Source organism: Shewanella canadensis (genome assembly GCF_003966225.1).
Classification (GTDB): Bacteria; Pseudomonadota; Gammaproteobacteria; order Enterobacterales; family Shewanellaceae; genus Shewanella; species Shewanella canadensis.
Map to the genome: position 1 here is coordinate 1 of NZ_RXNU01000021.1, position 47843 is coordinate 47843.

The window sequence follows — 47843 nt, forward strand, 5'->3', positions numbered from 1 at the left end:
TTACTCACCCGTCCGCCGCTCGACGTCTGATAGCAAGCTATCTCCGTTTCCGCTCGACTTGCATGTGTTAGGCCTGCCGCCAGCGTTCAATCTGAGCCATGATCAAACTCTTCAATTAAAGTTTTTTGTTTTACTCACTAACTCAACTAAGAGCGTGAGCAAAACGGCTCAATGAATTATACTGTTTTTCATCAATCCGAAGATTAATGAAGTTTACATATTGCTATGGTCACTCAGTGGTTCATCGAGTTAAATTTTTGATTGCTTCCAAAGAAGCAATTTCGAATAACTCAACACCTGTGAGTGTCCACACAGATTTCTTGTTTCAATTTGTTAAAGAGCGTTAGCATCAATCTTTCAGATGCTGCCGTTAGACGCTAGGTCGTTGGCTTGAGGAGGCGTATTTTACACGCTCCGTGGTTGGCGTCAAGTGCTTATTTTAAGAAGTTTTTCAAGCGATGATTTCTTAATCACTAATGTGAAAACCAATCAACACCCGAAGCCCTTAAAGCGCTTGTCACCTGAGTCTAATTCCGAAGAAGTTAAACTCTCTAACACTGCTGCAAGTCCCGTACTATCTAACCTTTTGACTATTTCTAATCTCAAGTAATTAGCTTAGTTGGCCTGCTGTGCCGTGTCAGTGGATGCGCATTATAGGGAGTTTAAGAAAGGGTGCAAGGGCTTTTTGAATGAATATTTCAATAATCGTATCGAACGTATACTGATTAGACGAAGTGACTATTTATAATTCGTTTACAGCACACTTTACGAATTAATTACGTCTTATGGATTGAATAAAGGGACCAGAGGTCCCTTTATTCAATCTAGATAATACTGATTTATGGCTTATCTATAAAACTTTGTATCAACTCTTCGGCTTTTTTGTCATCCCAATCGACAAAAGTGCGTACAAAGGCCAACAGTTCACCTTCTTTATTCAAAATGAAAGTCGCAGGAATTGTATCGAGTGGAAAAACACGACCTAACTCTTGCTTTTCATCATAGTAAGAATTGAACGCTTCCATTCCTAGCTCTTTCAAAAATGGTTCAACCTTATCTTTACCTTCAAGATCGATTGAGATTGGCAAAATTTCAAAGTCTTTGGAATCGAACTTAGCAGATAAACGTTCAATCGCCGGTAATTCACGAACGCAAGGTGGGCACCAAGTCGCCCACATGTTGACCATGATCACCTTACCTTTATATTGGCTGAAATCTACCGCATCACCTTTGCTATCTTTAAAGGGAACGACGTCTATAGCATATGTTTTTGGTAAAACATTAATAAGGTCAATACTGGATTGGCTCGCAGCTTCTGCTTTTTTTTGCATACCAGGGTAGGCAAATGCTGTACTTGCAGAGAGCGAGCTTAGAGCCAACAGCGAAACTGTTAGCACACTAGCTAACCGTTTCTTCATTTATCCGCTCGCTTAAGCAATTTATCTAACTCTTTTTGATCTTCAGCACTGAGTTCCTGCTCATCTACTTCAGTTATACGTTGCTTACGTATAAAGAAGAAGCCAATCAATAAGCCAAATAAGAGTAAAGCAACCGGACCTAACCATAAAGCATAGGTCTTCGCTTCCATTCTTGGTTTATAGAGTACGAACTCACCATAACGGCTGGTCATAAACTCGATGATTTCATCATCGGCTTTACCCGCATCAACCATCTGATAAACTTCAAGACGGAGATCCTGTGCAACAGGTGAATTAGAATCGATTAAGTTTTGGTTCTGACACTGGGGACAACGAAGCGAGTGCGCTAACTCTAGCGCTCGTTTCTGTTTATCAACAGATTTAAACTCATAAGTATCGACCGGAGTCGCAAAGGCCGATGAGATCAGTGTCATAGACAAAAGAATCATGCCGAGAAACTTAAAAATCAACTTGTTCATGATGCACCATCCAATTTAGCAGCAGCCTGAAGCTCCTCAATCATAGGAAATAAGGTTTCATTCCAGACACGCTGATCGATAGGACCAGCGTAACGATAACGAATAATTCCATTATGATCGACCAAGTAACTTTCTGGAGCACCGTAAACACCAAGGTCTAACCCTAAGCGGCCATCGTGATCGAAAATGTTAACTGTATATGGGTCACCCTGACGGTTTAGCTCACGAATCGCCATTGCTCGTTCATCACGATAGTTAATACCGTAGATTGGTAAGATATCTTGTCTTGCTAATCTCATCAGGTAAGGATGCTCATACTTACACGATGGGCACCATGTGGCCCATACATTTAATAATGAAACCTTTCCCTTTAAGCTCTCGTTTGTAATTAAATCACCGCGGTCTTCAAGACGCTCTAGCTGGAAAGCCGGTATCGGCTTTCCCTCAAGTGCAGAATCTAGATTCTGTGGATTAAGGAAGAGTCCCTTATAAAGGAACACTCCCATAACTAAGAATAATACCAACGGAATAAATAGTACTAGCCTCTTCTTCATACTTGCCCCAATTCAAGTTAAGCCGTAGCTAATTTCGCTTTTTTAGCATCAGCTTTCGATGCTTCTGTTACTTTCTTTGTACGATAACGCTTATCTGACGCGGCAAAGACACCACCGACCATCATAAATATGCTTCCGAACCATAACCAACGAACAAATGGCTTATAGTTAAGACGAACAGCAAACTGAGTTCTACTTAATGGATCACCCATTGTGATATAGAGATCTCTGAATAATCCCCAATCGATTCCAGCCTCTGTCATGTCCATAGTACGAACGTTGTACTGGCGACGATCTGGCCTTAGAAGGGCGACAAACTCACCATCTTTAGTGACCTCAACCTGCCCCTGTTGAGCGGTGTAGTTCGGACCCACAACATTCTTTGTCTCAATGTAGTTAAAGGTGTAACCAGCAAGTTCCTGACTGATCCCAGGTCCCATACGTACACTTTTCTCTATCGAGTAGTTTGAAACCATAGTTCCACCGACGACAGATACGGCAATACCCAGATGGGCAATGATCATACCCAGCTGGCTTCTTCCCATTCTGGCAAGGCTAAACGAACCATCTTTATCTTTGGTGATATCGAGGGCCGCTCTAAATGTGCTAGCAGTAACCCATGTAGCGGTACCAACCCCCATCATAACCCAGATATTAAATTGACCATCAGCAAGGAAAGGAGCGGCTACACCTGCAACCGTCGCGATAATTGCTGGCACTAATAGCTTTGCCTTTAACTCGCCAGGCTTGGATTTTTTCCAACGAATATTTGGACCAATTCCCATAAACACAAATAGTACAAGAACGATAGGTACAAACACTGCGTTAAAGTAAGGAGGTCCAACTGAAATCTTACCCATGTTTAGTGCATCGATAAGTAGCGGATACAAGGTACCCAGAAGAACCGTACCGCAGGCTACCGTCAGTAAAATATTACATACTAATAGCATGGTTTCTTTTGACTTAAGCTCGAACCGAGCAGGACTCTTCATCTCACTGGCTCTAAACGCAAACAACGTGAGCGAACCGCCGACAGCCAGCCCCAGAAGCAAGAGAATGAACATGCCTCGACTTGGATCTGCTGCAAATGAGTGCACAGAAGTCAAAACACCAGAACGTACAATGAAGGTACCAAGTAAGCTCAATGAGAAAGCGAAGATAGATAGCAATACCGTCCAGTTACGGAATGCGGCACGCTTCTCAGTAACAATAACGGAGTGTAATAACGCAGTACCGATTAACCAAGGCATAAATGATGCGTTTTCAACTGGATCCCAGAACCACCAACCGCCCCAGCCAAGCTCATAATAAGCCCACCAAGAACCTAATGAAATACCACCGGTAAGGAATATCCAGGCTGCAAGTGTCCATGGACGACTCCAACGTGCCCAAGCTGAATCCAGACTTCCACCCATTAAGGCTGCAATTGCAAAAGCAAAGCTAACAGCGAAACCAACATAACCCAGATACAACATAGGAGGATGGAAGATTAAGCCCACGTCCTGAAGCATTGGGTTAAGGTCGCGTCCTTCCATAGGTACCGGAAACAAACGTTCAAAAGGACTCGAAGTAAGGACCATAAACAGCGTAAAGCCGATCGTGATCATCGCCAGCACTGCTAAAACCCGAGCGGTGAAGACCTCTTCTAGCCCTTTACTGAAAAATGCTACGGCTGCTGCCCAACACGACAGAGCAAATACCCAGAATAGTAGTGAGCCTTCATGCCCACCCCATACCGCAGCTATCTTGAAGAAAATTGGCAGTTCCGAATTTGAATGATGAGCAACGTATGCTACCGAAAAATCATCAATAGCGAAGCTATAACCAAGAACAACAACGGATAAAAATATAAAGAAGAACATGCCATAACTTAATGGCCAAGCATAACGCACTAAGTATTGGTCTTTACGTGCAACGCCAATTAAAGGAACGCTGGCTAACAGGAAGGCGAATGCCAATCCTATTATCAACGATAAGTGTCCTAATTCAGGGATCATGGGGTTTCCTTAGTCCTATAGATGAATTGATCAAGTTAGTGCTTGATTCAACACACAAGAGTTTGCAGCTTACACTACTCAAGGTACATATTTTGAGTCATTTTAGTATTTGCTGTTGTATCTGTCTGCTTCTTTCGAACAAATATGGGTGACCTGTCTCATTCTATGCTCACAATAGTCACGGATACAGATGTTAAAAGCATCGGATTTTAAGCTCTGACCCTTAGGTGAAACTTAAGTTTCATCCATTTAAAAAAAATAGAAACGAACTGTGAACCAGTACCCAACTATCACCTTTTAAAGTAATGAACTTCTTATATTACTGTTCAATGAATAATCTTTCCGTATAATCCTATCCCTATCCCTGCGGTGTACCCGCATTTTTTGTAACTAATGTGAAAAAGAAATAATGACCACTCTCTGGATTTTTATTGCGCTTTTTGTGTTAGTCAGCCTAGTGCTGATTTGGTTTCCTCACTTTCGTCAGCAAAAGATGTTGCAAGCGGAAGAAGCAGGAGTACGTAAACAAACAAACCTCGAACTATTTAACAATCGTCTTGCTACATTAGAAAAAGAGCTCGAAGATGAACTGTTAGATAAAGTTGAGTTCGATGCCCTCAAAAAAGAGTTAGAGATAAGCTTGCTTCAAGATATGAAGCAAGGCACTGATGAGTCTTTAGTAAATAAAGTCCAGCCTAAAGGGCTATTGTGGCCGATGCTGATGTCTGTGGTCATTATCGGAATATCTGGATACTTTTATACAACTCTGGGTGCATACGCAAAACTCGATCAACCTCAACCAGGCGGCCCACACGCTGGAATGACTCAAGAACAGGTCATGCAACAGCGCTTACAGGCGATGGAAGAGCAGGTTAAAGCCGAACCAGAAAATAGTCAGTTACTGTTTAGCTTAGGGCATAGCTATATTTCAGCGAGTCGCTATGATGATGCTGTTAGGACCTTCGATAAGGCTATAGTACTTGTTGGAACTCATGCCGAGTTACTTGGACCAAAAGCTACGGCCATGTATTACAAAGGCAATCAGCAAATGACGCCGGCAGTACAAGCGATTATCGATCAATCACTGTCTCTGGACCCAGAAGATCCTTCTACACTGTTATTGGTGGGTATGGATTCGTTCTTCACTGCCAACTACGAAAAAGCCATCGAATCTTGGCAGATCATTCTCGATAGCGAGCGAAAAGATGTCGACCGCAGTGCCATCATCAATGCCATCGACAGTGCTAAAATGAGAATGGAAGCTGATACAGGTGAAATGCCAAACGATGCTGCACATGCCAACGTAAAAGATACGGCTAAGACTGTTAATGTCGAAGTTTCAATCGCACCTGAATTAGCAGATAAAGTTAATAGCTCTGATATGCTATTTATCTTTGCGCGTAGCACTGAGGGCCCTAAGGTTCCATTAGCTGCCGTCAAAGTGTCAGCTAAAAGTTTACCGACGACTATCACCTTAGATGACACAACCTCTATGGGTGGAGATGTGAAGCTAAGTGGTGCAAAGAATGTCGAGATTATTGCGGTGCTATCTAAGCATGGAACCGTTAAGCCTCAAGTCGGCGATCTTCAAGGGCATCTTGCATTGGTTAAAGTGGGTGACACGACTCAACTCTTAATCGATACATTAGTAGAATAAATAAGTCTGCTTATAAATAGTTCAAGGTCAGCTATGCTGGCCTTTTTTTGTCTTCAAATTTAAGACATAAAAAAACCGGCATCAGCCGGTTTTTTTATGTCTCTTGATAAGAGAACTACAACGAAGATTACTTAGACATGAACTCAATAGCGTTCTTGTAATCTTCATCTGTACAATCTGTACACATGCCACCTGGTGGCATAGCGCCTTTACCAGTCTTAACTGTAGATACCAGCGTATCCAAACCTTGAGCAATACGTGGCTCCCAAGCTGCAGCATCATGTGCTTTTGGAGCGCCAGCGATACCCATGCTGTGGCATACTTGACATGCCTTGTCGTAGATGGCTTTACCTTCTTGTGCAGATACGTTTGCAGACAAAGTCAATGCAGCGAAAGCAGTCAATGCTAACAATTTTTTCATGTTTGATGTTCCTAATGCAAATACTAACAAAGCTTCAATGCTGCCCTTTTAACTGACTAAGAGTTAAGGCAGACTATTTATTTAGCGCTTATAGGATACATTAAACTTCAATAAATCTCACCTTTTTGTGATTTCAATCAAAGCCTGCGTGCTATTAGCACGACTTGATACACAAAATAGAGACTATATTAGCAAATGTTGAAAAAGTTCAGTTAATCTTGTTAAAAGGTTCAATTTTCGGAAGCATATCAAATTGCTGACAGATAGAATCAACCATTACTAAACCCCTAAAAGGGATTGTGTTAATATCTCTTGTGTTAACATTCGGCTTGATATAGAGGACTCAGTGGCAGAACAACAAATAGCAAAGACCCTGCTTTCAGCCAATCAATTGACCTGTATTCGTGAAGAACGAATTCTGTTTGATGAACTTAGTTTTGAAATAACCGCGGGCGAAATCGTTCAGATAGAAGGGCCGAACGGCTCAGGCAAAACCAGCTTACTTCGCATCTTAGCCGGTTTATCTCGCCCATATGCCGGCGAAGTGTATTATCAGGGCGAAGATATTACCCGTAATAGAGATGAGTACAATGATGATCTTCTCTACCTCGGCCATCTGGCTGGCGTAAAGACTGAGCTAACCGCTGAAGAGAATCTTAACTTCAATTTAAGGATCAGCGGGTATGATGAGTTCGATACACGCGGCATTCTTGCCAAAGTTAATTTAGCTGGTTTTGAAGAAGCACTGGCGGGTCACCTTTCAGCTGGGCAGCATAGACGTACCGCTTTAGCACGACTATGGCATACAAACTGTAAAATTTGGCTATTAGACGAACCTTTTACTGCGATTGATAAGAAAGGTGTTGAAGAGTTGGAACATATCTTTCTAGACCATGCCAAGCGAGGCGGATGTGTCATCTTGACTACCCACCAGGATATGGGAATTATCGGTGACGATATACTTCGCAAAATTAGTCTTGAATATCGCTTTGTATAAGGTTTCATAATGAAGAAAGGCATCAGTTTTAGACAAGCATTTTTCACACTTTTAAAACGTGACTTACAAATTGCAATCCGCCATAAAGGCGATATATTTAATCCCCTGCTCTTTTTTATCTTAGTGGTGACTCTATTCCCATTGGGTATTGGTCCAGAACCACAAGTGTTGTCCAGGGTTGCACCGGGAGTCATCTGGGTCGCCGCCCTGTTAGCCTCTATGCTCTCATTAGAGAGATTATTTAAGGCAGACTTCGTCGACGGCAGCCTTGAACAGATGTTATTAAGCCCACAGCCACTGCCTTTAATGGTATTGGCTAAAGTACTAGCACATTGGATTTTAACTGGGGTACCATTAATACTGGTAGCTCCCCTATTAGCAGTATTGCTACACTTAGACGACAATAGCTATGGTGCATTGATGGCAACACTGGCTTTAGGTACACCGGTATTAAGTCTACTAGGTGCCATTGGTGTAGCCTTAACGGTTGGATTACATAAAGGCGGTGTTTTACTCAGTCTGCTTATCCTGCCTTTGTATATCCCGGTGCTCATCTTTGCCACCTCAGCAATCGATGCATCGAGTTTAAATTTACCCTACAGCGGTCATCTCGCAATCATAGGTGCGATGTTGGTCGGTTCATTAATATTGGCACCTTTTGCAATTGGTGCATCGCTAAGAGTGAGTACTAACTAAATGTGGAAATGGCTACATAGTTACGCGGATCCTGAACGCGCCTATAATTTATCCGGAAAACTCCTCCCTTGGTTCGCCATGCTGGCAACTGCCCTAGTAGGTATAGGTTCAGTCTGGGGATTGGTATTTGCGCCTGTAGATTACCAAATGGGTGATAGTTACAGAATCATCTTTATACATGTACCAGCGGCTTCTATGTCTATGGCAGCATATATGGCTATGGCAACGTCAGCATTTATTGGTCTTGTCTGGCAAATTAAATCCGCCGACTGGGCCGCCGCCGCCATAGCGCCTATCGGAGCCGTCATCACCTTAATTGCACTAATTACTGGTGCAACATGGGGTAAACCTATGTGGGGCACTTGGTGGGTCTGGGATGCACGCTTAACAGCTGAACTGGTACTACTTTTCCTATATCTGGGTATTATCTCTTTATATGCTTCGTTTGAAGACAAGGTTTTAGCCGCTAGAGCGGCCGGTATCTTGGCAATAGTTGGTGTAATTAATATTCCGATTATTAAATACTCTGTCGAGTGGTGGAGCTCATTACATCAGCCATCGACCATCCGAATCACCGAAAAATCGGCTATGCCAACTGAGATGCTCTATCCACTGCTGATAAATATTCTTGGATTTGGAATGATGATAGGTGCAATAACATTAATACGTTTCAGAGCCGAAATTCTAGCAAGAAATGGAATGCGCCCTTGGGTTCGGGAACTAGCTAAAGCCGAAGGAGTCAAATAATGCAGTTCGATTCATTAGCAGATTTTTTTAACATGGGAGGCTATGCCTTCTACGTATGGCTGGCTTATGGCGTTACCTTTCTATCGATAGGTATGCTCGTAACACACAGTCTCAGACAAAAACGTAAGGTGTTGGTGGGGATCTCGCAAAAAATACAACGAGAAGAGCGCCTTAAAGAAAACCGGAGTACAAAATAGTGAACCCTAGACGTAAAAAGAGATTAACACTGGCAGTTGCACTAATTGGCGGCGTAGCTGCAATAGCATCGCTATTATTATATGCACTCAACTCGAACTTGAACCTCTTCTACACACCTACAGAGATTGTACAAGGTAAGAAAGATACTGGGGTTAAGCCGGAAGTTGGTCAACGTATCCGTGTCGGCGGTATGGTTACCATTGGCTCGATGGTTCGCGATCCGGACAGTCTTCATGTTGAATTTGCCGTTCATGACTCGCTCGGTGGTGAAGTCATCGTTACTTATGATGATCTTCTTCCTGATCTGTTTAGAGAAGGTCAAGGTATCGTTGCTCAAGGCGTTTTAGTTGAAGGCGGTAAGCTTCAGGCAACAGAAGTTTTAGCTAAGCATGATGAAAACTACATGCCTCCTGAAGTGGCTGAAGCCATGGGACAGACCCATGAAAAGCTGGATTATAACGAAGAGCAAAAAAGTAGCTATTAAGTAGCCATGTTCGAACTCCTAAGAAGGCCTCGCGAGAGGCCTTTTTTATGCCTGACTTTCGATACCATGACAGCTGGTCTATAACTATAGAAAGCCTTTAGAAGACCGAGATAATGCGATACCTCTTATTCCTACTGATTATGATCCCACTAAAAATGATGGCAGCGTCAGTGTTGATCATTGAAAGTTACCATCAGGAATATGAGTGGGATAGGAACTATAATAAGGGCATAGTTTCAATCCTTGGTGATGAACACGATTACCATCATTCTTATCTGGATACCAAACGACTCCCACAGACAAGCTTTGCTAGCCAAGCTGAGCGCGCCTGGCAGCACTACAATGAGCTTAAACCTGATCTTGTAGTACTGGCGGATGATAATGCGATTAAGATGCTGCATAAACGTTTTGCGAAGACAAAGGTACCGGTCGTCTTCCTTGGACTCAATACTAACCCCCGAACCTATAACATACATAATCAGAAAAACTTTACCGGGGTACTGGAAAGGCCACTATTTAAAAGATCACTGCTCTTAGCCAATCAGTTATTACGCGAAAAACCAAAGAAGAGATTTCTAGTGCTTTTCGATAACAGCAAAACTTCGATTGCGTCGTTGGAACAGATCAGTCCATCTCTGGACAGTATTTCAATGGGAAGAGTGAGCTTGGACTTCGTACTGACGAGTAACATTAGTACGTGGAAAACAAGTATATCTGAAGCAAAAGTAAAAGGATACGATGCCATATTTATCGGCCTTTACCATACGATACGTGATGGTTCAGGAAAGCACCTGTCGCCCGAACAAGTCATAGCCTGGACCAGAGATCATTCTCCATTACCTCACTTTGGATTTTGGGAATTTACCATCGGCCCACAAAAGAACATAGGCGGTTATGTGCTAGATGGATATCTACATGGTCAACATGCCGGGAGATTGATAAAGCAAGTACTGGAAGGCGCATCACCAAGCTCATTATCATTTGTATTCGACAGTAAAGGGCTTTACCTTTTTAGTAAGAGCGGTGTTGAGCGTTGGGAATTGAAAATCCCCGATAAAATAGTACAAAAAGCAAAATGGATAGATTAGAAGATTTAAAATTCAGTATTCAAATTTTATGCATAAAAAAGCCGGGCATTCGCCCGGCTTTTTAAAATGAAATACCTTAATTACTCAGCAGAGTCATCAGCTTCAACAGCTTCAGCATCTTCTGGGCGACCAACTAGTTCAATAAACGCCATAGGCGCTTTATCACCAGTACGTAGACCGCACTTAAGGATACGGGTGTAACCGCCAGGACGTTCCTGGTAGCGTGGACCCAATTCATTAAATAACTTACCAACGACTTCAGCGTCGCGAGTACGAGCAAATGCCAAACGGCGGTTTGCAACGCTATCACTCTTAGCAAGTGTTATCAGAGGTTCAACTACGCGACGCAGTTCTTTCGCTTTAGCTACAGTAGTCTTGATCACTTCGTGACGGACTAATGAGCTTGCCATGTTACGAAACATAGCTTGGCGATGACTGCTGTTACGGTTTAGTTGACGACCACTCTTACGATGGCGCATGACCTAATCCTTATTACCTAAATCTGTACAAGTCTGGACTTAAAGGTCGTCTGCTAAACTAGCCGGAGGCCAGTTTTCGAGACGCATACCTAACGACAGTCCGCGAGAAGCCAAAACATCCTTAATTTCAGTAAGAGATTTCTTACCTAAGTTAGGAGTCTTAAGCAGCTCAACTTCTGTGCGCTGTACCAGATCACCGATATAATGAATCGCTTCAGCCTTCAAACAGTTAGCTGAACGTACAGTTAGCTCTAAATCGTCCACAGGACGCAACAGAATCGGATCGAACTCCGGCTTCTCTTCTTTCTGCTCTGGCTCAGTAACATCACGTAGCTCGACAAACGCATCTAACTGTTCAGCTAGAATAGTTGCAGAACGACGGATAGCTTCCTCAGGATCGATAGTACCGTTTGTGGTCATATCGATAACGAGTTTATCTAAGTCAGTACGCTGTTCAACACGTGCAGCTTCTACATTGTAGGCTATACGAGCGACAGGTGAGAATGAAGAATCCACCAACAAACGACCGATAGGGCGATCATCGTCTTCGGTTTGTGCACGGGCTGATGCCGGTACATAACCACGACCACGCTCTACACGAATTCGCATGCTGACATCATTATTACCTGTCAAATGACAAATAACATGGTCAGGATTCATGATAGTAACATCACCATCATGCGTGATATCTGCTGCAGTAACAGGGCCTGCGCCTGACTTACTTAAAGTAAGCATAGCTTCGTCTTTCCCTTCGATCACTACTGCTAAACCCTTAAGGTTTAGTAGGATCTCAAGGATATCCTCTTGCACGCCTTCCTTGCTACTGTATTCATGCAGTACACCATCAATTTCTACTTCGGTTACCGCGCAGCCTGGCATAGACGACAATAGGATACGACGCAACGCGTTGCCTAAAGTGTGACCAAAACCACGTTCAAGCGGCTCAAGTGTAACTTTGGCACGTGTTGGATTAACCTGCTCGATATCAACGAGACGCGGTCTAAGAAATTCTGTAACAGAACCCTGCATTGTGTCCTCTCTTTTGTGTTAACTTTACTTAGAGTAAAGTTCGACGATCAGCTGTTCGTTAATTTCCGCAGATAAATCACTACGCTCTGGTAGACGCTTGAAAGCACCTTCCATCTTAGTGTTATCAACTTCAACCCATGTTGGCTTTTCGCGTTGAGAAGCAACTTCTAAAGCAGCAATAATACGCGCTTGCTTCTTAGACTTCTCACGAATGCTAATTACATCATTCGCAGACACTTTGAATGATGGAATGTTAACAACGCTGCCATTTACCATAATAGACTTGTGGCTTACAAGCTGACGTGCTTCAGCACGAGTTGCGCCAAAGCCCATACGGTATACAACGTTATCAAGACGGGTTTCTAAAAGAGTAAGTAGGTTTTCACCAGTGTTACCTTTTGTACGTGCAGCGTCTTTGTAGTAGTTACGGAATTGCTTTTCAAGCACACCATAAGTACGACGAACTTTTTGTTTCTCGCGTAGCTGAACGCCATACTCAGACAGACGGGTCTTACGAGCGCCGTGTTGTCCAGGTGCAGTTTCAAGCTTACACTTCGAATCGATTGCTCTCACGCCGCTTTTTAGGAAAAGGTCTGTACCTTCTCTGCGGCTGAGCTTGAGCTTGGGACCCAAGTATCTTGCCATGTTCTTTCTCCAACTATCCTATTAAAAACGACGAGTTATACGCGACGTTTCTTAGGAGGACGACAACCATTATGAGGGATAGGCGTCACATCGGTAATATTGGTTATTTTATAACCAACCGAGTTTAGTGCACGAATCGCTGATTCACGCCCTGGACCTGGACCCTTTACAAAAACTTCAAGGTTTTTAACACCGTAGTCCTGAGCAGCAACACCTGCACGCTCAGCAGCAACCTGTGCAGCAAAAGGGGTAGATTTACGTGAACCACGGAAACCTGAACCACCTGAAGTTGCCCAAGATAGTGCATTACCTTGACGATCAGTAATGGTAATAATTGTGTTGTTGAAAGACGCATGGATATGCGCCATACCATCAGCAACCTGTTTACGTACACGCTTACGCGGAGAACGTGACGGAACTTTAGCCATTTCGGTTTACCCCGTTACTTTCTGATTGGTTTACGTGGACCTTTACGCGTACGCGCATTGGTCTTAGTACGTTGCCCACGAAGAGGCAGGCTACGACGGTGACGTATTCCACGGTAACAGCCAAGGTCCATAAGACGCTTGATGTTCATGGAAACTTCACGACGCAAATCACCTTCTACAGTGTATTCGGCAACTGCTTCGCGTAGTGTATCAATTTGAGCTTCGCTCAATTCCTTGATCTTAGCTTCTTCAGCAATAGAAGTAGCCGCGCAGATTGCTCTAGCGCGAGTACGGCCAATGCCGAAGATTCCAGTCAATGCGATGACTGTATGCTTCTGATCAGGAATGTTAATGCCAGCGATACGGGCCACTATGCACTCCTAAATAGTTAATGGTTATCTGTGAAAAGCCCGGTAGGATACTCGACAGACAACAGTTTTGCAAATAAAATTTTGTTCAGCCCGAACAGGGCTGAACAAATGTTTTTAGCCTTGACGCTGTTTGTGTTTAGGTTCAACACAAATCACGCGTACAACGCCACTACGTTTGACGATCTTGCAATTACGGCAGATCCTCTTCACGGAAGCTCGAACTTTCATTTCATCACTCCGAGAAAACTGTCTTAGCGACCAAAGCGATCTAAATTCGCTTTGTTAACTAGATTAGCCTTCTTCATTACAGACTCATACTGATGAGACATCATATGGGTCTGAACTTGAGCCATGAAGTCCATGATTACGACTACCATAATAAGTAGTGAAGTACCGCCAAAATAGAACTGTACTTTCCACGTAATTAACATGAACTCCGGAATTAAACAGATAAAGGTAATGTACAATGCGCCTGCTAATGTCAAGCGAGTCATAACCTTATCAATGTAACGCGAAGTCTGCTCTCCAGGACGGATCCCAGGAATAAACGCACCACTCTTCTTCAAGTTGTCAGCTGTTTCACGCGGATTAAACACCAACGCAGTATAGAAGAAACAGAAGAAGATGATTGCTGATGCATACAATAATGAATAGAGCGGTTGTCCTGGTGACACAGCAAGTGAAAAATCACTTAACCATGAAAGGGACTCATTTTGACCAAACCACTGAGCCAGTGTGCCTGGAAACAAAATAATGCTCGACGCAAAAATTGGTGGTATCACACCTGCCATATTTATCTTAAGTGGTAAATGTGTACTTTGCGCAGCAAACACCTTACGGCCCTGCTGACGCTTTGCATAGTTAACGACGATACGTCGCTGGCCACGCTCCACAAATACAACGAAATAAGTTACGGCAAATACAATAACTGCAATCAACAATAATACGAGTACGTTCAAGTCACCTTGACGCGCCTGCTCAGCCGTTTGGCCGATAGCAGATGGCAGACCAGCAACAATACCTGCGAAAATTAATATCGAGATACCATTACCAATGCCTCGTTCGGTAATCTGTTCACCCAGCCACATAAGGAACATAGTTCCCGTCACTAGACTCACAACTGCAACGAAATAGAAACCAAATCCAAGGTTTACAACTAAACCTGGAACTAGGTTTGGCAGACCCGTTGCGATACCGATTGCCTGGAATGTACCCAGGACCAATGTGCCGTATCTGGTATATTGACTGATTTTCTTACGTCCTGATTCGCCTTCCTTTTTAAGTTCAGCGAGTGCAGGATGCACGACAGTCAACAACTGCATGATAATCGACGCCGAAATATACGGCATGATTCCCAATGCAAAGATAGAAGCACGTTCAAGGGCACCACCAGAGAACATGTTAAACATGCCTAAGATAGTCCCCTTCTGCTGATTGAACAGCTCTGCTAATACAGCAGCGTCAATTCCAGGAATTGGTATAAACGAACCGGCTCTAAAGACGATAATCGCACCAATCACGAACAGGAGGCGAGTCTTCAGTTCAGAAAATCCACCTTTCGCGCTTTTTAAATCAAGTCCTGGTTTTGCCATCGACGTATTATTCCTCGATCTTTCCGCCGGCAGCTTCAATAGCTGCACGTGCACCTTTGGTTGCCTTCAGACCTTTTACGGTCACAGGGCGCTCAATGGTACCTGAAAGAACGATTTTAGCAAACTGTATGTTGCGAGTAACGAGATTCGCATCTTTCAGTGCATTTAAGTCGACAACATCACCGTTAACTTTTGCAAGTTCACTAATGCGAACTTCTGCTGTTACCAACGCACGACGCGAGGTAAAACCAAACTTAGGCAGACGAATCTTAAGTGGCATTTGACCACCCTCGAAACCGACGCGAACGCCGCCACCAGAACGAGACTTCTGTCCCTTGTGGCCGCGACCACAAGTTTTACCAGTGCCTGAACCAATACCGCGACCTACACGCTTAGCTGCTGATTTAGCACCTGCAGCAGGTGATAGAGTATTTAGACGCATCTTATACTTCCTCCACCGAAACCATGTAGTAAACCTTGTTAACCATACCGCGAGTAGAAGGAGTATCTTCAACTTCAACAGTGTGGTTAATTCGGCGCAGACCTAGACCTAGTAAAGTTGCACGGTGCTTTGGTAAGCGACCGATTGAACTTTTAGTCTGAGTTACTTTAAATGTTTTCTTAGCCATGGTGCATTAACCTCGAATTTCATTAACATTCAGGCCACGCTTAGCTGCAATTTGTGATGGTGACTTCATGTGCACCAACGCATCTACAGTTGCGCGAACGATGTTAATCGGGTTAGTAGAACCGTATGCTTTTGACAGAACGTTATGAACGCCTGCTACTTCCAATACGGCACGCATTGCGCCACCGGCAATAATACCGGTACCATCTGATGCTGGTTGCATGTAAACACGCGACCCAGTATGACGGCCCTTTACAGGGTGGTGCAGAGTACCATTGATTAATTCAACAGAAACAATGTTACGGCGAGCCTTTTCCATTGCTTTTTGAATTGCTGCTGGTACTTCACGCGCTTTACCATAACCAAAGCCAACCTTACCATTACCATCACCGACTACAGTTAGTGCAGTGAAGCTAAAGATACGTCCGCCTTTAACTACTTTTGAAACACGATTTACTGCAACTAATTTCTCTTGCAGATCATCTTTTTGTTGCTGAGCTTCGAATTTAGCCATTTTCATCATTCCTTAGAACTTGAGGCCAGCTTCACGAGCGGCGTCTGCTAATGCAGCTACACGTCCGTGATACTTGAAACCGGAACGATCGAATGCAACTACAGTCACGCCTTTTTCGATAGCACGCTCAGCAACGGTTTTACCCACTACTTTAGCTGCATCGACGTTACCTGTGTACTTTAGCTGCTCTGTTACCGCTTTCTCAGCAGTCGAAGCTGACGCCAAAACCTGTGAATCAGGGCTTATTACCTGAGCATAGGTGTGACGTGGTGTACGATGTACAACCAGACGATTAACGCCCAGCTCTTGGATCTTCTTACGGGCGCGTAGTGCGCGGCGTAAGCGAGATGTTTTCTTATCCATATCGCGTTACCTACTTCTTCTTAGCCTCTTTACGACGAACTTGTTCGTCAGCATAGCGTACACCTTTACCTTTATAAGGCTCTGGTGGACGGTAGCCGCGAATCTCAGCTGCAACTTGTCCAACTTGCTGCTTATCGGTACCAGTAAGTACGATTTCAGTTTGTGAAGGACAAACAGCTGTTACGCCGTTAGGGAGTTCATGTACTAGTGGATGTGAGAAACCTAGAGTTAAATCAATACCGTTACCAGCGATTTTCGCACGGTAACCGACACCAACTAACTGTAGTTTTTTCTCAAAACCAGCTGTTACACCAACAACCATATTGTTGATTAAAGCTCGAGCTGTACCCGCTTGAGCGGCATTTTTCACGCCTTCAATTGGGCTACACTTGATTTCATTGTCTTCAACAACAATAGAAACGTCAGCGTTTATTACTCGAGTCAAACTACCTTTAGTACCTTTTACGGTGATAGTTTGTTCGTTTAAAGTCACTTCTACGCCTGCAGGAATAGCGACTGGTGCTTTTGCGACACGAGACATTGCTTGCTCCTTTATGCTACGTAGCAGATAACTTCCCCGCCCATGCCATTTTGGCGGGCAGTACGATCAGTCATCAAACCTTTAGAAGTGGACACGATTGCGACACCCAAACCGCCCATAACCTTTGGAAGTTCGTCTTTACTTTTGTAAATACGAAGACCAGGACGGCTAACGCGCTGGATAGTCTCAACGACTGGCTGACCTTGGAAATACTTTAACGTAATTTCAAGAACAGGCTTGGCTTCATCTGCTACGGCGTAGTCAGTAATATAACCTTCTTCTTTAAGCGTTTGCGCGATGGCAACTTTTAGCTTAGCAGAAGGCATAGATACTGATACGTGGTTAGCAGCTTGGCCATTACGAATACGGGTTAACATATCCGCTATAGGATCTTGCATGCTCATATAAGCTTACTCCGTGACAAGTGTTTACCAGCTGGCCTTACGTAGGCCAGGAACTTCACCGCGCATAGTAGCTTCACGCAATTTAATACGGCTAAGGCCGAATTTACGTAAATAACCATGTGGGCGACCAGTTTGACTACAGCGATTGCGCTGACGCGCCGCGCTAGAGTCACGTGGTAGACCTTGCAACTTAAGGACTGCATCCCAACGATCTTCATCAGAAGTAGTTGGACTGTTAATGATAGCCTTAAGAGCTAGACGCTTTTCAGCGAACTTAGCCACGAGCTTGGCACGTTTTACTTCACGTGCTTTCATTGAACTTTTTGCCATTACGCTACCCTTATTTCTTGAATGGGAAGTTAAAGGCTTCAAGCAGAGCTCGGCCTTCTTCGTCATTCTTCGCAGAAGTAGTGATCACAATATCCATGCCGCGGATCTTATCGATTTTATCGTATTCGATCTCAGGAAAGATAATTTGCTCACGTACACCCATTGCGTAGTTACCACGGCCGTCGAACGACTTAACGCTCATGCCACGGAAATCACGAATACGCGGGATTGCGATATCAACTAAACGCTCTAAGAATTCCCACATACGCTCACCGCGCAGTGTAACCTTACAGCCTATCGGGTAGCCATCACGGATTTTAAAACCAGCCACTGACTTACGAGCTACAGTCACAACCGGCTTTTGACCAGCGATAGCAGTCATATCACGAAGCGCATGCTCCATAATTTTCTTATCTGCTACTGCTTCGCCAACACCCATGTTAAGGGTGATTTTCTCAATCCGAGGGACTTGCATGACACTGGTAAAACCGAACTTTTTTGCAAGTTCAGGACTAACAGTCTCTTGATATTTATCATGCAGTTTCGCCATCGTTTACTCCAATTACTTAACGAGTTCACTATTCGACTTAAAGAAACGAACCTTTTGGCCGTCTTCAAATCGGAAACCAACGCGATCAGCTTTGCCAGTGGCAGAGTTGAAAAGCGCTACGTTTGATGCTTGTATCGGTGCTTCTTGCTCAACAATACCGCCAGCTACGCCCAATTGCGGGTTTGGCTTCTGGTGTTTCTTGACAAGATTAATGCCTTCAACAATTAATTTACCAGTAGGAAGAACCTGAGAAACCTTACCGCGTTTACCCTGATCTTTACCTGCTAATACTATTACTTCGTCTTCACGACGGATTTTAGCTGCCATTTGAAGCTCCTTACAGTACTTCTGGTGCCAGAGAAACAATTTTCATAAATTGTTCGTTACGCAATTCACGCGTCACTGGGCCAAAGATACGAGTACCAATCGGTGCATTGTTTGCATTAAGCAAAACAGCTGCGTTCCGATCGAAGCGAATGACAGAACCGTCTGGGCGACGTACGCCTTTCTTAGTACGAACTACCACCGCGCTATATACATCACCTTTCTTCGCTTTACCGCGAGGAATAGCTTCTTTAACAGAAACCTTAATGACGTCGCCGATACCGGCATAACGACGATGAGATCCACCTAAGACCTTAATACACTGAACTCTACGAGCGCCACTGTTACAGGCTACATCTAGAGTAGATTGCATTTGGATCATTGTAAATGCTCCGCTAACGTTACTTACATCCCCAATTTTGGGGCGACTTTTTCGCCAATTTTTAACAATACTTTTGTCAAAAATGGCGCGCAAGTATAACACCCGATATTGAGAATAGATAGTGTTAAAATAAAAACGGCTCCCAAAAGGAGCCGTTTAGCTTAAAACCTAAGAAGCTTAGGCTTTAGATACTACTTCAACCAGAGTCCAAGACTTAGTCTTAGAAAGCGGACGGCATTCGCGAATAGTCACGACATCGCCAGCATTACACTGATTTTGTTCGTCATGTGCATGGATCTTAGTAGTGCGCTTAAGGTACTTCCCGTATAAAGGATGCTTAACCTTACGCTCAATAGCTACAGTGATAGACTTGTCCATCTTGTTGCTAAGTACACGACCCTGCAAAGTACGGATATTATCAGACATTATGCACCCGCCTTAGAAGTAATAATGGTCTTAACGCGCGCAATGTTGCGACGCACGATTTTAAGCTGATGAGTCTGAGTCAACTGACCAGTGGCGTGTTGCATACGCAGATTAAACTGCTCACGCAGCAGACCAAGCAGTTCAGCGTTCAGTTCTTCAACGCTCTTTTCTGTTAGTTCGCTCGCTTTCATTACATCACCGTCTTAGTTACAAAGGTGGTCTTAAGAGGTAGCTTAGCGGCAGCAAGAGCGAAAGCTTCACGAGCTAGCTCCTCTGTTACACCATCCATCTCATAAAGAACCTTACCTGGCTGAATTTGGCAAACCCAATATTCAACGTTACCCTTACCTTTACCCATACGCACTTCAAGAGGCTTAGAGGTAATAGGCTTATCAGGGAAAACGCGGATCCAGATTTGACCTTGACGTTTAATGTGACGTGTCATAGCACGACGCGCAGCTTCAATTTGACGAGCAGTTAGACGACCACGTCCAACAGCTTTCAAACCGAAATCACCGAAGCTTACTTCAGTGCCGTTCGCTAGACCACGGTTGCGGCCTTTGAACATTTTGCGAAATTTAGTTCGTTTTGGTTGCAGCATTGCCAGCTCTCCTATTTACCGCGAGGCTTACGCTTCGGCTGCTGTTTCGGCTCTTCATGCGCAGGTACAACGCCGTCTAGAACTTCACCTTTGAAGACCCAAACTTTAACGCCAATCACACCGTATTGGGTGTGACTCTCTGCAGTAGAATAGTCGATATCAGCACGCAGTGTATGTAGAGGTACTCGACCTTCACGATACCACTCAGAACGCGCAATCTCAGCACCGCCTAGACGGCCGCCAACTTGAACCTTGATACCTTTAGCACCAAGACGCATTGCATTTTGTACTGCGCGCTTCATAGCACGACGGAACATAACACGACGCTCTAGCTGCGAAGCGATGCCATCGGCAACAAGCTTAGCATCTAGCTCAGGCTTACGGATCTCAGCGATGTTGATTTGAGCTGGAATACCAGTCAGCTTAGCAACTGCGTTGCGTAGCTTCTCAACGTCTTCGCCTTTCTTACCAATCACAACACCTGGACGGGCAGTGTGGATAGTAACGCGAACACTCTTTGCTGGACGCTCGATAACAATCTTAGAGACTGATGCTTGCTTAAGTTTCTTTTCAAGAAACTTACGCACTTCACTGTCACTAGTTAAGTTATTGGCATAGTCTGACTTGTCAGCGTACCAGGTCGAGATCCAAGGCTTAGTGATACCCAGACGGATACCATTAGGATGTACTTTCTGTCCCATTGCTAACTCCTAGCGATCTGATACAACCACAGTAATGTGGCTGGTACGCTTAATTATACGATCAGCACGGCCTTTGGCACGTGGCATGATACGTTTCATAGTTGGACCTTCATCGATCATAATGGCTCCAACTCTTAGCTCGTCAATGTCAGCACCTTCATTGTGCTCAGCATTAGCGATTGCAGAGTCCAGTACTTTTTTAACAAGTACTGCAGCTTTTTTAGGGCTGAAAGTTAATATTTCGAGAGCCTTAGCAACAGGCAGTCCACGGATTTGATCTGCAACCAAACGACACTTTTGAGGCGACGTACGGGCAAAACGATGTTTAGCTAAAACTTCCATCTTATTCCTCCCGTATTAACGCTTCTTCGCTTTCTTATCTGCAGCATGGCCGCGATAAGTGCGAGTTGGTGAAAACTCACCAAGCTTGTGGCCGATCATTTCGTCAGTTACGAACACAGGTACGTGCTGACGACCATTATGGACAGCGATGGTCAACCCAATCATATTAGGGATGATCATAGAGCGACGAGACCAAGTCTTAATAGGCTTCTTGTCTCCCGCTTCCATCGCTTTCTCTACCTTCTTCAGCAAGTGTAGGTCAATGAATGGACCTTTCTTGAGAGAACGTGGCATGGCGAATCCTCTTACTTTTTATTGCGACGACGTACAATGTACTTGTCGGTGCGTTTGTTACTACGAGTCTTATAACCCTTAGTTGGAACACCCGTTGGAGATACTGGATGACGGCCACCCGAAGTACGGCCTTCACCACCACCATGGGGATGATCTACTGGGTTCATTGCAACACCACGAACTGTTGGGCGTACGCCTCTCCAGCGTTTAGCACCTGCTTTACCTAACTGGCGTAGCATATGCTCGGCATTACCAACTTCACCCAATGTCGCGCGGCAGTCTACTGGTACTTTACGCATTTCGCCAGAGCGAAGACGTAGAGTAGCGTATTCGCCATCACGAGCTACAACTTGTACATAGGTACCTGCTGAACGAGCGATCTGAGCACCTTTACCAGGCTTCATTTCAACTGCGTGTACAACACTACCTATTGGGATGTTGCGTAATGGCAAAGCGTTACCCACTTTGATTTCCGCATCGATACCAGACTGGATTGGATCTCCAGCTTGCATGCCTTTAGCTGCAAGGATATAACGACGCTCACCATCAGCATACAAAACAAGTGCGATGTTTGCTGTGCGGTTTGGATCATATTCCAAACGCTCAACTTTTGCAGGGATACCGTCTTTGATTCGTTTAAAATCCATAATACGGTAATGCTGCTTGTGTCCACCACCTATGTGGCGAACAGTGATACGGCCAGTATTGTTACGGCCACCACTTTTAGATTTTTTCGCCAACAGGCCAGCAAAAGGTTTACCCTTATGCAGGTCAGTATTCACCACTTTAACAACGTGGCGACGACCGGCAGAAGTTGGCTTACACTTAATAATTGCCATGATAATTCTCCTTTGCTTACTCAGCGCCGACGAAATCGATTTCAGCACCGTCAGCTAGAGTCACGTAGGCTTTTTTCCAATCTACACGACGACCCATACGGGCACCGGTACGCTTGGTCTTACCTTTGTTAACTAGAGTGCGAACTGAATCAACTTCAACTTCGAACAATTGAGCGACTGCAGCCTTAACTTCAGCTTTAGTTGCGTCGATAGCTACACGGAAAACTACCGTGTTGTCATTTTCTGCACAAACAGTACTCTTTTCAGAGATATGTGGTGCAAGAATAACTTTTAGCAAACGTTCTTGACTGATCATCCCAGCATCTCCTCGATTTGCTTAACAGCATCGGCAGTTACTAGTACTTTGTTGAATGCGATCAGACTTACTGGATCGATACCAGCTACGTCACGAACGTCAACTTTGTACAAGTTGCGAGCAGCCAAGAACAAGTTCTCGTCAATTTCTGGAGTAACGATCAACACGTCTTCTAGATTCATAGCAGCTAGTTTAGCTTTCAACTCTTTAGTTTTAGGAGCTTCAACGCTAAATGACTCGACTACGATTAGACGGTCTTGACGTACCAATTCAGAGAATATGCTTTTCAGCGCTCCGCGGTACATCTTCTTGTTTACTTTTTGGCTGTGATCTTGAGCTTTAGCAGCGAATGTTACGCCACCGCCACGCCAGATCGGGCCTTTAACAGTACCGGCACGTGCACGGCCAGTACCTTTTTGGCGCCATGGCTTTTTGCCAGAGCCAATAACTTCCGCACGAGTCTTTTGAGCACGAGTGCCCTGACGTGCGTTTGCAGCATAAGCTACAACTACCTGATGAACCAGTGCTTCATTAAAGTCACGGCCGAAGGTAGTTTCGGAAACTTCCAGAGCACTTTGTGCGTCTTTCAATACCAATTCCATTACTATCTCCTCAGACCTAAGCTTTAACGGCAGGTTTGATGATCAGGTTGCCATTTGTGGCTCCCGGAACAGCACCCTTAACCAGTAGCAAGTTACGCTCTGCATCTACACGTATAACGTCTAGATTCTGCGTTGTAACACGCTCTGCACCCATGTGGCCTGACATTTTCTTACCTTTGAAAACGCGACCAGGTGTCTGGTTTTGACCGATAGAACCGTTGGATCTATGTGCCAGTGAGTTACCGTGTGTCATGTCTTGTGCATGGAAATTCCAACGCTTAATACCGCCTTGGAAGCCCTTACCTTTAGATTGACCAGTAACATCAACTTTCGCTACGTCAGCGAAGATATCAACATTTAGCTCAGCACCAACTTCAATGCTTTCGCCTTCACCATCTGCCAAACGCACTTCCCACAAACCACGACCGGCTTCAACGCCTGCCTTAGCAAAGTGACCTGCTTCTGGTTTAGTGATGCGATTAGCTTTTTTGGTACCAGTAGTAACTTGAAGTGCGCGGTAACCGTCAGTTTCCAAGGTTTTCACCTGAGTAACACGGTTAGAAGCGATTTCAATTACTGTAACTGGAATAGACACACCATCTTCACCGAAGATGCGAGTCATACCCACTTTACGACCGATAAGACCGATAGCCATCTCGAAAACCTCTTATTAACCCAAGCTAATTTGAACGTCAACACCAGCCGCAAGATCAAGACGCATAAGTGCATCTACAGTCTTTTCAGTTGGCTCAACGATGTCAACTAGACGTTTGTGAGTACGAAGTTCGTACTGATCACGCGCATCTTTATTAACGTGTGGAGAAGTCAAAATGGTATAACGTTCTTTACGCGTTGGTAGTGGAATTGGACCACGAACCTGTGCGCCTGTACGCTTAGCAGTTTCAACGATTTCCGCAGTAGACTGATCGATCAAACGATGATCAAATCCTTTTAAGCGGATACGGATTCTTTGGTTCTGCATTGACCAGAGCTCCTAAAATGGACACATAAAAAATCACCCTCTTGCACTTCCAATGGGAACGCAGAGCGAGATGATTTAACCGTTCGACTCACAATCGGAGTCGCTGTTTTTTTGTGTTAGACCTATAGCCTAACTACGTAATTTCGCCTAATGGTTAAGGCGAAGGGGTATTATACTGATTTAAAGCTTCAGATCAACCCCATTGATTGAATTAGCATCAAATAGATGGAATTCAATAAAGTGGTGGCTATTATACGAATATAAACTTGAATTACCAGTTTTCTGTCCAGTAATTTCCAGACATAAAAAAAGGAAGCCGAAGCTTCCTTTTCTTTAGTGTCTTCTCAGATTAGTCGCTATTAAGCAACAATCTCAGCTACAACACCAGCACCAACAGTACGACCACCTTCACGGATAGCGAAGCGTAAACCTTCATCCATCGCGATTGGGCAGATTAGCGTAACAGTCATAGCAACGTTGTCACCAGGCATTACCATCTCTACGCCTTCTGGCAATTCGATAGTACCGGTTACGTCAGTTGTACGGAAGTAGAACTGTGGACGGTAGCCTTTGAAGAATGGAGTGTGACGTCCACCTTCTTCTTTTGACAGAACGTAGATTTCTGACTTGAAAGTTGTGTGTGGAGTGATTGAACCAGGAGCAGCAAGAACCTGACCACGCTCAACATCTTCACGCTTAGTACCACGTAGAAGAACACCACAGTTCTCGCCAGCACGACCTTCGTCAAGAAGCTTACGGAACATTTCAACACCAGTACAAGTAGTCTTAGTAGTATCTTTGATACCAATAATTTCTACTTCTTCACCAACTTTGATGATACCGCGCTCTACACGACCAGTTACTACAGTACCACGGCCTGAGATTGAGAAAACATCTTCGATTGGAAGGATGAATGCACCATCGATAGCACGCTCTGGCTCTGGAATGTAAGTATCTAGTGCTTCTGCAAGCTCAAGAATCTTAGCTTCCCACTCTGGCTCGCCTTCAAGGGCTTTAAGCGCAGAACCTTGGATAACTGGTAGGTCATCACCTGGGAAGTCATATTCAGAAAGAAGTTCACGAACTTCCATCTCTACAAGCTCAAGAAGCTCTTCATCGTCAACCATGTCACATTTGTTCATGAATACGATGATGAATGGTACGCCAACCTGACGTGAAAGCAGGATGTGCTCACGTGTTTGTGGCATTGGACCATCTGTAGAAGCAACTACTAGAATCGCGCCGTCCATCTGTGCAGCACCAGTGATCATGTTTTTAACATAATCGGCGTGACCAGGACAATCTACGTGTGCGTAGTGACGTGCAGGAGTGTCATATTCGATGTGAGAGGTATTAATTGTAATACCGCGCTCACGCTCTTCTGGAGCGTTATCGATCTGTGCGAAATCTTTAACTTCACCACCGTAAGTCTTCGTTAAAACTGAAGAGATAGCAGCAGTTAGAGTTGTTTTACCATGATCGACGTGTCCGATAGTACCAACGTTTACATGGGGTTTATTACGTTCAAATTTTTCTTTAGCCACGATATATTCCTTTCTTTTCAGAAATGCTCGGCTATAACCGAGCAATAGCAATTAATTTATACAAATATGACAAGCCGAGCTTTTAGCCACGAGCTTCCATAATCGCTTTAGCAATGTTTTGCGGTGCATCAGAGTACTTCAAAAACTCCATAGAGTATGAAGCGCGCCCCTGAGATGCGCTGCGCAAATCTGTTGCATAACCAAACATTTCAGATAAAGGTACTGTCGCGTGAACGAGCTTGACACCGGCAATGCCGTCATCCATACCCTCGATCAATCCACGACGACGGTTCAAGTCTCCGACCACATCACCCATATAATCTTCAGGTGTTGTAACTTCGACTTTCATGCACGGTTCTAACAGTACAGGGTCAGCTTCTAGAGCACCCTTCTTAAAGCCCATCGAACCAGCAACTTTAAAGGCCATTTCATTCGAATCGACATCATGGTATGAGCCGTCAAACAAAGTGACCTTTACATCCAAGAGAGGGAAGCCAGCTAAAACGCCGCTCTTCATCTGCTCTTGAATACCTTTATCTACTGCAGGTATGTATTCTCTTGGAACAACACCACCAACAATCTCGTTGACAAACTCGTACCCAAAGCCCTCTTCTTGAGGTTCCAGTTTCAACCAAACATGACCGAATTGGCCGCGTCCGCCTGACTGGCGTACAAATTTACCTTCGACTTCTACACTAGAGCGAATAGTCTCACGATAAGCAACTTGAGGTTTACCTACGTTACACTCGACACTAAATTCGCGACGCATGCGGTCGACGATAATATCTAAGTGTAGCTCACCCATGCCAGAGATAAGTGTCTGGCCTGATTCTGGATCAGTTTCGACACGGAAAGAGGGATCTTCTGCTGCAAGTTTTTGCAACGCAATTCCCATTTTCTGCTCATCGGCTTGAGATCTTGGCTCCACAGCAATCGTAATTACTGGCTCAGGGAACTCCATACGTTCCAGAATAACTTTATGATCTGCATCGCAAAGTGTATCACCGGTAGTCACGTCCTTAAGACCAATGGCAGCCGCGATGTCACCAGCACGTACTTCTTTGATCTCTTGGCGATCGTTTGCGTGCATCTGCACCATACGACCGATTCGTTCCCGCTTCTGCTTAACCGAATTATAAACGCCGGAACCAGTTTCCAATACGCCCGAATAAACACGCATAAAGGTCAATGTTCCAACAAACGGGTCTGTCGCAATTTTAAATGCCAAGGCAGAAAAAGGGGCATTATCGTCCGCTGGACGATCTGTCTCTTGATCTTTCTCGTCGATACCCTTAATTGCAGGCACTTCGACAGGAGATGGCAAGTAATCAATAACAGCATCGAGAACCGCTTGCACACCTTTGTTCTTGAATGCAGAACCACAGGTAGCAAGTACGATTTCGTTAGCTAGAGTCCGTTGACGAAGTGCTGATTTAATCTCTTCTTCTGATAGTTCACCTTCTTCAAGGTATTTCTCCATCAGCTCATCAGAGGCTTCAGCGGCTTCTTCAACGAGATATTCACGCATTTCGGCTGCTTTATCGGCTAGCTCAACAGGAATATCTTCATAGGTAAAGGTCGCACCTTGATCAACTTCAGACCAGTTTATGGCCTTCATCTTAATCAGGTCGATAACACCTTTAAACTCCTCTTCTGCACCAATATTCAGATGAATCGGTACACAAGTCGCTCCCAGACGGTTACGGATCTGCTCGACAACACTTTCAAAATCAGCACCCGCTCGATCCATCTTATTGACGAATACAATACGTGGTACATGATATTTATCAGCTTGACGCCAAACAGTCTCAGATTGTGGTTCAACACCCGATGAACCACAGAACACAACAACTGCGCCATCAAGAACACGTAGCGAACGTTCAACTTCAATGGTGAAGTCAACATGGCCTGGTGTATCGATGATGTTGATACGGTGCTCAGCAAACTGTGCTTCCATACCGCGCCAGAACGTAGTTGTTGCCGCAGAAGTAATGGTTATACCACGCTCCTGCTCCTGTTCCATCCAGTCCATAGTGGCTGCGCCATTATGAACTTCACCGATCTTATGAGATACACCGGTGTAGAACAGAACTCGTTCTGTTGTTGTGGTTTTTCCTGCGTCAACATGAGCACATATACCAATATTACGGTAGCGCTCAATCGGAGTTGTACGAGCCACGTTTAAACCCTCTCAACTAAGGCAAATGCCTTAGATATGTAGAATATGGAGCTGGCAAATGCCAGCTCCATCAGATTACCAGCGGTAATGAGCAAACGCTTTGTTTGCTTCTGCCATACGATGCACGTCTTCGCGCTTCTTAACAGCAGTACCTTTGTTATCTGAAGCGTCTAGCAATTCACCGGCTAGACGTAGAGCCATAGATTTTTCACCACGCTTACGTGCAGCTTCAACTAACCAACGCATGCCCAGTGCATTACGACGTACTGGACGTACTTCACATGGTACTTGGTAAGTAGAACCACCAACACGACGAGACTTAACCTCGACTGATGGGCGAACATTTTCAAGTGCTGCTTCAAGGATCACTAAATGATCTTCGCCTTTCTTTTCAGAAGCGGTATCAAGTGCCTTGTAAATAATCTTTTCTGCAGTCGACTTTTTGCCGTCCTGCATAATGACGTTGATGAACTTAGCCAACAACTCACTATTAAACTTTGGATCTGGTAGGATTTTACGTTGTCCTACAACGCGACGTCTTGGCATAACAATTTCTCCGTATGCTTCAGGGACCCCAAAACTGGAATCTCAATATAATCTAGCTTGGCCTTACTTAACGGAAAACGTTAAGACTTAGGACGCTTAGCTCCGTACTTAGAACGACCTTGACGACGTTCACTTACGCCAGCACAGTCTAAAGCGCCACGAACAGTGTGGTAACGCACACCAGGTAAGTCTTTAACACGACCACCACGGATTAGGATTACACTGTGTTCCTGCAGGTTGTGGCCTTCACCGCCGATGTACGAAGTAACTTCGAAACCGTTAGTAAGACGCACACGAGCTACTTTACGTAGTGCAGAGTTAGGTTTTTTTGGTGTGGTTGTATATACGCGAGTACAAACACCACGTTTTTGTGGACACGCATCCAACGCAGGCACATTAGTCTTGTCGACTTTTGGCGCGCGTGGCTTACGTACCAACTGGTTTACAGTTGCCATGTATAGCTCCGAATCAGTTGATAAACTCAACAGTAAGGTGTGAAAAATCTATATCCCACAGGTGTGGGACGCGAAATTTTAGAAAGGTAATGGCATTCTGTCAAGAAATAGACAACTTTTAACCGATAATAAGTAAAAAAAAGGCGCCAAAGGCGCCTTTTTAACATTTTACTTACGTTTTAGCACAAAATTAATCTGAACTTCCGGCAAGATTTAGAAGATCTGCCAGGTTCTGTTCCGCTTCGCTTGCGCTAATTGCAGGTGCCGCTTCGGTAGTTGTACCGGCTGCAGCTGCTGCATTACGTTTCTGGTGATATGAATAACCAGTACCCGCAGGGATAAGACGACCAACAATCACGTTCTCTTTAAGACCGCGTAGCGGATCACTCTTACCGCCCACCGCCGCTTCGGTCAGTACGCGTGTGGTTTCCTGGAACGATGCTGCAGAGATAAATGACTCTGTAGCCAGAGATGCCTTGGTAATACCAAGAAGCTCACGTTCGAAGGTTGCAGGTTGCTTGCCTTGTGCTTCAAGTTCGCGGTTTGCGATCTTAACACGAGCCACTTCAGCCTGTTCACCAGCAAGGAACTGACTATCACCTGCGTTAGTGATTAGACACTTACGCAGCATCTGGCGAATAATCACTTCGATATGCTTATCGTTAATCTTTACGCCCTGTAGACGATATACGTCTTGGACTTCATTAACGATGTAGTTAGCAACCTTATGAATACCACGGAGACGTAAGATGTCATGTGCGGCTTCTGGTCCATCAGCAATAACCTCACCACGTTCGACTTTTTCACCTTCGAACACGTTCAGGTTACGCCACTTAGGAATCATCTCTTCATAAACTTCTCCACCATCAGCTGGCGTGATTAGAAGACGACGCTTACCTTTAGTCTCTTTACCAAACGAGATAGTTCCTGAGTATTCAGCAAGAATAGCAGGCTCTTTTGGCTTACGCGCTTCGAACAAGTCGGCAACGCGTGGCAGACCACCGGTAATATCACGAGTCTTTGACGATTCTTGCGGAATACGTGCTAGCGCATCACCAACGTTAATCTGTGCATTATCGTCTTGGTTCACAATCGCGTTAGCTGGCAGGAAGTATTGCGCAGGAACCTCTGTTCCTGGGATCATCAAGTCGTTGCCATCGGCACCAACCAGACGAATCGCCGGACGCATCTCTTTACCGGCAGTAGGGCGTTGACCCACTTCCATAACCACGATTGAAGAAAGACCTGTCAGCTCATCGGTTTGACGTGTCATAGTGACACCATCGATCATATCGACGAACTTGATACTACCCGCAACCTCAGAGATGATTGGGTGAGTATGCGGATCCCAGTTAGCGATGATTTCACCGGCAGCAACTGGTGCATCTTCAAGTTTTTCCAGAACCGTACCGTAAGGAACTCTATAACGCTCTTTCTCACGGCCTAGCTCATCGATAATCGCAACCTCAGATGAACGAGAAACGATAACTAACTTGCCTACGCTGTTAGTCACGTGCTTAGCATTATGCAGCTTAACAGTACCAGCGTTCTTAACTTGAACGTTGTTCTCAGCTGAAGCTCGAGATGCCGCACCACCAATGTGGAAGGTACGCATCGTTAGCTGTGTTCCTGGCTCACCGATTGACTGAGCAGCAACAACACCGATAGCTTCACCTTGGTTGATGATATGACCACGAGCCAAATCACGACCATAACAGGCTTTACAAACACCGAAATCGGTATTACAGCTAATGACTGAACGTACGATCATTTCATCGACTGAATTTTCTTCCAACAAGTCACACCATGCTTCATCAAGCAGAGTGTTACGAGGTGCAAGTACCTTCTCAGTACCTGGATACATCACATCGATAGCAACAACACGACCAAGTACACGCTCACGCAATGGCTCAACAACATCACCACCCTCGATGAGGGGCTTCATTGTCAGACCTTCGAAGGTGCCACAGTCATCTTCGATAACCACGAGATCCTGTGCAACGTCTACAAGACGACGAGTCAAGTAACCCGAGTTAGCTGTCTTAAGTGCCGTATCGGCAAGACCCTTACGCGCACCGTGAGTAGAGATAAAGTACTGAGATACGTTTAGACCTTCACGGAAGTTCGCCACAATCGGCGTTTCGATGATAGAGCCATCCGGCTTAGCCATCAGACCACGCATACCTGCCAACTGACGAATCTGTGCAGCACTACCACGAGCGCCCGAGTCAGCCATCATATAGATGCTGTTGAATGACTCTTGCTCCTCCTCTTCACCATCACGGTTAATCACTGTCTCGGTAGACAGATTTTCCATCATGGCCTTAGAGATCTTCTCGTTGGCACTTGCCCAGATATCGATGACCTTGTTATAACGTTCACCGGCGGTAACCAGACCCGATTGGAACTGCTCTTGAATCTCAAGAACTTCCGCTTCAGCGTCAGCAACTAACGTGTACTTCTCATCTGGAATAACCATATCGTTGATGCCTACAGAGGCACCCGATACAGTCGCATAATGGAAACCGGCATACATCAATTGATCTGCAAAGATAACGGTATCTTTAAGACCTAGTTGACGGTAACAAGTATTCAATAGCTTAGAAATCTGCTTCTTGCCCATGTTCTGGTTAACCAGATCATATGACAAACCTTTCGGTAGAATACGAGACAACAGTGCACGACCAACCGTTGTATCAACGATACGACGAGATTCTGAACGCTCACCGTTTTCATCGATATTAGTTTCAGTGATACGTACTTTTATGCGAGCATGGATTGCAGCGAACTTAGTACGATAAGCCTTTTCGACTTCATCGATAGACTCAAACACCATGCCCTCACCTTTACCGTTAACACACTCACGGCTGGTGTAATACAGACCTAATACAACATCCTGTGACGGTGTGATAACCGGCTCGCCGTTTGCTGGCGAAAGGATGTTGTTGGTTGACATCATAAGCGAACGTGCTTCTAGCTGAGCTTCCAGCGTTAGCGGCACGTGTACAGCCATTTGGTCACCATCGAAGTCGGCGTTGTAGGCCGCACAAACCAAAGGATGAAGCTGAATAGCTTTACCTTCAATCAATACAGGCTCAAACGCTTGAATACCCAATCTGTGCAGTGTTGGTGCACGGTTGAGCATTACCGGGTGTTCACGAATAACATCGTCAAGAACATCCCAAACTTCAGGAACTTCACGCTCAACCATCTTCTTAGCAGCTTTAATCGTAGTAGCAAGACCACGACCTTCTAGCTTGCCATAGATGAAAGGTTTAAATAGCTCGAGTGCCATCTTCTTAGGAAGACCACACTGATGTAAGCGAAGTGTTGGACCTACGGTAATTACCGAACGACCAGAATAATCCACACGCTTACCTAGCAAGTTCTGACGGAAACGACCTTGCTTACCTTTGATCATATCGGCCAAAGATTTAAGCGGACGCTTGTTAGAACCCGTGATTGCACGACCACGACGACCGTTATCTAATAGCGCATCGACAGATTCTTGCAACATACGCTTTTCGTTACGTACGATGATATCTGGCGCAGCTAGATCTAACAGACGCTTAAGACGGTTATTACGGTTGATCACACGACGATAAAGGTCGTTCAGATCAGACGTAGCAAAACGACCGCCATCGAGTGGTACCAGAGGACGAAGATCTGGTGGAAGAACCGGCAAGACTTTAAGGATCATCCACTCAGGCTTGTTGCCCGATTGGAAGAATGCCTCAACAAGCTTAAGACGCTTAGTGATCTTCTTACGACGAGTCTCTGAGTTGATTGATGGCAACTCTTCGCGCATCATCTCAATCTCTTTTTCAAGCTCGATAGCACGTAGCAGTTCTAGAACAGCTTCTGCACCCATCTTAGCTTCAAACTCATCACCGTACTCTTCGAGTGCATCCAGGTAGTTTTCTTCTGTCAACATCTGGCCGCGTTCGAGGCTGGTCATGCCAGGCTCGATTACAACGAAAGATTCGAAGTAAAGTACGCGTTCGATATCACGCAGAGTCATATCCAGCATTAAACCGATACGAGACGGTAATGACTTCAAGAACCAGATATGGGCTACTGGGCTAGCGAGATCGATGTGACCCATACGCTCACGACGTACTTTAGTCTGTGTAACTTCAACGCCACACTTTTCACAGATCACACCACGGTGCTTAAGACGCTTATACTTACCGCATAAACATTCATAATCTTTTACTGGACCAAAAATACGTGCACAAAATAAGCCTTCACGCTCAGGCTTAAAGGTACGGTAGTTAATGGTTTCTGGCTTCTTAACTTCACCAAATGACCAAGAACGGATTAGATCTGGCGACGCTAGGCCAATCTTAATGCCGTTAAACTCTTCGGTCTTGCTTTGCTGTTTCAGAAACTTTAATAAGTCTTTCACGTTTCTCTCCTGAAGGAGTTAAACCGGGTGCCCCGCTTGAGCGGAGCACCAATTTATTGCCAAACTAGGTAAACCTAGATTTAGTCTTGATCCAACTCGATATTAATACCGAGTGAACGGATCTCCTTCAATAGTACATTGAAGGACTCTGGCATACCTGGTTGCATCTGGTGGTTACCGTCGACAATGTTTTTATACATATGAGTACGACCGTTAACGTCATCAGATTTAACAGTGAGCATTTCCTGAAGCGTATATGCGGCACCGTATGCTTCTAGTGCCCAAACTTCCATCTCACCGAAACGCTGACCACCAAACTGAGCTTTACCACCCAATGGTTGCTGAGTAACAAGGCTGTATGAACCCGTAGAACGAGCATGCATCTTATCGTCAACCAAGTGGTTCAGTTTAAGCATATACATGTAACCAACGGTTACCTTACGCTCAAATTCATCACCGGTACGACCATCAAACAAGGTGCGTTGTCCAGAAGTAGGAAGACCAGCAAGGGCTAGCATCTCCTTAATTTCTTTCTCTTTTGCACCATCGAATGCTGGAGTCGCAATCGGGATACCACCCTTAAGGTTCTTAGCAAGACGCAGTACTTCATCATCGCTGAACGAATTGATGTCGACGCGCTGTTGCACATCGTCACCAAGCTCGTAAACCTCTTTGATGTAACCACGAAGCTCTGCCAGTTCACGTTGCTCTTCCAGCATAGCAGTGATGCGATCACCGATACCTTTAGCAGCAGCCCCCATGTGCACCTCTAGAACCTGACCGATGTTCATACGAGATGGTACACCTAGTGGGTTCAGAACGATGTCAATTGGGTTACCATTCTCATCGTAAGGCATGTCTTCAACAGGGTTAATCTTAGAGATAACACCCTTGTTACCGTGACGACCAGCCATCTTATCACCAGGCTGGATAGTACGTTTAACTGCAAGGTAAACCTTAACAATCTTAAGTACGCCAGGTGCTAAATCATCACCTTGAGTGATCTTACGACGCTTAACTTCAAACTTCTTATCGAAATCTGCTCTTAGTTCGTCATGCTGCTCGGCAAGTTGTTCCAGTTCCGTTTGCTTAGCTTCATCGTCAATGGTTTGAACCAATAACTGAGAACGCGGAATGGCAGCTAACTGATCTTCGGTAAAGCCTGCATTGCGTAGAAGGTTGCGTGCACGTCCATAAACACCCTCTTCGAGGATCTGGAACTCTTCGCTCAAATCTTTCTTAGCTTGACCGACATGCATCTCTTCAATTTCAACAGCACGCTTATCTTTCTCAACGCCATCACGGGTAAATACCTGGACGTCGATGATAGTACCTTTAACTGAGTTAGGTACGCGAAGTGAACTGTCTTTAACATCAGAGGCCTTCTCACCGAAAATAGCTCGGAGGAGTTTCTCTTCCGGAGTCAGTTGAGTTTCACCCTTAGGCGTCACTTTACCAACTAGGATGTCACCACCCTTAACTTCAGCACCGATATAAACGATACCTGATTCATCCAGCTTAGAAAGCGCAGACTCACCAACGTTTGGAATATCGGCTGTGATCTCTTCACTACCTAGCTTAGTATCACGAGCGATACATGAAAGCTCCTGAATATGGATAGTCGTGAAACGATCTTCCATAGCTACACGCTCAGAGATGAGGATTGAATCCTCGAAGTTGTAACCATTCCAAGGCATGAACGCGATACGCATGTTCTGACCAAGAGCCAAATCACCTAAATCGGTAGATGGGCCATCGGCTAAAACGTCACCACGAACAACCGGATCACCCATCGAACAACAAGGACGTTGGTTAATACAGGTGTTCTGGTTAGAGCGCGTGTATTTAGTCAAGTTGTAGATGTCGATACCAGCTTCACCAGGAGTAAGCTCAGCTTCGTTAACCTTAACGACGATACGGCTAGCGTCGACATAATCGACATAACCGCCACGTTTAGCAGCAACTACAACACCAGAATCTACTGCCAATGTACGCTCAATACCTGTACCGACTAATGGCTTATCAGCTCTTAGTGTTGGTACAGCTTGACGTTGCATGTTCGCACCCATCAAGGCTCGGTTAGCATCATCGTGTTCCAGGAACGGAATCAGTGACGCTGCAACTGAAATGATCTGCTGCGGCGATACATCCATATATTGAATGTCACCAGCACCCATAAAGGTGGAATCACCTTTATGACGACAAGCGATGAGCTCGTCCATCATGCGACCGTTTTCATCAAGATCAACGATTGCCTGTGCGATAACGTAACGACCTTCTTCGATTGCTGACAGGTAATCGACCTGATCAGTCACAACACCATCAATAACCTTGCGGTAAGGTGTTTCAAGGAAGCCGTAAGAGTTTGTACGTGCAAAACTTGCTAACGAGTTAATTAGACCAATGTTTGGACCTTCAGGGGTCTCAATTGGACATAAACGACCGTAGTGAATTGGGTGTACATCTCGAACTTCGAAACCAGCACGTTCACGAGTCAAACCACCTGGACCAAGAGCCGAAATACGGCGCTTGTGAGTCACTTCTGAAAGTGGGTTGTTTTGATCCATAAACTGAGACAGTTGTGAAGATCCGAAGAACTCTTTAACTGCTGCAGAGATTGGTTTAGCGTTGATCAAATCTTGAGGCATTAGCTCATTAAGATCACCTAGGCTTAAACGCTCACGTACGGCACGTTCAACACGAACTAGACCTACACGGAATTGGTTTTCAGCCATTTCGCCAACACTACGGATACGACGGTTACCCAAGTGATCGATATCATCAACTTCATCATTACCATTACGGATAGTGATGATGTTTTTCATAACTGCAACGATATCTTCCTTAGATAGGATGCCTGTACCTTCGTCGTCATCAATGCTTAAACGACGGTTGAACTTCATACGACCAACTTTAGATAGGTCATAACGCTCTTCACTGAAGAACAAGTTCTGGAATAGGGCTTCGGCAGCATCTTTGGTTGGTGGCTCGCCAGGACGCATCATACGATAGATCTCAACTAACGCTTCTAAGCGGTTAGTCGTAGAATCGATACGCAGCGTATCTGACATGTAAGCACCGTTATCAAGCTCGTTGATATACAGTGTGCTTATCTCTTTAATGCCAGCCAATGATAATTTAGCTAGATCTTCAAGGCTTATCTCAGCGTTCGCTGAAACTAACACTTCACCTGTATCCGGATCGATGTAATCCTGACCAGAGATCTTACCAGAGATGTAGTCAACCGGTACTTCAAGTTCTGTAGTATTAGTCTTTTCAAGCTGACGAATATGACGTGCAGTAATGCGACGCCCTTTCTCAACAAGAATGCTACCTTCAGAATCTTTGATATCGTAGCTAGCAGTCTCACCACGTAGGCGCTCTGCAACTAGATCCATCACTAATGAATCTTTCTTGATCTTAAAATTAACGCGATCGAAGAACAGATCCAGAATATCCTGAGTAGAATAGTCTAATGCACGCAGAATGATAGAAGCCGCAAGTTTACGACGACGGTCAATACGAACAAACAGAGCATCTTTAGGATCGAATTCAAAATCTAACCAAGAACCACGGTAAGGAATAATACGTGCGTTATAAAGCACCTTACCAGATGAGTGGGTCTTGCCGCGGTCGTGATCGAAGAAAACACCAGGTGAACGGTGTAACTGAGATACAATAACACGCTCAGTACCATTGATAACAAAGGTACCGTTGTCAGTCATCATGGGGATATCACCCATGTAGACTTCTTGTTCTTTAATGTCTTTAACTGTGCCAGGTGCCGCTTCACGGTCATACAACACCATACGCAATTTAACGCGTAGTGGTGCGGAGTATGTAACACCGCGAATTTGACACTCTTTCACATCAAAAACAGGCTCACCTAGCTTATAGCTAACATATTGTAGCTCTGAGTTACCAGAAAAGCTTTTGATGGGAAAAACGCTACGGAAAGCGGCCTCAAAACCACGCTCACCGGTAGGATCTTGATCGGTGAACTTTTTGAATGAGTCCAACTGTATAGACAAAAGATAAGGAATATCCAAAACTTGTGGACGTTTACCAAAGTCTTTGCGAATACGCTTCTTTTCAGAATAGGAGTAAACCATGGGTTTCCTCTGATTGCGAGATGTGACCAAGACTGAAACAATCATTTGATTGAAACAGCACGTTTGCCCATCACCGTTGATGGCAAGAACCTAACCAGTAATCTCTGTTAGGAACTGCATAATCTGGCGACAAACGGTGAAAAAAAAATCGCCTACGCTTACAGCGCAAAAAAGGCCGACGGTTAAAAAACCGCCAGCCTTCACCCGATTACTCGGGCTTAGTAAGTTAAATTATAACTTACTTGATCTCTACAGAAGCACCAGCTTCTTCAAGGTCAGTTTTTAGAGCTTCAGCTTCTTCTTTAGTGATAGCTTCTTTAACTGCTACTGGAGCAGATTCAGCCATAGCTTTAGCTTCTTTCAGGCCAAGACCTGTAGCGCCACGAAGAGCTTTAATTACTTTAACCTTGTTCTCACCGAACGAAGTCATCATAACGTCAAATTCAGTTTGCTCAGCAGCAGCAGCACCGCCTTCAGCACCGCCAGCAACAACAGCAGCAGCAGCAGATACGCCGAACTTCTCTTCCATTGCTTCGATTAGTTCAACAACTTCCATTACAGACATTTCTGCAACAGCGTTTAAGATATCGTCTTTAGTGATAGACATAACAAAAAATTCCTATTGTTCTGAATTTAAGCAGCTAAGTATAAACTTAAGCTGCTTCTTCTTTTTGATCGCGAAGGGCGGCCAGTGTACGTACCAGCTTGCCAGCAGATGCTTCTTTCATTGTCATCATCAACTGAGCTATTGCTTCGTCGTATGTTGGCAGTTTCGCTAAGCGATCTATATCGGCTGCAGGGATTAAATCCCCTTCAAAGGCTGCTGCTTTAATTTCAAATTTCTCTTGTTGAGCGGCGAAATCTTTAAGAAGACGCGCTGCAGCACCTGGGTGCTCGTTAGAGAATGCAATTAAAGTAGGACCAGTAAACGTCTCGTTAAGGCACTCAAAATCAGTACCTTCAACAGCGCGCTTAACAAGAGTGTTACGTACAACTCTGATGTACACTCCTGCTTCGCGAGCTGCTTTACGCAGACCGGTCATCTCACCTACAGTTACGCCACGTGAATCGGCTACAACTGCAGATAAAGCACCTTTGGCAGCTTCGTTGACTTCAGCAACAATCGCTTTTTTGTCTTCGAGTCCTAATGCCATTGGCTTTACTCCTGGATTCTATCTAGGGGATTCCCTAGTAATTACCATGTTAAACACCTAAATGTTTAACGACTTACGGTGCTTATCCAGCAGAACAAAATCTATCTGGGGTCCGACACCGTCTACGTAGGAGATTAAGTCAGCCATTAGGCCGACACCTACGGTCTTGGACGGAAGTCTAAGATTTGACCATATAAATGGCTAAATTATAGACCTCAACCCACAAGGTGCGCGCATTATAGACTAATGCGCTAACCTTGTAAAATTACTTAGCGTCTTCCAGAGTACTCTGGTCGACTGCAACACCTGCGCCCATAGTGGTCGAGATGCTAATTTTCTTCAAGAAAACACCTTTAGCTGCAGCAGGCTTAGCTTTCACTAGTGCCGCAACAAGTGCTTCCAAGTTTTCTTTTAGCTTAGCAGTTTCGAAGTCCACTTTACCGATAGTAGTGTGGATGATACCGTTCTTATCTGTACGGTAACGAACCTGACCAGCTTTAGCGTTCTTAACTGCTTCAGCAACGTTTGGTGTTACAGTGCCAGTCTTAGGGTTAGGCATTAGACCACGTGGGCCTAAGATTTGACCTAGCTGACCAACTACGCGCATTGCATCAGGAGAAGCAATAACGACGTCGAAGTTCATTTCACCAGCTTTAACTTGTGCAGCAAGCTCGTCCATACCGACAAGTTCTGCACCAGCAGCAGTAGCAGCTTCAGCGTTAGCGCCCTGTGTAAACACAGCAACACGAACGTCACGACCTGTACCGTGTGGTAGCACTGTTGCGCCACGAACGTTTTGGTCAGATTTACGTGGATCAACACCTAGGTTAACCGCTACATCAACACTCTCAACGAACTTAGCAGTAGCTAGTTCCTTAAGTAGTGCAACAGCTTCATTGATGTCGTAGTTTTTAGTTACTTCTACTTTTTCGCGAATCAAGCGAGCGCGTTTAGTTAGCTTTGCCATTATATTAATCCTCTACTACCAAACCCATTGAACGCGCAGTACCTTCAATTGAGCGAGTCATCGCTTCAATATCAGCACCAGTCATATCAGTAGCTTTAGTTTCAGCAATTTCCTGAACTGCGCTACGCTTGATAGTTCCCACTTTTTCAGTGTTAGGACGACCAGAACCTGATTTCAGACCTGCTGCTTTAAGCAGTAGGAAAGATGCTGGTGGCGTCTTAGTTTCAAAAGTGAAAGAGCGATCAGTATATACAGTGATAACTACTGGAATTGGCATGCCTTTCTCGAACTTTTCAGTACGAGCATTGAATGCTTTACAGAATTCCATGATGTTAACACCTTTCTGACCCAATGCAGGGCCGACTGGTGGCGACGGGTTTGCAGCACCGGCTGCTACTTGTAGTTTGATGTAACCATCAACTTTCTTAGCCATGAGTATTTCCTCAGTATGGGTTCAAACGCCACCGACAACATGCCAGTTAGCTCCCCGAAAATAATGGGTGCGGATTTTACAACAAATCAGCACCCAGTCCAAATACTTTTTGTATTTAAATTAATCAGCTTTTTTCGATCTGACCGAAGTCTAGCTCAACCGGAGTCGAACGACCGAAGATCATGACAGAAACCTTAACGCGGTTCTTTTCATAATCAACCTCTTCAACGGTACCATTGAAGTCAGCAAATGGGCCGTCAGTAACACGAACGACTTCACCTGGTTCAAACATAACGCGATGCGTCGGAGACTCAACAGTCTCTTCAAGACGCTGAAGGATCGCATCAGCTTCTTTGTCAGAGATTGGAGCAGGACGATCTGAAGTACCGCCGATGAAGCCCATCACACGTGGGATGCTCTTCACCAGATGCCAACTTTCGTCATTCATTTCCATCTGGACTAATACATAGCCTGGGAAGAATTTACGCTCACTCTTACGGCGCTGACCGGCTCTCATCTCAACTACTTCTTCAGTAGGAACAAGAATTTCGCCAAAGTAGTGTTCCATGTTGTGCATCTGAATGTATTCATTCAGAGTCTTAAGCACACGACCTTCATAACCAGAAAATGCCTGGACTACATACCATCTTTTTTTAGCTTCAGTTGCTTCAGTCATATGAAGTGCCTATACGCCTGTAATAAAATTGACAATTCTCAGCAATACAGCGTCCATACCCCAAAGGATCAACGCTAGAATACCGGTCGCGGCTAATACAATAAATGTTGTATTAAGCGCTTCTTGACGCGTAGGCCAAACTACCTTACGTACTTCAATTTGTGCTTCACGAGCAAAAACAAGCGCTTGCTTACCTTTCTCAGTTTGAAGCGCAATAAATCCTGCAATAACGAAAGCTACTACTACACTTATTGCACGAACCAACACACTGGTTTCGCTATACATCTGATTGCCGACAATGGCGGCAGACAATAAGATAACGACTAGGGCCCACTTTACAATATCCAGAGAATTACCCTGGCTTTCAGTATTTGTTGTCATCGGTTAATTCCGTTACTCACTACGACCTGAGCTTGTGATCGGCTGTTTGAATTTCTGCAAATCCATCAACCCATTAAAATCCAACTTGCTACTCTAAACACCTAACCTAAGCTCAGAGGGTCAAAAATCGGCCATAGATTGTATTCTTATTCCGGCTACGAAGCAAGAACACTAGCGACCTTGGATCAACATAGCATATAAAAAAACAAAAAAAGGAAGCCGAAGCTTCCTTTTCTTTAGTGTCTTCTCAGATTAGTCGCTATTAAGCAACAATCTCAGCTACAACACCAGCACCAACAGTACGACCACCTTCACGGATAGCGAAGCGTAAACCTTCATCCATCGCGATTGGGCAGATTAGCGTAACAGTCATAGCAACGTTGTCACCAGGCATTACCATCTCTACGCCTTCTGGCAATTCGATAGTACCGGTTACGTCAGTTGTACGGAAGTAGAACTGTGGACGGTAGCCTTTGAAGAATGGAGTGTGACGTCCACCTTCTTCTTTTGACAGAACGTAGATTTCTGACTTGAAAGTTGTGTGTGGAGTGATTGAACCAGGAGCAGCAAGAACCTGACCACGCTCAACATCTTCACGCTTAGTACCACGTAGAAGAACACCACAGTTCTCGCCAGCACGACCTTCGTCAAGAAGCTTACGGAACATTTCAACACCAGTACAAGTAGTCTTAGTAGTATCTTTGATACCAATAATTTCTACTTCTTCACCAACTTTGATGATACCGCGCTCTACACGACCAGTTACTACAGTACCACGGCCTGAGATTGAGAAAACATCTTCGATTGGAAGGATGAATGCACCATCGATAGCACGCTCTGGCTCTGGAATGTAAGTATCTAGTGCTTCTGCAAGCTCAAGAATCTTAGCTTCCCACTCTGGCTCGCCTTCAAGGGCTTTAAGCGCAGAACCTTGGATAACTGGTAGGTCATCACCTGGGAAGTCATATTCAGAAAGAAGTTCACGAACTTCCATCTCTACAAGCTCAAGAAGCTCTTCATCGTCAACCATGTCACATTTGTTCATGAATACGATGATGAATGGTACGCCAACCTGACGTGAAAGCAGAATGTGCTCACGTGTTTGTGGCATTGGACCATCTGTAGAAGCAACTACTAGAATCGCGCCGTCCATCTGTGCAGCACCAGTGATCATGTTTTTAACATAATCGGCGTGACCAGGACAATCTACGTGTGCGTAGTGACGAGCAGGAGTGTCATATTCGATGTGAGAGGTATTAATTGTAATACCGCGCTCACGCTCTTCTGGAGCGTTATCGATCTGTGCGAAGTCTTTAACTTCACCACCGTAAGTCTTCGTTAAAACTGAAGAGATAGCAGCAGTTAGAGTTGTTTTACCATGGTCAACGTGACCGATGGTACCCACGTTTACATGTGGTTTATTACGTTCAAATTTTTCTTTAGCCATGGTATTGCCCCAATCAGATATCTTGGTGATGAAACCTACATATAACAAAAAATCCGATGCATAAATGTCATCGAATCAATTATTGTTGTCTGTAATTAGGATGTTTGAAAGTGGCTGGCACTGAAGGGCAGAATCTTAGAACCTAACCCTTTAGGGCGTGCTCATCAAGTCAGAGCACTGTCAGCGAAAATTGGAGCGGATGGCGGGAATCGAACCCGCGTTATCAGCTTGGAAGGCTGGAGTAATACCATTATACGACATCCGCGCAACCTACTTCAGGTTACCTAACTACCTAGAAAATGGTGGAGGGAGAAGGATTCGAACCTTCGAAGGCTGAGCCGTCAGATTTACAATCTGATCCCTTTGGCCACTCGGGAACCCCTCCAGAGAAATGGTGCCGGCACCAAGAGTCGAACTCGGGACCTACTGATTACAAGTCAGTTGCTCTACCAACTGAGCTATGCCGGCGTGTCATTTCGGTAGCGGATATTATGGAAATGTCGGCTAGAGTGCAATAGCAAAATCGAAAAAAAATGAAAAAAAGCCTTAATACCTGCCTTTTTGGTTACAAAAACAGCTTTGCGTTTGTTTTTGCAGCACGCAAACCGAGTATGCATAAACATCTCGCTGAAAGTCAGCTTTAATATTGTTCGAGATAATTTGTTAGTGTACTGTGCCTCCTCACAGGGAGAAAACCAATGACATCCGAAAATCCAATTCACAATGCACTGTATCTGGGATTCAACAGATCACAGTGGGCAGGATTAAGGGAATCGGTACCTTTAACACTCAACGAGCCTGAACTTGCTGATCTTAGGGGTATAAATGAGAAGCTCTCTTTGACTGAGGTCACCGATATCTATCTCCCACTTAGCCGTTTACTCAACCTAATTGTGGGTGCAAAGCAAAAAAGAGGCTTAGTGCTCAACGAGTTCTTAGGTCGAAAGCCCCCCAAGCGTCCTTACATTATAAGTATCGCCGGCAGTGTTGCGGTTGGTAAGAGCACGACCGCACGTATTCTTCAGGCTCTACTCAGCCAGTGGCCTGAGCACCCAAGAGTCGATCTCGTCACCACCGATGGATTCCTTTATCCGCTTGCTGAACTCAAGCGTCGCGGTTTATTGCAGAGAAAAGGCTTCCCTGAAAGTTATGATATGAAGATGCTGGTTGAATTCATCTCCAATGTCAAAGCGGGAAATGAACACGTCAAATCACCACTTTATTCGCATATCAGCTACGACCGAATTACAGATGATTACCAAGCCATCGAACAGCCAGATATCCTAATCATAGAGGGGTTGAATGTTTTACAATCGGGACAGGATTCGGCGGTAGGAATTCAACAGCCATTCGTATCAGATTTTGTCGACTTCTCAATCTATGTCGATGCAGAGGAACAATTGCTGAAGAAGTGGTATATCGATCGGTTTTTACAATTTCGCGGTGGTGCTTTCAGTGATGAAAAATCCTATTTTCATCACTATTCAAACTTGGCCGATAACGAAGCAGAAACAATTGCTGCCAATATTTGGGACAGCATTAACGGACCCAATTTGAAATTAAATATCGAGCCCACTCGCGATCGTGCACATCTGATCCTGCAGAAAGGATGCGATCACTTGATGAGCCAAGTTTTGTTGCGAAAGTAATAGGTAGCCAGAAGCGCTAAACAGCGCTTCTTAAACTTATTTCACCGCCAACAAAGGCTTCTAACCCATTATTTGTATCGAGTAGAATAGCTCCAGTCTCATCGATTCCGCGACAGATACCAAGCACCTGGTTTTCTCCCATCAATAACTTGACCTCTTTACCATAAAAGATATCTATCTCTTGCCACCTTGGTAAGAAGACTCTCATCCCATGAGATTCGAATTCGATAAGGTCTTGATGCAATTGTTTCTGCAGGGCCACCATCAAGTCGGTCTTATTCAAACTTGGGTCCTGAAGTGACAAGTCACTCCAAGGTTGATCAATCTTCTCACCCTGAGTATCAGACATGGAAACATTTATCCCGATTCCGATGACCAAGTGACAATGGCTATCCGCCTGCCCATTCATCTCTATCAATACGCCGGCAAGTTTCCTGTCATTAAGGTAAATATCATTAGGCCACTTGACACCTAGACCCTCGATCTTGAACGACTCCAATGTCTTTACTAAAGAACAGGCAACGACAAGACTTAAGCCCGCCGCCTGCGCCATCCCTTGAGATAAGTTCCAGTACATTGAACAATAAAGGTGACATCCATAGGGAGAAACCCAAGTCCTTCCACGTCTTCCTCTGCCGGCCGATTGATATTCTGTTACACAGATATCACCAGAGTTAAGCTCATCGACGTTCTTAAGGAGAAATGCATTAGTGCTCGAGATTTCATCGAAATAAAAACAACGTTGATTAATTGCTGATGTTAATTTCTTTTCATCTATGAGTGAAATAGCATTAGCAAGTTTGTAGCCCTTACCCTTAACACTATAGATTTCTACGCCATACTCTTCTAACGCGGAAATGTGTTTACCAATCGCAGTTCTTGATATTCCCGCTTGCTTAGCCAAGACCTCACCAGACACAAAGCCTCCGGAGTTAAGCGTGGCTATGATGGCGCGTTTTCTTTCCCATTGTTCAATCATCAATTAACTCCTGCTCTCCATAAGCTCCCATGACCCTAGGTTCGGCTTCTAAAGTCACATCGAATTTGTTTTTAATTGTCTCTATAACTTTTAATGCGAGCTTAAGGATATCTTTACCGCTAGCCTGCCCTCGATTAATTAATACCAAAGCTTGCTGCTCATGAACAGCCGCATCACCAACAGATGCCCCCTTTAAGCCGGCATTATCAATTAACCAGCCTGCCGCTAATTTTACTGAACCATCAGGCAAAGGATAGCCAACAAGCGATGGGTGTTTCTCAATCAACTCTTGGAATTTCGAAGATGAGATAATTGGATTTTTAAAAAAACTACCTGCATTTCCTATCAACCTTGGATCGGGAAGTTTTTCATTACGAGTACTGCAGATACAGTCAAAAATCTCCTTCGGGGTAACGCCTGTGTTTTCAAAGCGCTTTAGAGGACCATATGATAGGTTAGGTTGCCAATTTTTGGCTAACTTAATTCCAACACTGGTGATGACAGAAATCCCCTTTAAGACTCCCTTAAAAATAGATTCTCGATAGCCAAACTGACACTCATCCTGCTTATAACGTGTTAATTCACCATCACGGAGATCGAGAAATTCAACCCAATCGCAGATCTCCATAAACTCTACTCCATAAGCACCGATATTTTGAATTGGCGCAGCCCCGACCGTCCCAGGGATCAATGCCAGATTTTCTAGCCCTGGCATCGAGGCTGCCAAACAGTATTCAACTAATCGATGCCATCCTTCACCGGCTTCCACATTTAGATAATAAAACTCATCATCTTCATGGCAGACGATACCTTTGGAGCAAACCTGAACAACGGTACCCAGATAGTTTTCAGTTAATAAAATATTACTGCCGCCACCCAATACCAAATAAGGCTTCCCCTCAGCAAACAGCTTTGAGCATAACCTTATTAGTTCGCTTTTCGTGTCTACCGATATCAATTCACTACAGGCGTAGTCGACACCGAACGTATTATAGGGTTTTAACGAGCAATTTGATTTAACTGACATAGTCTGTGGTTTTATGGCAAAGGAATCATTGTAGCGCATTTAGAGTAAGGAAAATAATCACTATATAGATTCTCAAATACCCAATGACATGCACACTCGTTCGTAGCAGAAGATGATGACTCTCTATGTCTGAGGTCGTCCAAAAAAGAGCCCTACAATAGCGTCACGAAAACCGAGACGCTCGCCCTAATACTATTAAATATTATGACATCAAACAGAATCGTTACGTGATTACCGGGTCAATATCTTAAAGACCCGGTGTTGATAGAGGCGAAAAAAAATCAGACCGAACCATGCAGTTAAACATCTTTTTTGAGTTACGTATGCCGAATGGCATCTGGAACACCATGAGTCCAACTGAACTACGACGTGCAGGGAAGCACCAATGTCACGTAGACCATGGATTACGAGAGTGACCGCCCTTAGATTTTTCCAATACAACGAAAAAAAGCCTGCCCTATTTTTTGATAAAAGTGCAGAGGCTTTCGTCTTTAATTTTTTAAATAACAGATACGAAAAAGCCCTAACCTAATTCTGTAGAGAAATGGTTAGGGCTTATCGTAATGTTTGAGGGTGAATATGACGTAGTCATGTGCTTATGAACGCGAGGCATGTTCAAAAATGTTCCCTACATTTTTAGACATTTCCAATATCCATATCAGTCAGATGCCGAACTGGGCAGTTAAGCATGGATGCTGTTGGACGGGACGGCCGCGACATCTATAAATCACATATTCCAAAACGAAAAAAGTCTCTACATTTCTGTAGAGGCTTTCGTCTTTGTGTTGGCGGAGCGAACGGGACTCGAATATGCCTTCGGCACGCATGACAGGCCAACTATCTCTAACAAAAAGCCCTAACCAACTGAACGACGACATGCATGGAAGCATTAATGTCACGAAGACCATGGATGGTCGAGAGTGACCGCTCTGCTCGTATCTTTTTATTCCATAAATAACAGACACGAAAAAGCCCTAACATTTCTGCTAGGGCTTATCGTAATGTTGGCGGAGCGGACGGGACTCGAATGTGCCTTCGGCACGTGAGACAGGCCGCTTTCTATTCATAAAGAGGCTAACCAACTGAACTTCCGCTCTTTTGGTTTTATCCGCCACAACGAAAAAAGCCTCTACATTTCTGTAGAGGCTTTCGTCTTTGTGTTGGCGGAGCGGACGGGACTCGAACCCGCGACCCCCGGCGTGACAGGCCGGTATTCTAACCAACTGAACTACCGCTCCTTTAGCAAAGTGCTTACGCATAATGCTAAATTCTTTTATCGTCGCTAACTTGTCAGGGTTAGTAGACGTGCTCTCACTATAAGTGAAAACTTATTAGGCGCCTGGAAATGACCTACTCTCACATGGGGAGACCCCACACTACCATCGGCGCGATTGCGTTTCACTTCTGAGTTCGAGATGGGATCAGGTGGGGCCACAATGCTATGGTTTCCAGACTAATTTGGTAAAA

At 44.7% G+C, this 47843-nt stretch carries 56 protein-coding genes, 4 tRNA genes and 2 rRNA genes; 8 read left to right on the forward strand and 54 right to left on the reverse strand.

The window, feature by feature from the left end; all coding sequences use genetic code 11:
• The 5 genes from EKG38_RS22950 to EKG38_RS22970 all read right to left on the reverse strand — a co-directional run.
• Positions 1-118, reverse strand: a 16S ribosomal RNA gene (locus EKG38_RS22950); the annotation flags it as partial.
• Positions 119-839: 721 nt separating this feature from the next.
• Positions 840-1418, reverse strand: coding sequence for a TlpA disulfide reductase family protein (locus EKG38_RS22955; protein WP_126523247.1), 579 nt, complete (start codon positions 1416-1418; stop codon positions 840-842).
• A complete protein-coding gene (gene nrfF / locus EKG38_RS22960; RefSeq protein WP_126523248.1) occupies positions 1415-1897 on the reverse strand; it encodes a heme lyase NrfEFG subunit NrfF in 483 nt (160 codons plus the stop codon). The genes EKG38_RS22955 and nrfF overlap by 4 nt, the downstream gene beginning before the upstream one ends.
• A complete protein-coding gene (locus EKG38_RS22965; RefSeq protein ID WP_126523249.1) occupies positions 1894-2451 on the reverse strand; it encodes a DsbE family thiol:disulfide interchange protein in 558 nt (185 codons plus the stop codon). Before EKG38_RS22965 ends, nrfF begins: the two co-directional genes overlap by 4 nt.
• A gap of 17 nt (positions 2452-2468) precedes the next feature.
• On the reverse strand, positions 2469-4448 hold the full coding sequence (locus tag EKG38_RS22970; RefSeq protein WP_126523250.1) for a heme lyase CcmF/NrfE family subunit: 1980 nt from the start codon (positions 4446-4448) through the stop codon (positions 2469-2471).
• Positions 4449-4857: 409 nt separating this feature from the next.
• Between EKG38_RS22970 and ccmI the strand changes: the two genes are divergently transcribed.
• Positions 4858-6105: a c-type cytochrome biogenesis protein CcmI gene (ccmI, locus tag EKG38_RS22975; protein ID WP_126523251.1), complete on the forward strand. Its 1248-nt coding sequence runs from the start codon at positions 4858-4860 to the stop codon at positions 6103-6105.
• A 127-nt stretch (positions 6106-6232) separates the two neighbouring features.
• Here the strand turns inward: ccmI and EKG38_RS22980 are convergent, their stop codons facing one another.
• On the reverse strand, positions 6233-6526 hold the full coding sequence (locus EKG38_RS22980; RefSeq protein ID WP_126523252.1) for a c-type cytochrome: 294 nt from the start codon (positions 6524-6526) through the stop codon (positions 6233-6235).
• A 346-nt stretch (positions 6527-6872) separates the two neighbouring features.
• Between EKG38_RS22980 and ccmA the strand changes: the two genes are divergently transcribed.
• The 6 genes from ccmA to EKG38_RS23010 all read left to right on the forward strand — a co-directional run bounded on the left by ccmA (position 6873) and on the right by EKG38_RS23010 (position 10736).
• Positions 6873-7523: a cytochrome c biogenesis heme-transporting ATPase CcmA gene (gene ccmA, locus EKG38_RS22985; RefSeq protein WP_126523253.1), complete on the forward strand. Its 651-nt coding sequence runs from the start codon at positions 6873-6875 to the stop codon at positions 7521-7523.
• A gap of 9 nt (positions 7524-7532) precedes the next feature.
• Positions 7533-8219 carry a heme exporter protein CcmB gene (ccmB, locus tag EKG38_RS22990; RefSeq protein WP_126523254.1) on the forward strand — a complete coding sequence of 229 codons (687 nt, stop codon included), beginning with the start codon at positions 7533-7535 and terminating at the stop codon, positions 8217-8219.
• A complete protein-coding gene (gene ccmC / locus EKG38_RS22995) occupies positions 8220-8966 on the forward strand; it encodes a heme ABC transporter permease CcmC (RefSeq protein ID WP_126523255.1) in 747 nt (248 codons plus the stop codon).
• Entirely contained in the window at positions 8966-9163 is a 198-nt protein-coding gene (ccmD, locus tag EKG38_RS23000) for a heme exporter protein CcmD (protein WP_126523256.1), read from the forward strand. The genes ccmC and ccmD overlap by 1 nt, the downstream gene beginning before the upstream one ends.
• Entirely contained in the window at positions 9163-9648 is a 486-nt protein-coding gene (ccmE, locus tag EKG38_RS23005; RefSeq protein ID WP_126523257.1) for a cytochrome c maturation protein CcmE, read from the forward strand. The genes ccmD and ccmE overlap by 1 nt, the downstream gene beginning before the upstream one ends.
• Positions 9649-9761: 113 nt before the next feature.
• Positions 9762-10736, forward strand: coding sequence for an ABC transporter substrate-binding protein (locus tag EKG38_RS23010; protein ID WP_126523258.1), 975 nt, complete (start codon positions 9762-9764; stop codon positions 10734-10736).
• Positions 10737-10816: 80 nt separating this feature from the next.
• On the opposite strand, the gene rplQ is transcribed toward EKG38_RS23010, so the two are convergent.
• From rplQ to EKG38_RS23230, 44 genes are all read right to left on the reverse strand, one after another.
• Positions 10817-11215 carry a 50S ribosomal protein L17 gene (gene rplQ / locus EKG38_RS23015; protein WP_012144626.1) on the reverse strand — a complete coding sequence of 133 codons (399 nt, stop codon included), beginning with the start codon at positions 11213-11215 and terminating at the stop codon, positions 10817-10819.
• Between the two features lie 39 nt (positions 11216-11254).
• The gene (locus EKG38_RS23020; RefSeq protein ID WP_012144627.1) at positions 11255-12244 is read right to left on the reverse strand and encodes a DNA-directed RNA polymerase subunit alpha; all 990 of its coding nucleotides are present in this window, start codon (positions 12242-12244) and stop codon (positions 11255-11257) included.
• A gap of 24 nt (positions 12245-12268) precedes the next feature.
• A complete protein-coding gene (rpsD, locus tag EKG38_RS23025) occupies positions 12269-12889 on the reverse strand; it encodes a 30S ribosomal protein S4 (protein ID WP_012144628.1) in 621 nt (206 codons plus the stop codon).
• A 35-nt stretch (positions 12890-12924) separates the two neighbouring features.
• Positions 12925-13317: a 30S ribosomal protein S11 gene (gene rpsK / locus EKG38_RS23030; RefSeq protein ID WP_012144629.1), complete on the reverse strand. Its 393-nt coding sequence runs from the start codon at positions 13315-13317 to the stop codon at positions 12925-12927.
• Between the two features lie 14 nt (positions 13318-13331).
• Positions 13332-13688, reverse strand: a complete 357-nt coding sequence (rpsM, locus tag EKG38_RS23035) for a 30S ribosomal protein S13 (protein WP_077750933.1) — start codon at positions 13686-13688, stop codon at positions 13332-13334.
• Between the two features lie 114 nt (positions 13689-13802).
• Positions 13803-13916: a 50S ribosomal protein L36 gene (gene rpmJ / locus EKG38_RS23040; RefSeq protein WP_126523259.1), complete on the reverse strand. Its 114-nt coding sequence runs from the start codon at positions 13914-13916 to the stop codon at positions 13803-13805.
• A 23-nt stretch (positions 13917-13939) separates the two neighbouring features.
• Positions 13940-15280 carry a preprotein translocase subunit SecY gene (gene secY / locus EKG38_RS23045; RefSeq protein ID WP_126523260.1) on the reverse strand — a complete coding sequence of 447 codons (1341 nt, stop codon included), beginning with the start codon at positions 15278-15280 and terminating at the stop codon, positions 13940-13942.
• Positions 15281-15287: 7 nt separating this feature from the next.
• On the reverse strand, positions 15288-15722 hold the full coding sequence (gene rplO, locus EKG38_RS23050; RefSeq protein WP_126523261.1) for a 50S ribosomal protein L15: 435 nt from the start codon (positions 15720-15722) through the stop codon (positions 15288-15290).
• 1 nt (position 15723) lies between these two features.
• Positions 15724-15909, reverse strand: a complete 186-nt coding sequence (rpmD, locus tag EKG38_RS23055; RefSeq protein WP_126523262.1) for a 50S ribosomal protein L30 — start codon at positions 15907-15909, stop codon at positions 15724-15726.
• Positions 15910-15915: 6 nt separating this feature from the next.
• A complete protein-coding gene (rpsE, locus tag EKG38_RS23060) occupies positions 15916-16422 on the reverse strand; it encodes a 30S ribosomal protein S5 (protein ID WP_126523263.1) in 507 nt (168 codons plus the stop codon).
• Between the two features lie 12 nt (positions 16423-16434).
• On the reverse strand, positions 16435-16785 hold the full coding sequence (rplR, locus tag EKG38_RS23065; protein WP_126523264.1) for a 50S ribosomal protein L18: 351 nt from the start codon (positions 16783-16785) through the stop codon (positions 16435-16437).
• Positions 16786-16795: 10 nt separating this feature from the next.
• Positions 16796-17326, reverse strand: a complete 531-nt coding sequence (gene rplF / locus EKG38_RS23070; RefSeq protein ID WP_126523265.1) for a 50S ribosomal protein L6 — start codon at positions 17324-17326, stop codon at positions 16796-16798.
• A gap of 11 nt (positions 17327-17337) precedes the next feature.
• A complete protein-coding gene (gene rpsH / locus EKG38_RS23075) occupies positions 17338-17730 on the reverse strand; it encodes a 30S ribosomal protein S8 (protein WP_126523266.1) in 393 nt (130 codons plus the stop codon).
• Positions 17731-17754: 24 nt separating this feature from the next.
• Positions 17755-18060 (reverse strand): 30S ribosomal protein S14, encoded by a 306-nt coding sequence (gene rpsN, locus EKG38_RS23080; RefSeq protein ID WP_126523267.1) that lies wholly within the window; start codon positions 18058-18060, stop codon positions 17755-17757.
• A 10-nt stretch (positions 18061-18070) separates the two neighbouring features.
• The gene (rplE, locus tag EKG38_RS23085; RefSeq protein ID WP_126523268.1) at positions 18071-18610 is read right to left on the reverse strand and encodes a 50S ribosomal protein L5; all 540 of its coding nucleotides are present in this window, start codon (positions 18608-18610) and stop codon (positions 18071-18073) included.
• Between the two features lie 12 nt (positions 18611-18622).
• Positions 18623-18937 (reverse strand): 50S ribosomal protein L24, encoded by a 315-nt coding sequence (gene rplX, locus EKG38_RS23090; RefSeq protein ID WP_126523269.1) that lies wholly within the window; start codon positions 18935-18937, stop codon positions 18623-18625.
• 10 nt (positions 18938-18947) lie between these two features.
• Entirely contained in the window at positions 18948-19316 is a 369-nt protein-coding gene (gene rplN, locus EKG38_RS23095; RefSeq protein ID WP_126523270.1) for a 50S ribosomal protein L14, read from the reverse strand.
• 177 nt (positions 19317-19493) lie between these two features.
• A complete protein-coding gene (gene rpsQ, locus EKG38_RS23100; protein WP_012144641.1) occupies positions 19494-19742 on the reverse strand; it encodes a 30S ribosomal protein S17 in 249 nt (82 codons plus the stop codon).
• On the reverse strand, positions 19742-19933 hold the full coding sequence (rpmC, locus tag EKG38_RS23105; protein WP_012144642.1) for a 50S ribosomal protein L29: 192 nt from the start codon (positions 19931-19933) through the stop codon (positions 19742-19744). Before rpmC ends, rpsQ begins: the two co-directional genes overlap by 1 nt.
• Positions 19933-20343 (reverse strand): 50S ribosomal protein L16, encoded by a 411-nt coding sequence (gene rplP / locus EKG38_RS23110; RefSeq protein WP_012144643.1) that lies wholly within the window; start codon positions 20341-20343, stop codon positions 19933-19935. Before rplP ends, rpmC begins: the two co-directional genes overlap by 1 nt.
• An 11-nt stretch (positions 20344-20354) precedes the next feature.
• A complete protein-coding gene (gene rpsC, locus EKG38_RS23115) occupies positions 20355-21044 on the reverse strand; it encodes a 30S ribosomal protein S3 (protein ID WP_012144644.1) in 690 nt (229 codons plus the stop codon).
• A gap of 9 nt (positions 21045-21053) precedes the next feature.
• Positions 21054-21386 carry a 50S ribosomal protein L22 gene (gene rplV, locus EKG38_RS23120; protein ID WP_012144645.1) on the reverse strand — a complete coding sequence of 111 codons (333 nt, stop codon included), beginning with the start codon at positions 21384-21386 and terminating at the stop codon, positions 21054-21056.
• A gap of 15 nt (positions 21387-21401) precedes the next feature.
• Complete coding sequence (rpsS, locus tag EKG38_RS23125; protein WP_006083596.1) at positions 21402-21680, reverse strand: 30S ribosomal protein S19; 279 nt, start codon at positions 21678-21680, stop codon at positions 21402-21404.
• A gap of 11 nt (positions 21681-21691) precedes the next feature.
• A complete protein-coding gene (rplB, locus tag EKG38_RS23130) occupies positions 21692-22519 on the reverse strand; it encodes a 50S ribosomal protein L2 (RefSeq protein WP_126523271.1) in 828 nt (275 codons plus the stop codon).
• A 16-nt stretch (positions 22520-22535) separates the two neighbouring features.
• A complete protein-coding gene (gene rplW, locus EKG38_RS23135; protein ID WP_012144647.1) occupies positions 22536-22835 on the reverse strand; it encodes a 50S ribosomal protein L23 in 300 nt (99 codons plus the stop codon).
• Complete coding sequence (gene rplD, locus EKG38_RS23140; RefSeq protein WP_126523272.1) at positions 22832-23437, reverse strand: 50S ribosomal protein L4; 606 nt, start codon at positions 23435-23437, stop codon at positions 22832-22834. The genes rplW and rplD overlap by 4 nt, the downstream gene beginning before the upstream one ends.
• A gap of 16 nt (positions 23438-23453) precedes the next feature.
• On the reverse strand, positions 23454-24092 hold the full coding sequence (rplC, locus tag EKG38_RS23145) for a 50S ribosomal protein L3 (protein ID WP_126523273.1): 639 nt from the start codon (positions 24090-24092) through the stop codon (positions 23454-23456).
• 15 nt (positions 24093-24107) lie between these two features.
• Entirely contained in the window at positions 24108-24419 is a 312-nt protein-coding gene (rpsJ, locus tag EKG38_RS23150) for a 30S ribosomal protein S10 (protein ID WP_005503530.1), read from the reverse strand.
• Positions 24420-24778: 359 nt separating this feature from the next.
• Complete coding sequence (gene tuf, locus EKG38_RS23155) at positions 24779-25963, reverse strand: elongation factor Tu (protein ID WP_126523274.1); 1185 nt, start codon at positions 25961-25963, stop codon at positions 24779-24781.
• A gap of 82 nt (positions 25964-26045) precedes the next feature.
• Positions 26046-28142, reverse strand: a complete 2097-nt coding sequence (fusA, locus tag EKG38_RS23160) for an elongation factor G (protein WP_126523275.1) — start codon at positions 28140-28142, stop codon at positions 26046-26048.
• A gap of 75 nt (positions 28143-28217) precedes the next feature.
• On the reverse strand, positions 28218-28688 hold the full coding sequence (gene rpsG, locus EKG38_RS23165; protein WP_126523276.1) for a 30S ribosomal protein S7: 471 nt from the start codon (positions 28686-28688) through the stop codon (positions 28218-28220).
• Between the two features lie 80 nt (positions 28689-28768).
• Positions 28769-29143: a 30S ribosomal protein S12 gene (gene rpsL, locus EKG38_RS23170; protein ID WP_012144653.1), complete on the reverse strand. Its 375-nt coding sequence runs from the start codon at positions 29141-29143 to the stop codon at positions 28769-28771.
• A 190-nt stretch (positions 29144-29333) separates the two neighbouring features.
• On the reverse strand, positions 29334-33551 hold the full coding sequence (rpoC, locus tag EKG38_RS23175; protein ID WP_126523277.1) for a DNA-directed RNA polymerase subunit beta': 4218 nt from the start codon (positions 33549-33551) through the stop codon (positions 29334-29336).
• Positions 33552-33631: 80 nt separating this feature from the next.
• The gene (gene rpoB, locus EKG38_RS23180; protein WP_126523278.1) at positions 33632-37663 is read right to left on the reverse strand and encodes a DNA-directed RNA polymerase subunit beta; all 4032 of its coding nucleotides are present in this window, start codon (positions 37661-37663) and stop codon (positions 33632-33634) included.
• A gap of 238 nt (positions 37664-37901) precedes the next feature.
• Positions 37902-38270 (reverse strand): 50S ribosomal protein L7/L12, encoded by a 369-nt coding sequence (gene rplL / locus EKG38_RS23185; RefSeq protein ID WP_126523279.1) that lies wholly within the window; start codon positions 38268-38270, stop codon positions 37902-37904.
• Between the two features lie 46 nt (positions 38271-38316).
• Positions 38317-38817: a 50S ribosomal protein L10 gene (gene rplJ, locus EKG38_RS23190; protein WP_126523280.1), complete on the reverse strand. Its 501-nt coding sequence runs from the start codon at positions 38815-38817 to the stop codon at positions 38317-38319.
• Positions 38818-39082: 265 nt separating this feature from the next.
• Entirely contained in the window at positions 39083-39784 is a 702-nt protein-coding gene (gene rplA / locus EKG38_RS23195; RefSeq protein WP_126523281.1) for a 50S ribosomal protein L1, read from the reverse strand.
• Between the two features lie 4 nt (positions 39785-39788).
• Complete coding sequence (rplK, locus tag EKG38_RS23200) at positions 39789-40217, reverse strand: 50S ribosomal protein L11 (RefSeq protein ID WP_012144659.1); 429 nt, start codon at positions 40215-40217, stop codon at positions 39789-39791.
• A gap of 124 nt (positions 40218-40341) precedes the next feature.
• On the reverse strand, positions 40342-40893 hold the full coding sequence (gene nusG / locus EKG38_RS23205; protein WP_012144660.1) for a transcription termination/antitermination protein NusG: 552 nt from the start codon (positions 40891-40893) through the stop codon (positions 40342-40344).
• A 9-nt stretch (positions 40894-40902) separates the two neighbouring features.
• Positions 40903-41274, reverse strand: a complete 372-nt coding sequence (gene secE / locus EKG38_RS23210; protein WP_126523282.1) for a preprotein translocase subunit SecE — start codon at positions 41272-41274, stop codon at positions 40903-40905.
• A gap of 262 nt (positions 41275-41536) precedes the next feature.
• A complete protein-coding gene (gene tuf / locus EKG38_RS23215) occupies positions 41537-42721 on the reverse strand; it encodes an elongation factor Tu (protein WP_126523274.1) in 1185 nt (394 codons plus the stop codon).
• Between the two features lie 191 nt (positions 42722-42912).
• Positions 42913-42986: transfer RNA gene (locus EKG38_RS23220), tRNA-Gly, on the reverse strand.
• Between the two features lie 35 nt (positions 42987-43021).
• Positions 43022-43106, reverse strand: a tRNA-Tyr gene (locus tag EKG38_RS23225).
• 7 nt (positions 43107-43113) lie between these two features.
• Positions 43114-43189 (reverse strand) — tRNA-Thr (locus tag EKG38_RS23230).
• A gap of 230 nt (positions 43190-43419) precedes the next feature.
• On the opposite strand from EKG38_RS23230, the gene coaA reads away from it, so the two are divergent.
• Positions 43420-44370 (forward strand): type I pantothenate kinase, encoded by a 951-nt coding sequence (gene coaA, locus EKG38_RS23235; RefSeq protein ID WP_126523283.1) that lies wholly within the window; start codon positions 43420-43422, stop codon positions 44368-44370.
• Positions 44371-44386: 16 nt separating this feature from the next.
• Here coaA and birA read toward each other — a convergent pair whose 3' ends face one another.
• The 4 genes from birA to rrf all read right to left on the reverse strand — a co-directional run bounded on the left by birA (position 44387) and on the right by rrf (position 47829).
• Positions 44387-45349, reverse strand: a complete 963-nt coding sequence (gene birA / locus EKG38_RS23240) for a bifunctional biotin--[acetyl-CoA-carboxylase] ligase/biotin operon repressor BirA (RefSeq protein ID WP_126523284.1) — start codon at positions 45347-45349, stop codon at positions 44387-44389.
• Positions 45342-46376, reverse strand: a complete 1035-nt coding sequence (gene murB, locus EKG38_RS23245) for a UDP-N-acetylmuramate dehydrogenase (RefSeq protein ID WP_126523285.1) — start codon at positions 46374-46376, stop codon at positions 45342-45344. The genes birA and murB overlap by 8 nt, the downstream gene beginning before the upstream one ends.
• Before the next feature lie 1161 nt (positions 46377-47537).
• Positions 47538-47614, reverse strand: a tRNA-Asp gene (locus EKG38_RS23250).
• A gap of 99 nt (positions 47615-47713) precedes the next feature.
• Positions 47714-47829: ribosomal RNA gene (gene rrf / locus EKG38_RS23255) — 5S ribosomal RNA — on the reverse strand.
• Between the last annotated feature and the right edge of the window lie 14 nt (positions 47830-47843).

Excerpts from the sequence above, each read along its gene's own strand:
- rplQ (WP_012144626.1), bottom strand. The coding sequence starts at position 11,215 with ATGCGCCATCGTAAGAGTGGTCGTCAACTAAACCGTAACAGCAGTCAT.
- rplW (WP_012144647.1), bottom strand. The coding sequence starts at position 22,835 with ATGATCAGTCAAGAACGTTTGCTAAAAGTTATTCTTGCACCACATATC.
- rpsE (WP_126523263.1), bottom strand. The coding sequence starts at position 16,422 with ATGGCTAAATTCGAAGCTCAGCAACAAAAAGATGATCTGCAAGAGAAA.
- rplR (WP_126523264.1), bottom strand. The coding sequence starts at position 16,785 with ATGGATAAGAAAACATCTCGCTTACGCCGCGCACTACGCGCCCGTAAG.
- rpsC (WP_012144644.1), bottom strand. The coding sequence starts at position 21,044 with ATGGGACAGAAAGTACATCCTAATGGTATCCGTCTGGGTATCACTAAG.
- rpsG (WP_126523276.1), bottom strand. The coding sequence starts at position 28,688 with ATGCCAAGACGTCGCGTTGTAGGACAACGTAAAATCCTACCAGATCCA.
- secY (WP_126523260.1), bottom strand. The coding sequence starts at position 15,280 with ATGGCAAAACCAGGACTTGATTTAAAAAGCGCGAAAGGTGGATTTTCT.
- ccmD (WP_126523256.1), top strand. The coding sequence starts at position 8,966 with ATGCAGTTCGATTCATTAGCAGATTTTTTTAACATGGGAGGCTATGCC.
- rplC (WP_126523273.1), bottom strand. The coding sequence starts at position 24,092 with ATGGCTATCGGTCTTATCGGTCGTAAAGTGGGTATGACTCGCATCTTC.
- rpsK (WP_012144629.1), bottom strand. The coding sequence starts at position 13,317 with ATGGCTAAAGTTCCGTCACGTTCTCCGCGTAAGCGTGTACGTAAACAG.
- rplP (WP_012144643.1), bottom strand. The coding sequence starts at position 20,343 with ATGCTGCAACCAAAACGAACTAAATTTCGCAAAATGTTCAAAGGCCGC.
- rpsQ (WP_012144641.1), bottom strand. The coding sequence starts at position 19,742 with ATGTCTGATAATATCCGTACTTTGCAGGGTCGTGTACTTAGCAACAAG.
- rplX (WP_126523269.1), bottom strand. The coding sequence starts at position 18,937 with ATGGCAGCTAAAATCCGTCGTGAAGACGAAGTAATAGTATTAGCAGGT.
- rpmD (WP_126523262.1), bottom strand. The coding sequence starts at position 15,909 with ATGGCTAAGAAAACATTTAAAGTAACTCAGACTAAAAGTTCAATCGGT.
- rpsJ (WP_005503530.1), bottom strand. The coding sequence starts at position 24,419 with ATGCAGAACCAAAGAATCCGTATCCGCTTAAAAGGATTTGATCATCGT.
- EKG38_RS22965 (WP_126523249.1), bottom strand. The coding sequence starts at position 2,451 with ATGAAGAAGAGGCTAGTACTATTTATTCCGTTGGTATTATTCTTAGTT.
- rplN (WP_126523270.1), bottom strand. The coding sequence starts at position 19,316 with ATGATCCAAATGCAATCTACTCTAGATGTAGCCTGTAACAGTGGCGCT.
- EKG38_RS22980 (WP_126523252.1), bottom strand. The coding sequence starts at position 6,526 with ATGAAAAAATTGTTAGCATTGACTGCTTTCGCTGCATTGACTTTGTCT.
- EKG38_RS22970 (WP_126523250.1), bottom strand. The coding sequence starts at position 4,448 with ATGATCCCTGAATTAGGACACTTATCGTTGATAATAGGATTGGCATTC.
- rpmC (WP_012144642.1), bottom strand. The coding sequence starts at position 19,933 with ATGAAAGCGAGCGAACTAACAGAAAAGAGCGTTGAAGAACTGAACGCT.
- rplA (WP_126523281.1), bottom strand. The coding sequence starts at position 39,784 with ATGGCAAAGCTAACTAAACGCGCTCGCTTGATTCGCGAAAAAGTAGAA.
- tuf (WP_126523274.1), bottom strand. The coding sequence starts at position 42,721 with ATGGCTAAAGAAAAATTTGAACGTAATAAACCACATGTAAACGTGGGT.
- rplO (WP_126523261.1), bottom strand. The coding sequence starts at position 15,722 with ATGCGTCTAAATACTCTATCACCTGCTGCAGGTGCTAAATCAGCAGCT.
- rpsL (WP_012144653.1), bottom strand. The coding sequence starts at position 29,143 with ATGGCAACTGTAAACCAGTTGGTACGTAAGCCACGCGCGCCAAAAGTC.
- rpsN (WP_126523267.1), bottom strand. The coding sequence starts at position 18,060 with ATGGCAAAAAGTTCAATGAAAGCACGTGAAGTAAAACGTGCCAAGCTC.
- secE (WP_126523282.1), bottom strand. The coding sequence starts at position 41,274 with ATGACAACAAATACTGAAAGCCAGGGTAATTCTCTGGATATTGTAAAG.
- ccmC (WP_126523255.1), top strand. The coding sequence starts at position 8,220 with ATGTGGAAATGGCTACATAGTTACGCGGATCCTGAACGCGCCTATAAT.
- nusG (WP_012144660.1), bottom strand. The coding sequence starts at position 40,893 with ATGACTGAAGCAACTGAAGCTAAAAAAAGATGGTATGTAGTCCAGGCA.
- ccmI (WP_126523251.1), top strand. The coding sequence starts at position 4,858 with ATGACCACTCTCTGGATTTTTATTGCGCTTTTTGTGTTAGTCAGCCTA.
- EKG38_RS23010 (WP_126523258.1), top strand. The coding sequence starts at position 9,762 with ATGCGATACCTCTTATTCCTACTGATTATGATCCCACTAAAAATGATG.
- rplD (WP_126523272.1), bottom strand. The coding sequence starts at position 23,437 with ATGGAATTGGTATTGAAAGACGCACAAAGTGCTCTGGAAGTTTCCGAA.
- EKG38_RS22955 (WP_126523247.1), bottom strand. The coding sequence starts at position 1,418 with ATGAAGAAACGGTTAGCTAGTGTGCTAACAGTTTCGCTGTTGGCTCTA.
- rplV (WP_012144645.1), bottom strand. The coding sequence starts at position 21,386 with ATGGAAGTTTTAGCTAAACATCGTTTTGCCCGTACGTCGCCTCAAAAG.
- rplJ (WP_126523280.1), bottom strand. The coding sequence starts at position 38,817 with ATGGCATTAGGACTCGAAGACAAAAAAGCGATTGTTGCTGAAGTCAAC.
- rpsD (WP_012144628.1), bottom strand. The coding sequence starts at position 12,889 with ATGGCAAGATACTTGGGTCCCAAGCTCAAGCTCAGCCGCAGAGAAGGT.
- rplE (WP_126523268.1), bottom strand. The coding sequence starts at position 18,610 with ATGGCGAAACTGCATGATAAATATCAAGAGACTGTTAGTCCTGAACTT.
- rplB (WP_126523271.1), bottom strand. The coding sequence starts at position 22,519 with ATGGCAATTATTAAGTGTAAGCCAACTTCTGCCGGTCGTCGCCACGTT.
- rpsS (WP_006083596.1), bottom strand. The coding sequence starts at position 21,680 with ATGCCACGTTCTCTCAAGAAAGGTCCATTCATTGACCTACACTTGCTG.
- coaA (WP_126523283.1), top strand. The coding sequence starts at position 43,420 with ATGACATCCGAAAATCCAATTCACAATGCACTGTATCTGGGATTCAAC.
- rplK (WP_012144659.1), bottom strand. The coding sequence starts at position 40,217 with ATGGCTAAGAAAGTTGATGGTTACATCAAACTACAAGTAGCAGCCGGT.
- murB (WP_126523285.1), bottom strand. The coding sequence starts at position 46,376 with ATGTCAGTTAAATCAAATTGCTCGTTAAAACCCTATAATACGTTCGGT.
- ccmB (WP_126523254.1), top strand. The coding sequence starts at position 7,533 with ATGAAGAAAGGCATCAGTTTTAGACAAGCATTTTTCACACTTTTAAAA.
- nrfF (WP_126523248.1), bottom strand. The coding sequence starts at position 1,897 with ATGAACAAGTTGATTTTTAAGTTTCTCGGCATGATTCTTTTGTCTATG.
- rplL (WP_126523279.1), bottom strand. The coding sequence starts at position 38,270 with ATGTCTATCACTAAAGACGATATCTTAAACGCTGTTGCAGAAATGTCT.
- birA (WP_126523284.1), bottom strand. The coding sequence starts at position 45,349 with ATGATTGAACAATGGGAAAGAAAACGCGCCATCATAGCCACGCTTAAC.
- EKG38_RS23020 (WP_012144627.1), bottom strand. The coding sequence starts at position 12,244 with ATGCAGGGTTCTGTTACAGAATTTCTTAGACCGCGTCTCGTTGATATC.
- rpoB (WP_126523278.1), bottom strand. The coding sequence starts at position 37,663 with ATGGTTTACTCCTATTCTGAAAAGAAGCGTATTCGCAAAGACTTTGGT.
- rpsH (WP_126523266.1), bottom strand. The coding sequence starts at position 17,730 with ATGAGCATGCAAGATCCTATAGCGGATATGTTAACCCGTATTCGTAAT.
- rpmJ (WP_126523259.1), bottom strand. The coding sequence starts at position 13,916 with ATGAAAGTTCGAGCTTCCGTGAAGAGGATCTGCCGTAATTGCAAGATC.
- rplF (WP_126523265.1), bottom strand. The coding sequence starts at position 17,326 with ATGTCTCGTGTCGCAAAAGCACCAGTCGCTATTCCTGCAGGCGTAGAA.